General features: G+C 68.1%; 57 protein-coding genes, 1 tRNA gene and 1 pseudogene (2 of these 59 running past the window's edge). 30 read left to right on the top strand and 29 right to left on the bottom strand.

Annotated elements, in window-relative coordinates:
- Positions 1-2: a 2-nt sliver of a hypothetical protein gene (locus ABH935_RS16260; protein WP_370378711.1), read on the top strand. Its footprint begins 295 nt before the window's first position; a 2-nt sliver of its 297-nt coding sequence is all that appears in the window; its start codon lies beyond the left edge, outside the window; its stop codon straddles the left edge of the window (only 2 of its three bases are visible, at positions 1-2).
- Between the two features lie 76 nt (positions 3-78).
- A complete protein-coding gene (locus ABH935_RS16255) occupies positions 79-1,383 on the top strand; it encodes an MFS transporter (protein ID WP_370378710.1) in 1,305 nt (434 codons plus the stop codon).
- Here ABH935_RS16255 and ABH935_RS16250 read toward each other — a convergent pair.
- A complete protein-coding gene (locus tag ABH935_RS16250; protein WP_370378709.1) occupies positions 1,314-2,789 on the bottom strand; it encodes a CCA tRNA nucleotidyltransferase in 1,476 nt (491 codons plus the stop codon). The genes ABH935_RS16255 and ABH935_RS16250 overlap by 70 nt on opposite strands.
- Positions 2,790-2,845: 56 nt before the next feature.
- Here ABH935_RS16250 and ABH935_RS16245 point away from each other — a divergent pair, with 56 nt between their 5' ends.
- The 12 genes from ABH935_RS16245 to ABH935_RS16190 all read left to right on the top strand — a co-directional run bounded on the left by ABH935_RS16245 (position 2,846) and on the right by ABH935_RS16190 (position 18,641).
- Positions 2,846-5,050 (top strand): hypothetical protein, encoded by a 2,205-nt coding sequence (locus ABH935_RS16245; protein ID WP_370378708.1) that lies wholly within the window; start codon positions 2,846-2,848, stop codon positions 5,048-5,050.
- A 54-nt stretch (positions 5,051-5,104) separates the two neighbouring features.
- A complete protein-coding gene (gene murJ, locus ABH935_RS16240; protein ID WP_370378707.1) occupies positions 5,105-7,771 on the top strand; it encodes a murein biosynthesis integral membrane protein MurJ in 2,667 nt (888 codons plus the stop codon).
- A 184-nt stretch (positions 7,772-7,955) separates the two neighbouring features.
- Entirely contained in the window at positions 7,956-9,698 is a 1,743-nt protein-coding gene (locus ABH935_RS16235; protein WP_370378706.1) for a serine/threonine protein kinase, read from the top strand.
- A 10-nt stretch (positions 9,699-9,708) separates the two neighbouring features.
- Positions 9,709-10,386, top strand: a complete 678-nt coding sequence (gene sigM, locus ABH935_RS16230; protein WP_370378705.1) for an RNA polymerase sigma factor SigM — start codon at positions 9,709-9,711, stop codon at positions 10,384-10,386.
- A complete protein-coding gene (locus tag ABH935_RS16225) occupies positions 10,383-11,213 on the top strand; it encodes a hypothetical protein (protein ID WP_370378704.1) in 831 nt (276 codons plus the stop codon). The genes sigM and ABH935_RS16225 overlap by 4 nt, the downstream gene beginning before the upstream one ends.
- A 112-nt stretch (positions 11,214-11,325) precedes the next feature.
- Positions 11,326-12,279, top strand: coding sequence for a thioredoxin-disulfide reductase (gene trxB, locus ABH935_RS16220; RefSeq protein ID WP_370378703.1), 954 nt, complete (start codon positions 11,326-11,328; stop codon positions 12,277-12,279).
- Positions 12,280-12,371: 92 nt separating this feature from the next.
- Positions 12,372-12,698, top strand: coding sequence for a thioredoxin (trxA, locus tag ABH935_RS16215; RefSeq protein ID WP_370378702.1), 327 nt, complete (start codon positions 12,372-12,374; stop codon positions 12,696-12,698).
- 93 nt (positions 12,699-12,791) lie between these two features.
- Entirely contained in the window at positions 12,792-13,934 is a 1,143-nt protein-coding gene (locus ABH935_RS16210) for an N-acetylmuramoyl-L-alanine amidase (RefSeq protein ID WP_370378701.1), read from the top strand.
- Between the two features lie 145 nt (positions 13,935-14,079).
- Positions 14,080-15,081: a DUF371 domain-containing protein gene (locus ABH935_RS16205; RefSeq protein ID WP_370378700.1), complete on the top strand. Its 1,002-nt coding sequence runs from the start codon at positions 14,080-14,082 to the stop codon at positions 15,079-15,081.
- Entirely contained in the window at positions 15,078-15,830 is a 753-nt protein-coding gene (locus ABH935_RS16200; RefSeq protein ID WP_370378699.1) for an rRNA methyltransferase, read from the top strand. The genes ABH935_RS16205 and ABH935_RS16200 overlap by 4 nt, the downstream gene beginning before the upstream one ends.
- A 257-nt stretch (positions 15,831-16,087) precedes the next feature.
- Positions 16,088-17,401: a PLP-dependent aminotransferase family protein gene (locus ABH935_RS16195; protein ID WP_370378698.1), complete on the top strand. Its 1,314-nt coding sequence runs from the start codon at positions 16,088-16,090 to the stop codon at positions 17,399-17,401.
- A gap of 292 nt (positions 17,402-17,693) precedes the next feature.
- Positions 17,694-18,641: a D-alanine--D-alanine ligase gene (locus ABH935_RS16190; protein WP_370378697.1), complete on the top strand. Its 948-nt coding sequence runs from the start codon at positions 17,694-17,696 to the stop codon at positions 18,639-18,641.
- Positions 18,642-18,827: 186 nt separating this feature from the next.
- Here the strand turns inward: ABH935_RS16190 and ABH935_RS16185 are convergent, their stop codons facing one another.
- The 8 genes from ABH935_RS16185 to rpmH form a co-directional block, all read right to left on the bottom strand.
- Complete coding sequence (locus ABH935_RS16185; protein ID WP_370378696.1) at positions 18,828-20,024, bottom strand: ParB/RepB/Spo0J family partition protein; 1,197 nt, start codon at positions 20,022-20,024, stop codon at positions 18,828-18,830.
- A gap of 22 nt (positions 20,025-20,046) precedes the next feature.
- Complete coding sequence (locus ABH935_RS16180; protein WP_370378796.1) at positions 20,047-21,021, bottom strand: ParA family protein; 975 nt, start codon at positions 21,019-21,021, stop codon at positions 20,047-20,049.
- 529 nt (positions 21,022-21,550) lie between these two features.
- A complete protein-coding gene (gene rsmG, locus ABH935_RS16175; protein ID WP_370378695.1) occupies positions 21,551-22,291 on the bottom strand; it encodes a 16S rRNA (guanine(527)-N(7))-methyltransferase RsmG in 741 nt (246 codons plus the stop codon).
- Between the two features lie 26 nt (positions 22,292-22,317).
- Complete coding sequence (locus tag ABH935_RS16170; protein ID WP_370378694.1) at positions 22,318-22,911, bottom strand: protein jag; 594 nt, start codon at positions 22,909-22,911, stop codon at positions 22,318-22,320.
- Positions 22,912-22,923: 12 nt separating this feature from the next.
- Positions 22,924-23,910, bottom strand: coding sequence for a membrane protein insertase YidC (gene yidC / locus ABH935_RS16165; RefSeq protein ID WP_370378693.1), 987 nt, complete (start codon positions 23,908-23,910; stop codon positions 22,924-22,926).
- Positions 23,907-24,311 carry a membrane protein insertion efficiency factor YidD gene (yidD, locus tag ABH935_RS16160; RefSeq protein WP_370378692.1) on the bottom strand — a complete coding sequence of 135 codons (405 nt, stop codon included), beginning with the start codon at positions 24,309-24,311 and terminating at the stop codon, positions 23,907-23,909. The genes yidC and yidD overlap by 4 nt, the downstream gene beginning before the upstream one ends.
- Positions 24,308-24,658, bottom strand: coding sequence for a ribonuclease P protein component (gene rnpA / locus ABH935_RS16155; RefSeq protein WP_370345850.1), 351 nt, complete (start codon positions 24,656-24,658; stop codon positions 24,308-24,310). Before rnpA ends, yidD begins: the two co-directional genes overlap by 4 nt.
- Positions 24,659-24,686: 28 nt before the next feature.
- Positions 24,687-24,824, bottom strand: coding sequence for a 50S ribosomal protein L34 (gene rpmH / locus ABH935_RS16150; protein WP_015797593.1), 138 nt, complete (start codon positions 24,822-24,824; stop codon positions 24,687-24,689).
- Positions 24,825-25,284: 460 nt separating this feature from the next.
- On the opposite strand from rpmH, the gene dnaA reads away from it, so the two are divergent.
- From dnaA to ABH935_RS16100, 10 genes are all read left to right on the top strand, one after another.
- Positions 25,285-26,958: a chromosomal replication initiator protein DnaA gene (gene dnaA / locus ABH935_RS16145; RefSeq protein WP_370378691.1), complete on the top strand. Its 1,674-nt coding sequence runs from the start codon at positions 25,285-25,287 to the stop codon at positions 26,956-26,958.
- A 751-nt stretch (positions 26,959-27,709) separates the two neighbouring features.
- A complete protein-coding gene (dnaN, locus tag ABH935_RS16140; protein ID WP_370345855.1) occupies positions 27,710-28,897 on the top strand; it encodes a DNA polymerase III subunit beta in 1,188 nt (395 codons plus the stop codon).
- Between the two features lie 85 nt (positions 28,898-28,982).
- On the top strand, positions 28,983-29,861 hold the full coding sequence (gene gnd, locus ABH935_RS16135; protein WP_370378690.1) for a phosphogluconate dehydrogenase (NAD(+)-dependent, decarboxylating): 879 nt from the start codon (positions 28,983-28,985) through the stop codon (positions 29,859-29,861).
- Between the two features lie 9 nt (positions 29,862-29,870).
- Positions 29,871-31,016, top strand: coding sequence for a DNA replication/repair protein RecF (gene recF, locus ABH935_RS16130; RefSeq protein WP_370378689.1), 1,146 nt, complete (start codon positions 29,871-29,873; stop codon positions 31,014-31,016).
- The gene (locus ABH935_RS16125) at positions 31,013-31,540 is read left to right on the top strand and encodes a DUF721 domain-containing protein (protein ID WP_370378688.1); all 528 of its coding nucleotides are present in this window, start codon (positions 31,013-31,015) and stop codon (positions 31,538-31,540) included. Before recF ends, ABH935_RS16125 begins: the two co-directional genes overlap by 4 nt.
- Positions 31,541-31,998: 458 nt before the next feature.
- Positions 31,999-33,984, top strand: a complete 1,986-nt coding sequence (gene gyrB / locus ABH935_RS16120; RefSeq protein WP_370378687.1) for a DNA topoisomerase (ATP-hydrolyzing) subunit B — start codon at positions 31,999-32,001, stop codon at positions 33,982-33,984.
- Positions 33,985-34,121: 137 nt separating this feature from the next.
- On the top strand, positions 34,122-36,671 hold the full coding sequence (gene gyrA, locus ABH935_RS16115; RefSeq protein ID WP_370378795.1) for a DNA gyrase subunit A: 2,550 nt from the start codon (positions 34,122-34,124) through the stop codon (positions 36,669-36,671).
- A gap of 946 nt (positions 36,672-37,617) precedes the next feature.
- Positions 37,618-38,154: a DUF3566 domain-containing protein gene (locus ABH935_RS16110; protein WP_370378686.1), complete on the top strand. Its 537-nt coding sequence runs from the start codon at positions 37,618-37,620 to the stop codon at positions 38,152-38,154.
- Between the two features lie 72 nt (positions 38,155-38,226).
- Positions 38,227-38,303, top strand: a tRNA-Ile gene (locus tag ABH935_RS16105).
- A gap of 121 nt (positions 38,304-38,424) precedes the next feature.
- On the top strand, positions 38,425-38,628 hold the full coding sequence (locus ABH935_RS16100; protein WP_370378685.1) for a hypothetical protein: 204 nt from the start codon (positions 38,425-38,427) through the stop codon (positions 38,626-38,628).
- A gap of 294 nt (positions 38,629-38,922) precedes the next feature.
- Here ABH935_RS16100 and ABH935_RS16095 read toward each other — a convergent pair.
- The 9 genes and pseudogenes from ABH935_RS16095 to ABH935_RS16055 all read right to left on the bottom strand — a co-directional run.
- Positions 38,923-39,945 (bottom strand): annotated as a pseudogene (locus ABH935_RS16095) (recombinase family protein); the annotation flags it as partial.
- 47 nt (positions 39,946-39,992) lie between these two features.
- Positions 39,993-40,388: a helix-turn-helix domain-containing protein gene (locus ABH935_RS16090; RefSeq protein WP_370378684.1), complete on the bottom strand. Its 396-nt coding sequence runs from the start codon at positions 40,386-40,388 to the stop codon at positions 39,993-39,995.
- Positions 40,389-40,442: 54 nt separating this feature from the next.
- Positions 40,443-40,751: a hypothetical protein gene (locus ABH935_RS16085; protein WP_370378683.1), complete on the bottom strand. Its 309-nt coding sequence runs from the start codon at positions 40,749-40,751 to the stop codon at positions 40,443-40,445.
- Entirely contained in the window at positions 40,748-42,190 is a 1,443-nt protein-coding gene (locus ABH935_RS16080) for a replication initiator (RefSeq protein ID WP_370378682.1), read from the bottom strand. The genes ABH935_RS16085 and ABH935_RS16080 overlap by 4 nt, the downstream gene beginning before the upstream one ends.
- A gap of 297 nt (positions 42,191-42,487) precedes the next feature.
- Positions 42,488-42,637, bottom strand: coding sequence for a hypothetical protein (locus ABH935_RS16075; RefSeq protein WP_370378681.1), 150 nt, complete (start codon positions 42,635-42,637; stop codon positions 42,488-42,490).
- Positions 42,634-42,876 (bottom strand): hypothetical protein, encoded by a 243-nt coding sequence (locus ABH935_RS16070; protein ID WP_370378680.1) that lies wholly within the window; start codon positions 42,874-42,876, stop codon positions 42,634-42,636. The genes ABH935_RS16075 and ABH935_RS16070 overlap by 4 nt, the downstream gene beginning before the upstream one ends.
- Complete coding sequence (locus ABH935_RS16065; RefSeq protein ID WP_370378794.1) at positions 42,873-44,270, bottom strand: FtsK/SpoIIIE domain-containing protein; 1,398 nt, start codon at positions 44,268-44,270, stop codon at positions 42,873-42,875. The genes ABH935_RS16070 and ABH935_RS16065 overlap by 4 nt, the downstream gene beginning before the upstream one ends.
- A 33-nt stretch (positions 44,271-44,303) precedes the next feature.
- Positions 44,304-44,507, bottom strand: coding sequence for a hypothetical protein (locus ABH935_RS16060; RefSeq protein WP_370378679.1), 204 nt, complete (start codon positions 44,505-44,507; stop codon positions 44,304-44,306).
- Positions 44,504-44,956: a hypothetical protein gene (locus tag ABH935_RS16055; protein ID WP_370378678.1), complete on the bottom strand. Its 453-nt coding sequence runs from the start codon at positions 44,954-44,956 to the stop codon at positions 44,504-44,506. The genes ABH935_RS16060 and ABH935_RS16055 overlap by 4 nt, the downstream gene beginning before the upstream one ends.
- A gap of 419 nt (positions 44,957-45,375) precedes the next feature.
- Between ABH935_RS16055 and ABH935_RS16050 the strand changes: the two genes are divergently transcribed.
- Entirely contained in the window at positions 45,376-46,086 is a 711-nt protein-coding gene (locus tag ABH935_RS16050) for a GntR family transcriptional regulator (protein WP_370378677.1), read from the top strand.
- 564 nt (positions 46,087-46,650) lie between these two features.
- On the opposite strand, the gene ABH935_RS16045 is transcribed toward ABH935_RS16050, so the two are convergent.
- From ABH935_RS16045 to ABH935_RS16010, 8 genes are all read right to left on the bottom strand, one after another.
- Positions 46,651-47,145, bottom strand: a complete 495-nt coding sequence (locus ABH935_RS16045) for a hypothetical protein (protein ID WP_370378676.1) — start codon at positions 47,143-47,145, stop codon at positions 46,651-46,653.
- Positions 47,146-47,979: 834 nt separating this feature from the next.
- A complete protein-coding gene (locus ABH935_RS16040) occupies positions 47,980-48,639 on the bottom strand; it encodes a helix-turn-helix transcriptional regulator (protein WP_370378675.1) in 660 nt (219 codons plus the stop codon).
- A gap of 75 nt (positions 48,640-48,714) precedes the next feature.
- A complete protein-coding gene (locus ABH935_RS16035; protein ID WP_370378793.1) occupies positions 48,715-48,948 on the bottom strand; it encodes a helix-turn-helix transcriptional regulator in 234 nt (77 codons plus the stop codon).
- A 400-nt stretch (positions 48,949-49,348) separates the two neighbouring features.
- Positions 49,349-49,648 carry a hypothetical protein gene (locus tag ABH935_RS16030; RefSeq protein WP_370378674.1) on the bottom strand — a complete coding sequence of 100 codons (300 nt, stop codon included), beginning with the start codon at positions 49,646-49,648 and terminating at the stop codon, positions 49,349-49,351.
- 342 nt (positions 49,649-49,990) lie between these two features.
- Positions 49,991-50,242 (bottom strand): hypothetical protein, encoded by a 252-nt coding sequence (locus ABH935_RS16025; protein ID WP_370378673.1) that lies wholly within the window; start codon positions 50,240-50,242, stop codon positions 49,991-49,993.
- A complete protein-coding gene (locus ABH935_RS16020; RefSeq protein WP_370378672.1) occupies positions 50,235-50,585 on the bottom strand; it encodes a hypothetical protein in 351 nt (116 codons plus the stop codon). The genes ABH935_RS16025 and ABH935_RS16020 overlap by 8 nt, the downstream gene beginning before the upstream one ends.
- A gap of 68 nt (positions 50,586-50,653) precedes the next feature.
- Positions 50,654-50,812 (bottom strand): hypothetical protein, encoded by a 159-nt coding sequence (locus ABH935_RS16015; protein WP_370378671.1) that lies wholly within the window; start codon positions 50,810-50,812, stop codon positions 50,654-50,656.
- Between the two features lie 2 nt (positions 50,813-50,814).
- On the bottom strand, positions 50,815-51,063 hold the full coding sequence (locus ABH935_RS16010; RefSeq protein ID WP_370378670.1) for a hypothetical protein: 249 nt from the start codon (positions 51,061-51,063) through the stop codon (positions 50,815-50,817).
- Positions 51,064-51,618: 555 nt separating this feature from the next.
- Between ABH935_RS16010 and ABH935_RS16005 the strand changes: the two genes are divergently transcribed.
- Positions 51,619-52,317, top strand: a complete 699-nt coding sequence (locus tag ABH935_RS16005; RefSeq protein ID WP_370378669.1) for a GntR family transcriptional regulator — start codon at positions 51,619-51,621, stop codon at positions 52,315-52,317.
- Between the two features lie 29 nt (positions 52,318-52,346).
- Here ABH935_RS16005 and ABH935_RS16000 read toward each other — a convergent pair whose 3' ends face one another.
- Together ABH935_RS16000 and ABH935_RS15995 are read right to left on the bottom strand one after the other, a co-directional pair.
- On the bottom strand, positions 52,347-53,177 hold the full coding sequence (locus ABH935_RS16000; protein ID WP_370378668.1) for a hypothetical protein: 831 nt from the start codon (positions 53,175-53,177) through the stop codon (positions 52,347-52,349).
- 956 nt (positions 53,178-54,133) lie between these two features.
- Positions 54,134-54,856 (bottom strand): GntR family transcriptional regulator, encoded by a 723-nt coding sequence (locus tag ABH935_RS15995; protein ID WP_370378667.1) that lies wholly within the window; start codon positions 54,854-54,856, stop codon positions 54,134-54,136.
- Positions 54,857-55,079: 223 nt separating this feature from the next.
- On the opposite strand from ABH935_RS15995, the gene ABH935_RS15990 reads away from it, so the two are divergent.
- Genes ABH935_RS15990 through ABH935_RS15975 form a run of 4 tightly spaced genes read left to right on the top strand, consistent with a single transcriptional unit; the run spans position 55,080 to position 56,760 of the window.
- Positions 55,080-55,289, top strand: coding sequence for a hypothetical protein (locus ABH935_RS15990; RefSeq protein WP_370378666.1), 210 nt, complete (start codon positions 55,080-55,082; stop codon positions 55,287-55,289).
- A complete protein-coding gene (locus ABH935_RS15985; RefSeq protein WP_370378665.1) occupies positions 55,286-55,690 on the top strand; it encodes a hypothetical protein in 405 nt (134 codons plus the stop codon). Before ABH935_RS15990 ends, ABH935_RS15985 begins: the two co-directional genes overlap by 4 nt.
- A gap of 3 nt (positions 55,691-55,693) precedes the next feature.
- Complete coding sequence (locus tag ABH935_RS15980; protein WP_370378664.1) at positions 55,694-56,176, top strand: ATP-binding protein; 483 nt, start codon at positions 55,694-55,696, stop codon at positions 56,174-56,176.
- Positions 56,176-56,760: a helix-turn-helix domain-containing protein gene (locus tag ABH935_RS15975; RefSeq protein ID WP_370378663.1), complete on the top strand. Its 585-nt coding sequence runs from the start codon at positions 56,176-56,178 to the stop codon at positions 56,758-56,760. The genes ABH935_RS15980 and ABH935_RS15975 overlap by 1 nt, the downstream gene beginning before the upstream one ends.
- 151 nt (positions 56,761-56,911) lie before the next feature.
- On the opposite strand, the gene ABH935_RS15970 is transcribed toward ABH935_RS15975, so the two are convergent.
- Positions 56,912-57,671: the 3' portion of a S1C family serine protease gene (locus ABH935_RS15970; RefSeq protein ID WP_370378662.1), read on the bottom strand. 419 nt of this gene lie beyond the right edge of the window; 760 of the gene's 1,179 nt are visible here — the last part of the coding sequence; the start codon falls outside the window, past its right edge; its stop codon occupies positions 56,912-56,914.

The following is a 57,671-nucleotide window of genomic DNA, read 5'->3' as shown; positions in this document are numbered from 1 at the left end:
AGACCGGGTAACCCCAGTAGGCCCCGGCAGACCCGGCGCTACCGGCGCCCGGGACACCCGGAGCACTACGCTGCGAACGTGAGTGATCTCCGGGAGTTGCTGAGGTCCGGGCTCTTCCGGCGGCTGTTCGCGACCCGCCTGATCGGGCAGTTCGCCGACGGCGTGTTCCAGGTGGCCCTGGCCGCCTTCGTCGTGTTCTCCCCCGAGAAGGAGGCGACGGCCGCCGAGGTCGCGAAGGCCTTCGCCCTGCTGTTGGTGCCGTTCACGGTCATCGGGCCGTTCGCCGGAGTGTTCCTGGACCGCTGGCGCCGCCGGCAGGTGCTGTTCTACGCCAACGTGCTGCGCGCGGGGATCGTGCTGATCGTGGCGGCCCAAGTCCTGGCCGGACACAGCGGGCTCCTCTTCTACGCCTCCGCGTTGGCCGTGCTCAGCTGCAACCGCTTCATCCTCGCGGGGTTGTCCGCCGCTCTTCCACAGGCTGTGGATAACCAACGGCTCGTCGTCGCCAACGCGGTCTCGCCGACGGCCGGCACCCTCGCCGCGACCCTCGGCGGCTCGGTGGGGGTCGTGGTCAGAGCGCTTGTGGGATCCGGAGACAGAGCGAACGCGCTCATCCTCGTCGTAGGCGCCGTCCTCTATATGGCGGGCGGTCTAGTGGCGCGCACCATGCCGCGCGACTCTCTCGGTCCCGACGACCGTCCCGAGATCTCCGCTTGGAGCGAGCTGAAAGTCGTCGCACAGGGACTGTGGGAGGGCTTGGAGCATCTCAAGGAGCGCAAGCCCGCGGCCGCGGCCCTCGCCGCCATCACCGCCAACCGCTTCTGTTACGGCCTGACGACCATCATGGTCCTGCTGTTGTTCCGCAACACCTTCAACAACCCGCACGACACCAACGCCGGGCTGCGCGGCTTCGGCACCGCGGTCGCGGTCTCCGGACTCGGCTACTTCATCGCCGCCTTCGCCTCGCCGATCATCTTGCGCCACGTCGATTTCTCGACCTGGATCACGGTCTGCATGATCGGCTCCGCGGTCGCGCTGGCGGCATCCGCGGGCTGGTGGCGTGTCGTCCCTCTGTTGATCGGCGCACTCGTCCTGGGATTCCTCGCGCAGGGGCAGAAGATCTGTACCGACACCACAGTGCAGCGCACTGTAGAGGACTCCTATAGAGGACGCGTCTTCTCGCTCTACGACATGCTCTTCAACGGTGCCTTCGTCGCGGCGGCCGCTGTAGCCGCCGCGACGCTGCCGGCGTCCGGGAAGTCGACGGCGCTCCTCTACGCGACCGTCGCTGTGTACCTCTTGGCGGGAATCGCTTATGCCTGGTTCCGCGCGGCTTCCCGCTCGGCCCACCAAGACCGCAGCTCCGTCTCCGCTGTTTCGTGATCCAGCGGGCCGCGGTCCATGCGCAGCTCCAACATGTGCTTGTACGCGGCCCCGACTTCCGGCCCCGGCTTGATCCCGAGGATCGCCATGATCTCGTTGCCGTCCAGGTCCGGGCGGATGGAATCCAGCTCCTCCCGCTCGCGCAGCTCGGCGATGCGGCGCTCCAGATCGTCGTACGCGTGCTCCAGCATCAGCGCGCGGCGGCGGTTACGGGTCGTGCAGTCCGAGCGCGTCAGCGTGTGCAGCCGCTCCAGAAGCGGTCCGGCGTCGCGCACATAGCGGCGCACCGCGCTGTCGGTCCACTCCGCCTCTCCATAGCCGTGGAACCGCAGATGCAGCTCCACCAGACGGGAGGTGTCGTCGATGATCTCCTTGCTGTACTTCAGCTTGCGCAGCCGCGAGGCCGTCATGTGCGCGCCCACGACCTCGTGGTGGTGGAACGACACGCCACCGCCCGGCTCGAAGCGGCGGGTCTTCGGCTTGCCGATGTCGTGCAGCAGCGCGGCCAGCCGCAGGATCAGGTCCGGGCCGTCCGTCTCCAGGTCGATGGCCTGCTCCAGCACCGTCAGAGTGTGCTCGTAGACGTCCTTGTGCCGGTGGTGCTCGTCGATCTCCAGGCGCAGCTTGGGCAGTTCCGGCACCACGATCTCAGCCAGGCCGGTGTCCACCATCAGCGCCAGGCCGGCGCGCGGGTTCGGGGCCAGCAGCAGCTTGGAGAGCTCGACCTGCACCCGCTCGGCGCTGACGATGGTCAGCCGCTCGGCCATCTCCGTCATCGCCTTGCGGACCTCGGGGGCGACGTCGAAGCCGAGCTGCGCGGCGAAGCGGGCCGCGCGCATCATCCGCAGCGGATCGTCGGAGAAGGACATCTCCGGCGTGCCGGGGGTCCGCAGCAGCCCGGCTTCCAGATCGGCCAGACCGCCGTAGGGGTCGATGAACTCGAACTGCTCGGGATCCGCGGTCAGCAGCACGGCCATGGCGTTCACCGTGAAGTCACGGCGGAACAAGTCGTCGTCGATCGAGTCGCCGTAAGCCACTTCGGGCTTGCGCGACTCGCGGTCGTAGGCCTCGGAGCGGAAAGTGGTGATCTCCAGCTTCGCGCCGTCCTTCTGCGCGCCGACCGTCCCGAAGGCGATGCCGACGTCCCACACCGCCTCGGCCCAGCCCTGCACCAGTTTCAGCACCTGCTCGGGGCGCGCGTCGGTGGTGAAGTCCAGATCGTCGCCGCGCCGGCCCAGCAACGCGTCGCGGACCGGACCGCCCACCAGCGCCAGGCTGTGACCTGCCGCGGCGAACCGGCCGGCGAGCTCCCCGAGTACCGGCACGACTCGTAGCAGTTCTGTTACCGCTGCCCGCTGTGCCTGGTCAAGGTGCGGTTCCGGGGGTCGCTGCTGGTCGGTGTGCATGGTGTCCGAGTTTACGTGTCGGGGCGCGGTGGCCGGGCCCGACTACGATTCGTCAGGTGACCAGCCGAGTCTGCCGCGCGCTCTCCGCCTTGGTGCTGTTCGTCGGCGCCGCCAATCTGTTGCCCGGCAGCGCGGACGCCGAGGCGGCGCGCTCGGACTCGTTGCCGGTGGAGGTCGGGATCAACCAGGTCTCGCCGCAGATCCCGAACTTCACCGACACCAGCAAGCCGATCACCTTCGCCGGCCAGATCCGCAACACCGGTACGAGCACGCTGCGAGGGGTCCACCTCGAAGTCTGGCGCAGCCTGGTGACCACCCGGTCGAACCTGGGCTCGGCCAACGGCGAGGGCTACAACGTGCAGACCAAGGCGGTGAAGAAGTTCACCGAGCTCGCCGCGGGCGCCCCGCAGTCGTGGAAGCTCGCTCCCACGGAGCTCGAACTCTTCGGGTCCTACAGCCCGCAGCCCGGCGTCTACGCGATCGACATCGACGCGTTCGACCAGAATGGCGTCTTCCTGGGCGGGCAGCGGACGTACATGGTCTGGAAGCCGATGGACATGTCGGGCGCCAAGCAGACCCGGATCGCCCTGATGTGGCCGGTCGTCGGCCAGCCGGGGCTCACCGGGCAGAAGAAGGCCGACCCGTCGGCGACGCCGATCTTGTCCGACCAGTCCGTGGCGCAGCAGTTCGCGCAGGGCAGCCGCCTGTCCAAGATCCTCAACGAGGGCGCGAGCCTGCCGCTGGTCAACTGGCTGGTCGATCCTGATCTGCTGTACACGGCGAACACACTGTCCGGCGGCTACTTCTATCCCGACACCAGTCCTGCGAACGCCGACGAAAGCAGCCCCAGTGGCAGCAGCGGCAACGGCGCATCGTCCAGGCTGGTCGGTGCCCCCGGTACCGACCCGAAGGACTGGTACAACCGAGCCACCACGGTGCTCACCTCGCAGCAGGGCAAGAACTGCTGGAATCTCCTCTACGGCGACCCGGATCTGAACACCCTCTCCCGCAGCGACCCCGGCAAGAACATGCTGAAGGCGATCGGGGCCGTGAATCCGCCGGTCGGTCCCTGCCGGGTGAACGGCCAGACCGGCCAGACCATCGCCTGGCCCTCCGACGGCCAGGCCGACGCCACCACGCTCGCGGGCATCGCCGCCGCCGGCGGATCGAACACGGTCGCCCTGGTCGGCTCGACCCAGGTGTCCGGCTGGCCGTCGGCGCACGCCGTGCTGCCGGGCAGCCCGAACACGATCGTCTACGACAGCTACCTGTCGGGTTCGGGCGTCTTCGCCGACCCCGCCAAGCCCGCGCCGGCGACGCTGAACAACGCCGGCGTCCTGGAGGGACAGGTATGGCTGGCGCAGACCGCCCTGGCCGACCGCGACAACACCGGCCGGGTGCTGGTGGTGACGCCGCCGCGGGACTTCGACCCGCCGCAGGAACTCCTGCAGGCCATCAAGTCCATGAGCGCGGGCACGGTGCCCACCGCGGACCAGTGGTTCGGGCTGGACGATCTGGGCAAGGCTCTCAACACTCCGGCCACGCCGGAACACGTCTCGGCGCTGAGCCCGGTCACCACCGCGAACCTGTCGTCCGACATCGTCGCCTCGTCCTCGGACAGCCAGCAGCTCTACCAGGCGCTGTACGCGATCATGCCGGACCACCAGTCCGACCCCGCCGTCGCGCTCCGGCCGGCGGCGACCTGGTGGCGGAACCACCCCGGCGACGCGACCTACAGCCAGACCGTGTACTCCACGGCGGTCGCCGATCACGCTCTGGTGTCCATCGTCGGGCAGACCGCGCCGCTGACCATGTCCGGCAAGTCCGGGACGGTCCCGGTCGCCATCAGAAACCAGACAACCGCGACGATCAAGGTCTATCTCCGCGCGCACACCTCACACACCGTGCAGCTCAAGGTCGATGAGGACCAGGGAGTGCACCCCGTGGAGCGCGGCCAGTCGGCCACCATCCGGATCCCGGTCAAGGGCGAGGGCAACGGCGTGCAGGTCGACCTGTACGCCACGCTGTACACCTGCGCGGACATGAGCCAGAACTGCACGTATTATCCAGCGAGCCTGATCAAACCGACGAACGAGGACGGCGGTCACACCAAAGTCACGGTGAAGGTCAGCCGCATCGGCATCATCGCTCTGAGTCTGATCATCGGGTCGGGGGTGCTGCTCGTCCTGTTGATCGGATTGCGCGTCTACCGCGCCAAGCGCACCCATCACGCCTCCGCACAGGACACAATGGCAAGTTGAGACACCGACAATGATCGGACGACGGACACCACGGACGCGGGGAGCGCTGGAGAGATGACGAGCGACGGCAGCGGTCTGTGGCATCCGGATCCGCCGCGCGAGGACGACGACCAGAGGCCGCGGCGTGCCCCGCAGCCCGGCCCCACCGGACCGCAGGGCAGTGATCCTCGTCACACCCCGCCCCCCGGACCCGCGCCGCAACAGCCGTGGACCCCGCAGTCGGAGCCCCGTTTCGACCCGCAGACCGGACGGCCGCTGCATCCCGACCCGCGGGCCGGGCAGGGCCGCCCCCCGGGGCCCCCGCAGCCCGGTCCTCAGCATCCGGTCCCGCCCGGCCCGCCGCCGAACCAGTCACTGAACCAGCCGCCGCGCCGTGAGCAGTACGCCGGCCCGCAGCAGGCCCCCTATCGCGGCGGTCAGCCCCCGCAGGGTGGCGAGCAGTACCCGGCGCCCGGCGCGCCCGGGCCGGGGCAGCGCCCTGATCCGAGGAACCCCCAGCAGTTCGCCGGCCCTTCGCACGGTCGGCAGCCCGATCCCCGCCAGCCCGACCCGCGCGCGGCCGCCCCGCGCCCGGACCAGTTCGGCGGCGCCCCCTCGCACGGCGCTCCCGCTCGCGGCGCCGACCCGCGCCGCGAGCGGTCCGACTCCTGGCAGCCGGCCCCGCCGAACCAGAACCACGACCCGGGCAGCCACGGCCGCCGGCCGATCGACGACAGCCGGGCCCTGTTCCGCGACGAGGTCCCGGGCCGCGGCGGCGACCAGCAGCCGCCGTCCTGGCAGCCCCCGCAGCAGGACCAGCGCGGCGCCGGACCCGCTCCGGACGAGGCCCCCGAAGAGCGCGACTGGCGCGACGACTACGAGGACGCGGTCAGCGCCACCCGCTGGGACCTCTCGCCGATCCCGACGATGACGGTCGCGCCCCGCCGCGCGAACCCCAGCAACCTCGAAGCCCTGATACCACCACGTCGCGGCCGCGTGCAGGGCCCGGCGACGCGCGGGCCCGGCGGCCCGGCCGGCACCGGACCCGGCACCCGCGAGGGCGCCCCCTGGGAGCAGGGCGTCCGGGACCGCACCCCGACCGAGGCCCGCCCGCAGGCCCCGGCCGAGCCCAGCGTCGGCCGCGCCTCGCGGCTGATGGCCCTGGGCACGCTGGCCTCCCGGCTGACCGGCCTGGTCCGGCAGTTCCTCCTGGTGGCCGCGATCGGCACCACGAACATCGCGGGCTCGTACACCATCGGCCTCAACCTGCCGAACATGCTGTACATCCTGATCATCGGCGGTGCGCTGAACGCTGTCTTCGTGCCGCAGCTGGTGCGCTCGATGCACCGGGACCGGGACGGCGGCGCGGCCTATGCCAGCCGGCTGCTGACCCTGGTCCTGACCGGCGTGCTCACCCTGACGGTCCTCACCGAGATCTTCACCCCGCAGCTGGTGGACGTGTTCTCCAGCTTCAAGGGCTCGAACCGGCAGCTGGCGATCGACCTCGGCCGCATGTTCATGCCGCAGATCTTCTTCCTCGGCCTGTTCGTGGTGCTCGGCCAGATCCTCAACGCCAAGGGCCGCTTCGGGCCGATGATGTGGACGCCGGTGCTGACCAACGTCGTGGTCATCGGTTCCACCGGCGCCTACTGGTACATCAACCAGAGCAACGACCTGACCCCCTCGACCATCCCGGCGGCCGACGTCCGGCTGCTGGGCCTGGGCGTCACGCTGGGCATCGCGGTGCAGGCGCTGACCCTGCTGCCGTACATCAAGTCCGCCGGCATGAACCTCACGCTGCGCTTCGACTGGCGCGGCCACGGGCTGGGCAAGGCGGTCACGCTGGCCAAGTGGACCCTGCTGTTCGTCCTGGTGAACCAGATCGGCCTGGCCGTGGTGATGCGCTTCGCCTCCAACGTCAACAACGACGGCTGGCCGCAATGGGGCGTGGCGGCGTACAACAACGCCTACATGATCTGGGGTCTGCCGCAGGCCCTGATCACCGTCTCGGTGATCACCGCGCTGCTGCCCCGGATGAGCCGCGCGGCGGTGAAGAACGACCTGGACTCGGTCCGCGAGGACATCTCCTACGGCCTGCGGGTGACCGGCGTCGCCATAGTCCCGGCGGCGTTCGCGTTCCTGGCGCTGGGCCCGCAGATCGCCGTGGTGCTGTTCAAGCACGGCGGCATGTCGATGGACAACGCGCACATCATCGGTTACATGCTGTCGGCGTTCGGACTGGGCCTGATCCCGTTCTCGGCGCAGTTCCTGATGCTGCGCGGCTTCTACGCCTTCGAGGACACCAAGAGCCCGTTCACCATCAACATCTGGATCTCGGCGGCCAACGTGGCGCTGAGCACGACGGTGTTCTACGCCCTGAAGGGCGGCGGCAAGGAGCGCTGGGCGGTCGTGGCGATGTGCACGGTCTACGGCGTCGCCTACTGCCTCGGCGTGGTCATCACCGCCCGGAAGCTCAAGAGGCGGCTGCACGGCCTGGACGGCCAGCGGATCATGCAGACCTACACCCGGCTGATCGGGGCCTCCGCGGTCGCCGCCGGCGCGACTTTTATCGTCGCCTTATATGTGAACCGTATGGTCGGTCAGAGTTGGCTGGGCTCCGCCGTCTCGCTGACGGTCGGCGGCGGCCTGCTCGCGACCCTGTACGTGCTGTGCGCCCGCCTGATGCACGTGGAAGAAGTCGAACAGCTGCTCGGCTCGGTGCGCGCGAAACTGGGGAGGTAGCCGCCTGGCGATATCGCGGTGTCGACCGGTCTAGAGGCGTTTTCCAGAAGCAACCGCCCATGGTTCTTGACGGTCTGCACAGATGAGGGTCGGACAACGCGCCACGAGGACGGCACGAAACCTAATACCATGAGGCGGGGATGACGAGACCATGCCACAGAGCATGCACGGACCAGGGAGTCATGTGGCAGCCGCGGACCAGACCACCGATCCGGACGGCGGCCTCGGCGCGGACGCCGAGGCGCTGATCCTGTCACTCGGCGTTACCGTGGGCGACCGGCTCGACGGCCGGTACCGCCTGGAGCGAGTCCTGCACACCACGGGCCCGGCCATCACCTGGCTCGCCACCGACGAGAAGCTGAACCGGCCCAACCGCATCCACCTGCTGCGCTCCGACCAGCCGCGGGCCGAGGCCTTCATGGCCGCCGCCCGCGCCGCCGCCGCGATGGCCGACAACCACTTCGTGCAGGTCCTGGACGCAGTCCCCGACGAGGGTCTCTACTACGTCATCACCGAGTGGCTGCACGACGGGCACACCCTGGGCGAGGTGCTCAGCGGCGGCCCGGTGCCGGTCACCGAGGCCGTGCGGATCACCACCGAGCTGGCCCGGGCCATCACCGAGGCCCACGACCAGGGCCTGGCGCACCTGCGGCTGTCCCCGAAGACCGTGCTGCGCACCGACACCGGCGAGGTGAAGATCCTCGACCTGTGCCTGGCCGCGGCACTGACCGGCACCGTCTCGCGCGACCCGCTGGGCACCGACCTGAGCGCCATCGGCGAGCTGGCCTACGCGCTGCTCACCGGCCGGCGGCCGCAGCAGCCGGAGCCGGTCCCGCCGAGCGAACTGCGCTCCGAGGTGTCCCCGCAGCTCGACGACGTGATCCTGCGCATCCTCGGCGACGGCCCGGCCGGCCCGCAGTACCAGAGCCCGACCGAGGTCGCCGACGCCCTGGCCCAGCTGCCGCGCCCGCGCTACGAGGCCCCGCTGCCCTCGACCCCGCAGACCGCGCCGCTGCGCCACCAGCAGACCACCGTCATGCCGGCGTTGCCGGCCGGCGCGGCGCGGACCACGGCGATGCCGCAGGTCGCCCCGAGCTACCAGCCGGCGCCCCCGCGCCCGACCGCGCACGGAGCCCCGGCGCGGCCCAGCTCCTACGACGAGGACGACTACCGTCCGCCGCGCGGCGGCGGCTCCGGCGCCGGCCACGGCGGGTCGCGCGGCAGCGACCACGGCGGCGGAGGCGGCGGCCGCAACAGCTCGGCGCTGATCGGCGTCGGCGCCCTGGCCGCGGTGGTCGCGGTCGCGCTGCTGGCCTACACGATGTTCAACGGCAGCAGCAGCAAGGGCAACCAGAACGCCGGCAGCACGGGCACGTCGAACTCCCAGGCCTCTACCACGGGTGCCAGCCAGCCGCCGGCCTCCGCGGACATCACCGCGGCGTCGGTGTCCATCTACAACTCGGACCCCAGCCAGAGCGAAGGCCAGCTGGTGAACAACCAGATCGGCGACAAGGGCTGGGTCACCAACCAGTACTGCGGGGACTCGGCGACCTTCAACGGCAACCCCAAGGGCACCGGGCTGATCTTCGATCTGGGCTCGGTCAAGACCATCTCCAACGCGACGGTCACCATCGGCACCGCCGGCGCGGCGATGGAGATGTGGACCGCCGGCTCGTCGGTCACCGCGCTGCCGGCCGTCGCCGGGGGACAGCCTCCGGCCGGATTCACCAAGGCCGCGTCGGCCGACCCGGGCAGCACCACGGTCACGCTGAAGGCCGGCTCCCCGGTGAGCACCCGCTTCGTCCTGATCTGGTTCACCAAGCCGCTGCCTGCGGTCCCGAACCCGAACACGCAGATAGGCTGCGCCCACGGGAGCAGCGCCCGTTACGGCGACTCCATCATGTCCGTGAAGTTCAACGCCTCCTGACCCGGCGACCATGCCTCCCCAGGGTGTCGACCTCAGCCTGCTCGACGACCGGGCCCTGCTGGCCCGGCACGTCGAGGGGGACGGTGACGCCTTCGGCGAGATCTTCCGCCGGCACCGCGACCGGCTCTGGGCGGTCGCGCTGCGCACCCTGGGAGATCCGGAGGACGCCGCCGACGCACTGCAGGACGCGATGATCTCGGCGTACCGCGCCGCCGGCTCGTTCCGCGGCGACTCCGCGGTCACCACCTGGCTGCACCGGGTCGTGGTGAACGCCTGCCTGGACCGGATGCGGCGGCGCGGCAGCCGGCCCACGGTTCCGCTGCCCGAGGTGGAGACCGAGTACGCGCGGCCGACCGTCACCGACGACATCACCAACACCGACCTGCGCCTGTCCCTGGAATCGGCGCTGGCGACCCTGCCGGACGAGCAGCGGGTGGCCCTGGTCCTGGTCGACGTCGAGGGCTACAGCGTGGACGAGACGGCCCGGGCGCTCGGGGTGGCGCCGGGAACCGTCAAGAGCCGCTGTGCGCGTGCCCGGGCGAAGCTGCTGCCGCTCCTGAGACATCTCCGCGAAGGAAACCCTGCGGAATCTCCCGGGAACGCTGCGTCAACCGGGAACCAAGGGGCCGCGGCCCGCGTCAAAGTTGCGACGCCGCAAGATCGCCGGGAAGGAGGCACGGCCGGATGATGACCGATCCCGCCGCTTCCCGTCCCGGAACGCATTTGGACCCCGACCAGATCGCGGACCTGGTCGAGGGGTTGCTCGACGACGCCGCCGCCGACGAGGCACGAGCGCACCTGGCCTCGTGCCCGTTGTGCTCCGCCGACTTCGCGCTGATCACCGGCGAGGGTGACCTGGCCGACCTGAGCGGATCGCTGCCACCGATGCCGATCCCTCAGGACGTCGTGGCCCGTGTCGAGGCCGCGCTGTATCGCGAGCCGCCGCTGGCTACCGCTTCGGCGGCCCCCGCGGCGGCGCCTGCCGCAGCCGCCGCTCAGCCGCGCCATCGGCGGTTCCGCATCGCCCTGGGCAGCCTGGCTGGTGCGGCACTCGTGGTCACTGGCGGTATCGGGGTGGTTACGGCGCTGAACAGCGCGACCGGCTCCTCGAAGGAGAGCAGCAGTACCGCCGCAGGAAACGGCGCCGCACCCAACGCTGCCGGCTCTTTTCCCGGCGGGGAGTCGCAAGCCGGCGGCGCGGAGACCCACGCTTCTGAGGCCAGCCCGCCCATGAGCATCACCCAGCAGGCCGAGGCCCTGCTCGGCCAGCACATGATGACCGCCAACGGGACGGCCCAGACCGCCAGACCCGACTGCCGGCCGTCGACGGTACCCGCGGGCACCAAGTTGATCACCAGCGGCCAGACCGTGTACCAGGGCAAGCCCGCGTGGCTGCTGCTCTACCCCGGGCCAGGCAGCGCGACGCTCGTCGACGTCTATGTCGTCGATGTGAATGCGTGCACTTCGGGCAATCCGGTGCAATCCCTCACGCAGTTCGTGATCACCCGCTCTTAACACCGCGCGAGAAACCGCTCACGTGGCACAGCCGGGAATGCATCTTGCCTAGGATCGGTTGAGCCAACCGGCACTGAAGCTGCCCCCCAGGAATTCGAGAGGCCAGGCTCACGTGAGCGAGATCCGTAACGTCATCATCATCGGTTCCGGACCCGCCGGGTACACCGCGGCGGTGTACACCGCGCGCGCGGGCCTGAATCCGCTGGTGTTCGCCGGTTCCGTGACGGCCGGCGGCGCGCTGATGAACACCACCGACGTGGAGAACTTCCCGGGCTTCCCCGAGGGGATCATGGGCCCGGACCTGATGGACAACATGCAGAAGCAGGCCGAGCGCTTCGGCGCGGAGCTGGTCTTCGACGACGTGACCGCGGTCGACCTGACCGGACCGATAAAGAAGGTCACCGACTCGGCGGGCACCGTGCACGAGGCGCACACCGTCATCGTCTCCACCGGCTCGGCGTACAAGGAGCTGGGCCTGCCGGACGAGAAGCGGCTGTCCGGCAAGGGCGTCTCCTGGTGTGCCACCTGTGACGGCTTCTTCTTCAAGGGCCAGGACATCATCGTGGTCGGCGGCGGCGACACCGCCATGGAGGAGGCGCTGTTCCTCACCCGCTTCGGACAGACCGTCACCGTCGTGCACCGCCGCGACGAGCTGCGGGCGTCCAAGGTGATGCAGGAGCGGGCCTTCGCCAACCCGAAGATCTCCTTCGTCTGGGACTCCGAGGTCGTCGCCATCGAGGGCGACACCCAGGTGACCGGCGTGAAGTTGCGCAACCTCAAGACCGGCGAGGAGACGCTGCGGCCGGCCGGCGCGCTGTTCGTGGCGATCGGCCACCTGCCCCGCACCGAGCTGTTCCGCGGGGTGCTGGACCTGGACGACGAGGGCTACATCAAGGTCGAGTCACCCACCACCCGCACCAGCCTCCCGGCCGTGTACGCGGCCGGCGACGTGGTCGACCACACCTATCGGCAGGCCATCACCGCGGCCGGCACCGGCTGCGCCGCCGCGCTGGACGCCGAGAAGCACCTGTCGGAGCTGGCGCACCACCAGCCCGTCACGGTCTGACTCGCGCCTACAAACCGAACACGTTTCCCGTGAAACATCGGGCGATGTTTCACGGGAAACACGCCACCCGAACTACTCGTGAGGAGCACACCATGGGCGACATCCGCCAAGTGACAGACGCGACCTTCGACGCCGAGGTCCTGAAGAACGACAAGCCGGTGCTGGTCGACTTCTGGGCCCCGTGGTGCGGTCCGTGCCGCCAGGTCGCCCCGGTGCTGGAGGCGATCTACGCCGAGCACGGCGACAAGATCGACATCGTCAAGCTCAACACCGACGAGAACCCCCTCACTCAGGCCAAGTACGGCGTCCGGTCGATCCCGACGCTCAACGTCTACCGCGGCGGCGAGGTCGTGAAGACCATCGTCGGCGCCAAGCCGAAGGCTCTGCTGCTCAAGGACCTGGCGGACTACGTCGCCTGATCCAGTGGGGACCCAGTCAAAGGGGCGGTCTTTGGACCGCCCCTTCGGGCTTCGCGCAGGACACGAGTGACAGAGTGCGTAGGGTAGAGGACCGTGACCACTGAACCGACCTACCGCCGCGGCGACTCCGGGCCCGCGGTGGCCGCGATCCGTGAACGCCTGGCCCGGCTCGGCCTGATCGACGCCGGGGCCATCCCCGCCCAGGGCGAGCCGGTCTTCGACGAGGCGGTGGAGACCGCGGTCCGCCATTTCCAGCAGACCCGCCGCACCACGGTCGACGGCGTGGTCACCCCCGGGACGATGCGCCTGCTGGAAGAGGCCTCCTGGCGCCTCGGCGACCGCGACCTGGTCCCGGCCGACGAGCCGCCGTTCGGCGACGACGTGGCCGAGCTCCAGCGCTCGCTGCTCACCCTCGGGTTCGACTGCGGCCGGGTCAACGGCGCCTACGACCCCATCACGGTGACCGCCGTCCGCGAGTTCCAGCGCAACGTCGGGCTCGCCGCGACCGGGGTCACCGACCTGCCGACCGTCCAGGCGCTCAACCGCCTGAACCGCCGCATGGCACACGGCGGCCTGCTGCACGCGATGCGCGAATCAGAGGCCATCCAGAGCGCCGGGCCGGCGCTGCCCGGCAAGACCCTGGTCCTGGACCCCGGCCACGGCGGCCCGGACACCGGGGTCAGCGCCGGCGGGCTGATCGAGGCCGAGGTGGTCTTCGACATCGCCGACCGGGTCAAGACCCGGCTGGAGAAGCTGAGCGTCACGACCTACATGTCGCACGGCCCCGGCGGCAGCCCGGACGACCGCCGGCGCGCCGAGAAGGCCAACGAACTCGGCGCGGATCTGCTCATCTCGCTGCACTGCGACGCCCACACGAACCCCGCGGCCTCCGGCGTCGCGGCGTTCTACTACGGCAACGACCGCTTCGGCCACAGCTCCCCCACCGGCGAGCGGTTCGCGGGCTTGGTGCAGCGCGAGGTCACGGCCCGCACCGGGCTGGCGAACCTCGGCACCCACGGCATGACGTGGGACGTGCTGCGCTACACCCAGATGCCGGCGGTGCGGATCGAGCTCGGCTACCTCACCAGCCCGCACGACGCCGCGCTGCTCGCCTCGCAGCGGTTCCGCGAGTCGTGTGCCGACGCCATAGTGGTCGCGGTCCAGCGGCTGTACCTGCCGCCGGAGTCGGACGCTCCGACCGGGGTGCTGCGGCTGGCGGAGCTGCGCGCGCACTGAACTGGCGCTGAGCGGTCCGGGCGACGATGTTTCACGGGAAACCACGCCGGACCACGACGGCCCTGTGGCGATGTTTCACGGGAAACCACGCCCCGCTGACGGCTCGCCGCAGGCTGCCCCTCGATCGCGCCCCTACCCTGGAACCGTGCCCCATTCCCACCAAGCCGTCCTCGTCGGCCGCGGCCACCCGGCGATCCGGGCGACCCACGCGAAGACCTTCGAGCTGACCGCGGAGCCGGCCATCACGCCACGCGCGACGTGCGTGCTCGCGGTCGGCACCGTGTTCGACCCGAACCTGGCCGGGCTGCGCGGCCGCGTCCGGCTGACCCTGGCGACTCCGGGACTGGCCGCCCTCACCGGCGAGGCCACGCTGAACCCGCGTCGGGCCCTCACCGACCGCGCGGTCATCCGGCGCAGCGGCACTCTCGACGCCGACACCTTGGCCATCGACTCCACGCTGACCGCCGACGACCTTCCGGAGGAGTTCGCCACCGCGCTGACGGATCCGGGGCGCGAGGTCACTCTCACCGTCGAGGAACTCGGCCCGAGCCGCCCTCTGCTTCGCGTGGACTTCGGCGCGCGGACTCATCTGCCGTCCTTGAAGGACTTCGACGCCCGGGATTCCCTGTCGCTCACCATCGCCCCCGACGCGCCGCCCAAAGAAGTCGCCGCGGCCAACGCAGTACTCGAACGAGTGACAGCCGCCGGCGCCCGCGTCGCCGTCTCGACCCCGTACAAGCCCCTGGAGGCACTGCTGGCCGCCGGCCAGGCTCCCGACCCCTACGCATACTTGGGAAGCCCACAGCGTCTCTCCACGCTCCCTCTGACGCCCGCCGTGTTCCACATGCCACCGGCCACCGACGCCTCGGTGCTCTCCGGGCGGGAGATCTGGATCGAAGACGTCTCAGAACTCGACGTCGGCACAGCGATGACGCGCACGACACCGGCCGACGCCGTCGAGATCCCGGGCGTTCTGACGGTCGTCGGCCCGGCCGCCCTCGACACCGAACTCGTCGACCTGACGGCTGTGGCCCGCGCCCTGACCGGCGCCGGCATCGCCCCCAGAACCCTGACCGAGGCCCTGGCTCCCTTCGGCCTCACCCGCAAGCGGCTCTACGCACTTCTCACCGAGCAGGACCAGACATGACCCGCACCGCCACCCTCAAGGTCCTCGCCGGCAAGAAGCTCACCGACCTCGATCCCGCCGAGTGGGCCGGGATCCGGGCCGCCGCCGAGCGGGTGCTCGTCGACGTCGGCACCGGCGACGCACGCACCGCCTACCGGCAGGCGATCGCGCATCCGGACTGGCTCGTGGTCGGGGTCGACCCGGCCTGGCAGCGTATGACCGAGACCGCGGTACGCGCGGCGCGCAAGCCGGCCAAGGGCGGCGCCCCGAATCTGGTGCTGGTCAACTCGGCGATCGAGACGGTCCCGGCCGCGCTGCACGGCGTGGCCGACGAGGTCACGGTGCTCATGCCCTGGGGCAAACTGCTGCGCGGAGTCGTGCTCGGCGAGGACGACGTCCTGTCCGGCCTGCGCTCGGTGGCCAAGGCCGGCGCACCGCTGGAGATCTCGATCGGCACCAGCATCTGGCGGGACCCGATCCCGCTGGAGATCCGCGACCTCCCCGAGCTGACCCGGGAGAGCGTCGAGTCGACGGGTCTAGCCGATCGGCTGGCCGCTTCCGGCTGGGAGGTGGCCGACATCCGGCTGGTGCCCCACACTGATCTGGACACCATCAGCTCGTCGTGGGCGCGGCGGCTGGGATCGGGGGCGACGGAGACCGTCCTGCACCTCCGAGCGATCGCGGTCGACCCACGTGACCCGGTGGGGCCGCAGCACACCGCCGCCGAACCCGGCGACGACGCCCCCGAGGAACCACAGCGCGACGTGTAGCGTGCCCCGGACCGCCGGCCGATCGCCGAGCCCCGGGACGATCCGACTGCTCATCGGCCGACTCCCATCCTGCTGCCCGTCCACCGTCCGCGAGGTCCGTGGAAGGCAGGCCCGGACCGCCCCCGCGGCAGTCCGCGAAGGGGATGTTAGTCCTGTCACACGACCGGCGAAAAGGCGGACAAGCCGCCGAGAAGATTGCTTTGCCTGCTTGACTTAGATGTTCAGGCATCCACCCTTGCGACTCCAAGGAGAGTGATATGGAACTCCCGCAGCGTCCGGGTTCCCGGCTCGACTCGTATGTCGACCGTTACGCAGCCAGGACCCGCGGGATGACCGCATCCGAGATCCGAGCTCTGTTCGCCGTGGCCTCCCGACCCGAAGTGGTCTCGCTGGCCGGCGGCATGCCGAACCTCGCGGCGCTGCCGATGGACTCCATCGCCTCGGTGGCCGAGGAGCTGATCCGCGACAACGGCACGGTCGCGATGCAGTACGGCGGCGCGCAGGGCGACGAGGCGCTGCGCGAGCAGATCTGCGAGATCATGCGCCTGGAGGGCATCGAGGGCCATCCCGACGACGTCATCGCGACCGTCGGCTCGCAGCAGGCGCTGGACCTGGTCACCCGGATCTTCATCGACCCCGGCGACGTCATCCTCGCCGAGGGGCCGTCCTACGTCGGCGCGCTCGGCGTCTTCGCCTCGTACCAGGCCCAGGTGGTCCACGTGGCGATGGACGACCAGGGGCTGGTGCCGGACACGCTGCGCGCGGCGATCGCCTCGGTGCAGGCGTCCGGCCGCCACATCAAGTTCCTCTACACGATCCCGAACTTCCACAACCCGGCCGGCGTGACGATGGCCGTCGAGCGGCGGCCGGAGATCGTCGAGATCTGCCGCGAGGCCGGGATCCTGATCCTGGAGGACAACCCGTACGGGCTGCTCGGCTTCGAGGGGGAGACCTACCCGGCGCTCCGCTCGCTCGACACCGAGAACGTCATCTATCTCGGCTCGTTCTCGAAGACCTTCGCCCCCGGCTTCCGCGTCGGCTGGGCTCTCGCGCCGCACGCCGTCCGCGAGAAGCTGACGCTGGCCGCCGAGGCCGCGGACCTGTGCCCGCCGGCCTTCTCGCAGATGATGGTCTCCCGCTACCTGAGCACCCAGCCGTGGCGCGAGCAGATCAAGGCGTTCCGGGCCATGTATCTGGAGCGGCGCGACGCGACGCTGACGGCACTGTCCGAGCTGATGCCCGCCGGTGTCACGTGGACCAAGCCCGAAGGCGGCTTCTACGTCTGGGTCACGCTGCCGCCGGGACTCGATTCCAAGGCGATGCTGCCCCGCGCCGTCACCGCGCGCGTGGCCTACGTTCCCGGCACCGGCTTCTACTCCGACGGATTCGGCGCCTCCTCGCTGCGGCTTTCGTACTGCTACCCGACGCCGGAGCGGATCCGCGAGGGCGTGCGACGCTTCGCGGACGTGCTGCGCGAGGAGATGGAGCTGCGCGCCGCGTTCGGACACGAGGCGACGCGGGCCCTGGACAGCCGCGACGGCGTCGACACGCCCGGGCCCGATCTGGCTTAACGGCGGTATGTTTCACGGGAAACCAGGGCCTGGTTTCCCGTGAAACATCGCCCGGTGTCGGCGTGAAACAGGCCGTGTTTCCCGTGAAACATGGCGCGGCCAGACTCTCGGCGGACGATGTTTCACGGGAAACAGCGTCCTTGTTTCCCGTGAAACATCCACTCCGCGGAGCCGCCGAGGCGGTCTCCCCCGACTCGATCCGCGTGTTTCCCGTGAAACATCGAGCTCGATCCCTCCGGCCGACTGGCATGATCGGGGGCGAAGATACCCGGTGAGAAGGGCAGTGATTGCAATGAGCGACCTCGGTCGTGTCGTCGTCTTGGCCGGCGGCCTCAGCCACGAACGCGACGTCTCGATCCGCTCCGGCCGCCGCGTGGCCGACGCGCTGCGCAGTGCGGGCGTCGAGGTACAGGTGCGCGACATCGACGCCGCACTCGTACCGGCGCTGCTCGCCGACCGCCCCGACGCCATCTTCCCGACACTGCACGGAGCCGCCGGCGAGGACGGTGCGGTCCAGGGAATCCTGTCGCTGCTCGGCCTGCCGTACGTCGGCTCGACCGCAGCCGCCTGCCGCCGCGCCTTCGACAAGCCCTCGGCCAAGGACGCCATCCGCACCGCCGGACTGGCCACCCCCGACTGGGTCGCCATCCCCAAGACGACGTTCCGAGACCTCGGCACCCAAGCCGTACTCGACGCGATCACCGCAGCTCTCCCGCTGCCGCTGTTCGTGAAGCCGGCCCGAGGCGGATCCTCCCTCGGCGCCGCCGCCGTCCACACCCGCGAGGACCTCCCGTCCGCGATGGTGGCGTGCTTCGCCTACGACGAGACGGCACTCATCGAGCGACACGTCACCGGCCGCGAGATCGCGGTGTCCGTCGTCGACACCGGCACCGGCCCGAGGGCCCTGCCCGCCGTCGAGATCGTGGCCGACTCCGGCGTCTACGACTACGCCGCCCGCTACACCGCCGGCATCACCGAGTTCTTCGCACCGGCCAGGCTCACGGCCGACGAGGCGAACATCGTCGAGCAGCTGGCCGTCCAGGCGCACACCACCCTCGGCCTGTCCTGCGTGTCACGCACCGACCTGATCCTCGACGCGGACGGCACGCCCTGGTTCCTCGAAGTGAACGTGGCGCCGGGCCTCACCGAGACCAGCCTGCTGCCGCTCGCCGCAGGTGCGGCAGACCTCGACCTCGGCGTGCTCTACCGCGATCTGGTCCAGGCGGTCATCGCCAGGTAGCCCGATGTTTCACGGGAAACCTCGATGCTGGTTTCCCGTGAAACATTGCTCGTTTCACGCCGACGCCGCCGATGTTTCACGGGAAACATCGCCCCCCGTTTCCCGTGAAACATGACAGAGGCCCGGCGGAACACCCGCCGGGCCTCGTCACCTCGCTCCTCAATCAAACACAGTCCCGTGAACCATCTACTCCCCGAGGATCGCCTTCGCGATCCGCTTCAGATCCTCTATCCCGGCGTACTCGATGGTGATCCGGCCGCGCTTCTGCATGATGTCGACCTTCACGCGGGTCTCCAGGCGGTCCGACAGCCGCTGGCCGTAGTCCTCCAGGATCGGCATCCGGCTGCCGGAGCGGATCCGCTTGCCCTTGGGCTTCTCGGTGAAGTCGAGGTAGTCCTCGGGCGTCTCGGTCAGTGCGGTGTCCAGCGCCGCGGCGTCCCAGCGGCCCATGCCGGCCAGTTCCTCGACCGCGCGGACCGACAGGTTCTCGCGGACGATGCGCTTGGCGATCTCCTCCTGCTGCTCCACCGACTTCAGGCCGAGCAGTGCGCGGGCGTGCCCGGCGGTGATGACGCCGGCCGCGACCCGGCGCTGGATGCCCGGGGTCAGAGTGAGGAGGCGCAGGGTGTTGGTCACGTGCGGGCGGGACTTGCCGATCTTCTCGGCCAGGACTTCGTGGGTGCAGTCGAAGTCCTTCAGGAGTTGGTCGTAGGCCGCGGCCTCTTCGAGCGGGTTCAGTTGGGCGCGCTGGAGGTTCTCCAGCAGCGCGTCCAGCAGCATCCGGTCGTCGCGGGTGTCGCGGATGATGGCGGGGATCGCCGAGAGGCCGGCTTCCTGGGAAGCGCGCCACCGCCGCTCGCCCATGATGAGTTCGTAGCGGTGCTCGCCGTCGGGCTCGGGCAGTGCCCGGACCACGATCGGCTGGAGGAGGCCGACTTCCTTGATCGAGGCGACCAGCTCGGCCAGGGCGACTTCGTCGAACTCGGTGCGGGGCTGCACCGGGTTCGGCCGGATCTGGCCCTGCGGGATCTCGGCGAACGAGGCGCCCGGGACCGGCATCAGTCCGTCCGGGAGGTTGGTCTCGACCAAGTCCTCACGGCTCGACGCGGGTGCCGGAACCGACGCCGACAGCGTCACGCTCGCGGTGTCGTCGTGCGTCCGGTAGTCGGTGTCGATGGGCAGGGTGCCCAGCGCGGTGCGAGGCGGGGCGGTCGCGACCGATGTTTCACGGGAAACGTCGGTCGTTGTTTCACGGGAAACATCGCCGGGCGCCGGGGCGGGCGCCGATTCGGATCTCGTCTTCTCGGACAGTATGGAGGGCGGGGCACCGGTGGGGATCAGAGCACCCAGGCCCTTGCCCAGTCCTCGTCGGCTACTGCTCACCACTGCTCTCCCATCGTGCCGCTCACTGCCCACCGCTGTGCAGGGACGCCCCACCGTACTCGATGTCGGCCCGGAAATCGTTCATGCCGTCCATCGGGCCGCGGGACGCGCCGCGCTCGGCCATCTCCCGTGCGGCGTCGCGGTAGGCGATCGCGCCGGTCGACACCGGGTCCCACGTCATCACGGTCTGCCCGTACGACGGCGCCTCGGAGACTCGCACCGAGCGCGGGATCGCCGAGGACAGCACCTCGTTCGGGAAGTGCGTCCGCACCTGCTCGGCGACTTCGGTCGACAGCCGGGTCCGCGAGTCGTACATCGTGAGCAGGATCGTGGACACGTGCAGATCCGGGTTCAGGTGCCCGCGGATCAGCTCGATGTTGTGCAGCAGCTGGCTCAGACCCTCCAGCGCGTAGTACTCGCACTGGATCGGGATCAGCACCTCGGCGCCGGCCACCATCGCGTTGACCGTCAGCAGCCCGAGCGAGGGCGGGCAGTCGATGAGGATGTAGTCCATCTTCTTGGTGTAGCCGGACAGCGCCTTCGACAGCCGGCTCTCGCGAGCCACCATCGAGACCAGTTCGATCTCGGCGCCGGCCAGGTCGATGGTCGCCGGGCAGCAGTACAGGTTGGGGATCTCCGGCACCTGCTGCACGACCTCGTCCATCGTGTAGCGCTCGATGAGGACGTCGTAGACCGACGGCACGTCGGCGTGGTGGTCGACCGACAGCGCGGTCGAGGCGTTCCCCTGCGGGTCCAGGTCGATCACCAGGACGTCGGCCCCGGCCTGGGCGAGCGAGGCGGCCAGGTTGACCGTGGTCGTGGTCTTGCCGACGCCGCCCTTCTGGTTGGCGACGACGAGTACCCGGGTCTTGTCCGGCCGGGGAAGCCGGGTGACACCGGAGAGCGCTTCTATCGCGGCGGCGGCTTGGCGGGCGATCGGGGTGTCCGAGTCGTCGGCGACGGACGGCCCCTGGGCGGGAACGGAAGAAGGCGGCATGTGCGGTACCTGAAGGGGTGCAGAGGGAGTGGCTCCCGCGGGAACGTGTCCGGACTCGTACTCGAGGTCCACCGGCGGCGTGGCCATCACGTCGGTGGTCCCGGCGGGGTAGTAGGGCTCGTCGTTCAGGCTGTCCACCACTGACTGCGCGAGCAGCGGGTCGACCCCCTGGTGCTCTCGGTGTTCATTGCCGGGTGCGGCCACGGAAGAACTCCTGTCATGGGACGCGCGAAGGCTGTGCTCAACATGAAGCGAGACGCTACAAACCAACAGTCTGCCGTACTCGATCCCCTGAGAACGAACGAAGGGCGGTGTTTCACGGGAAACACCGCCCTCTTTCGTCGGTTTCCCGTGAAACATCGCCCGCGCCGACCCTCTGAGAGTCATCTGGGAGCCGTCGGGGGCTTTCGGGACTCACTGTTTCCCGTGAAACATGAGCCGACTCCGGCAACCGACGTCCCCGCCGCGGCCCATGTTTCCCGTGAAACATCCGGCCCCGAGACACCAAAGCCCCGCAGGACCCGCAGCGTCAGCGTCCCTGCCGCCGGTTCCGCGGCCGCTGCTTCTTCGGCCCGCGAACCTGGATCTCCTGCTCGATCCCGACTCGGATCACCGTCGTCGGCGGCTCCACGATGCCGGCGCCGACCGTCTCCACGCTCCACCGCGTGGCGCCCAGCTTCGCGAGCAACTCCGCGCTCTCGGCGAGCTCGCCCTCAGCCGAGCCGCCCTTGAGCGCGACCATCTCACCGTCGGCCCGCAGCAGCGGCAACGACCAACCGGCTAGCCGGTCCAGGGGCGCCACCGCGCGGGAGGTCACCACGTCGAACCGCTCCTTGCCGGCGAACTCCTCGGCGCGGCCACGGAGCACGCGCACGTTCTCCAGTCCCAGGAGGTCGATCACCTCGTCCAGGAACAGGGTGCGGCGCAGCAGCGGCTCCAGGAGGGTGACCGACAGGTCCGGGCGGGCCAGGGCCAGCACGATGCCCGGGAGCCCGGCGCCGGAGCCGACGTCACAGATCTGGATGTCGGCGGGCAGCAGTTCGCCGACCACCGCGCAATTGAGGATGTGCCGCTCCCACAGTCGCGGCACCTCCCGAGGGCCGAGGAGCCCTCGGGTCACGCCGGGACCGGCGAGGATCTCCGCGTACCGGGTGGCGTCGGCCGCCCGGGCGCCGAAGACCGAGAGCACCGCCTCCGGGGCGGGGCCCAAGACCAGATCGGTCGGCTCGCCGCCGCCGGGGGCGGCGGGGTCGGGCGAAGAAGGTCGCATGTCTCCACTATGTCCCAGCTCGGTCGTCAGACCGACTGCGACATCGCGGGCAGGACGACCACACAGCGGTTGGGCTCCTCGCCCTCCGACTCGCTGCGCAGGCCGGCCGCGGCGACCGCGTCGTGCACGACCTTGCGCTCGAACGGCGACATCGCGGACAGCTTCACCGGCTCGCCTGTCTCGGCGACCTTGCGCGCCGCCTCGGTGCCGATCCGGGTGAGCTCGGAGCGGCGGGTGGCGCGGTGGCCGTCGATGTCCAGCATCAGCCGGGACCGCTCGCCGGTCTCGCGCAGGACCGCCAGGCGCGTCAGCTCCTGCAGCGCGTCGAGCACCTCGCCCTCGGAGCCCACCAGGTGCGAGAGCTTGCCGCCGACGATGGAGACCGAGGCGCGATCGCCCTCGACGTCCATGTCGATGTCGCCGTCCAGGTCGGCGATGTCGAGCAGACCCTCCAGGTAGTCCGCGGCGATGTCCCCCTCGTTCTCCAGCCGGGCGATGCGCTCGGCCGGCGATTCCGGGGCCCGCTCGGCGGGCTTGTCAGCCCGCTCGCCGCCGGCGTCCGGCTCGGCGTCGACGAGTTCGGCAGGCCCGGCCTCGGTCACCGCGGTGGTGTCGCTCATGCCGTCGCTCCTCTACTTCTTGCGCTTGCTACGACTGGTACGGACCGGCTGCTGGCGCTGCCTGGAGACCGCCACCTTGTCCTGGGTGCCCGAGCCGTTCGCGCCGGCCAGCGCCTTCGCGGCCTCCGGGTCCTTCGCGACCAGCTCCTGGTGCTTGCGCTCCTCCTTGGCCTTGCGGCGGGCGAGCATTTCCTTCTCCGCCTGGCTGCCGGGCATCGGGGAGTTGCGCAGAGTGTAGAACTGCTGGCCGATCGTCCACACGTTCGTGGTCATCAGATAGAGCACGACGCCGATCTGGACGTTCAGGCTGAAGAACAGCATGCCGAACGGCATGACGTAGAGCATGATCTTCTGGCTCTGCATCATCGGGTTCGGGACGGAGTTGTCCAGGTTGGTGTTCTTGGCCATCATCATGCGCTGCGTCAGGAACTGCGACGTGGCGTAGATGATCGCCATGATGATCGCGACGATCTGCAGGTTGGTGACCGAGTGGATCCCGATGTTCTGCATCTGGGCCGGCGTGTGGTGCAGGAAGCTCAAGGACAGCGGCGCGCCGAAGAAGTTGGCGTGCTGGGCGCTGACCGAGTCGGTCTTGGACAGCGCGCCGACCGCGTTGCCCGCCGAGACGTGGCTGAGCACCCGGTACAGGCCCATGAAGAACGGCGTCTGCAGCAGGATCGGCATGCACGAGGCGAACGGGGAGGTCCCGTTGTCCTTGTACAGCTTCATCATCTCCTGCTGAAGCTTCTGCTTGTCGAGCTTGTACTTCTTCTGCAGGGCCTGGATCTGCGGCTGGAGTCGCTGCATGTTCTGCATCGACTTGATCTGCTTGCGGAACAGCGGGATCATCGCCGCGCGGATGGTGATCGTCAAGAAGATGATCGACAGCACCCAGGACGCCGAGGAACCACTGCCGAAAATCGCCCCGAACGCCCGGTGCCACAGCATCATCACGAAGCTGGTGGCCCAGATGATCGGGGAGAGGATTGTGTCGATCACGATCGCGCTCCTCGGCTGGACATCAGGTCGGGCCGGACCGCGTCGTGGGTCGGCCTGGCGGGCAAACCGACCATCTCGGTCCGGTCGGAAGTCTGTGTTGTCTCACCAGGGGAACTCGTCTCGTCCGCCGAGAGGTTCCGCGCCTGGCCGTCTTTCTCGCCCTCGGAGTGCTCGGGCTCACGGGGCTTGACTGGATCGTATCCGCCCGAACTCCACGGATTGCAGCGCAGCACCCGCCACACGGTCATGCCGCCGCCCTTGATCGCCCCGTGCGTCCGGACGGCCTCGTAACCGTAGTGGGAGCACGAAGGCTCGAACTTGCACACCGGGCCGCGCCAGTTCACGACCGGGCTCAAGACTATCTGGTAGAGCCGGATCAGCCCCATCAACACGTACTTCATCGCAACAGCTTCCGCAGGGCCGAGTCGAGGTCGGCGCCAAGAGTGGCCCAGTCCGCGCCGGCCGCCGGCGGCAACGCCCGGACCACCAGCCGCGATCCCGGGGGCAGCAGATCCAGCCGGGCCCGGACCAGGTGCCGCAGCCGCCGCTTGACGGCGGTGCGCACCACGGCGGGCCCGACGGCCTTGCTCACGACGAAGCCCGCCAGCACGGCGGAGTCAGCCGAGGGCGGCGGGTCGGTGGGTACCGTCAGGTGGGCGACGAGCGTGGTTCGGCCGGCCCGTCGGCCGCCGCGCACGGCCGCGCCGAAGTCCGCCGACCTCCGCATGCGGTGCGCGGAGGAGAGCACGGCGGTCGGAGAGGAAGCGAACCGCGGCTCAGGCCGACAGCTCGCTGCGGCCCTTGGCACGGCGGTTGGCCAGGATCGCGCGGCCGGCACGGGTCCGCATGCGCAGACGGAAGCCGTGGGTCTTGGCGCGACGGCGGTTGTTGGGCTGGAAGGTGCGCTTGCTCACTTGGGGGCTCCGCTTGTAGTTGGCGCCCTTCAGGGCGGCGTCACTGCTTAGGTCTGTTCCGAAGTGCGCCAACAGGCTTACGCGCGCAGACGCGCGGCATCGGCAATCGACTTCTCGACCTGCTTACGGTACGTGCCGCCACCCGGAAGGGTCAAACCCGAGGTGGACCGGGCCGTCGCCGGCCGCTCGGACACTATTATCCACAGGACCACCGTACTTGTGGATAACCAGGCCCACCCGCTACCGTCGGCCGGACCGCCGCCGATCCCGAGGTGCGGCATTTTGTGAGGTCCGCACCGCCGCGACGAGCGCGGGACCTGTGAAAACGACAGATACGACGACCGACGCGACCGCGCCCGGCATTATCCACAGCTGTACACAACTGCTGCGTACGACCTGTGGAAAGCCTGTGGGAAACGTGATGCAGACCTGTCGGCGCGGTAGGGGCCGACAGCACAGAATGGAGCCACAGGCCGTGTCCGACCCGCAAGGTTACACCCCGGTCCCGCCGCCCGCGGCCGCCCCGGGTGACGCGACCGCGCTGTGGCCCCATTTCCGCGCCCGCGTCGAGTCCGACGGCTCCCTGACCAAGAGTGAGCAGGCCTTCCTCATGATCCCGGAGGCCCGGACGGTGATCGGCGACACGATCGTGCTCGCGGTGCCGGACGACTTCTCCAAGAACTACCTGGAGCAGCGGCTGGAGCCGATGCTCACCACCCATCTGGCCGCCATGTTCGGCCCGGACATCAAGTTCAGCCTGTTCGTCGACAGGGCGATGGAGAACACACCGGCCCCGGCGTCCCCCAGCCCGGTCCCGCCGCCGGCCCCGGTCATCCAGCAGCTCGCGCCGCCACCGGCCCACTGGACCCCGCCCCCGGTGACCCTGGCCGGGCCGGACCAGACCGCTCCGGCGGCCTTCCACAGCGAGCCCCCAGCCTTCGCCCCGGAGTCGCCCCGGTCCGCAGTCGGCGGTGTGGCCCTGCCGCCGCCCCGCATCTCCGAGCCGCCGCCCGAGGAGAGCGACCCGATAGCGGCCACGCTGTCGCTGTCCACCGGCAGCCCGGGGGCCCGCTCCTCGACGCCCGACGACGGCGCCAAGGCCCAGCAGGCCAAGCTCAATGAGAAGTACGTCTTCGAGACCTTCGTCATCGGCTCCAGCAACCGGTTCGCGCACGCCGCCGCGGTCGCCGTCGCCGAGGCCCCGGCCAAGGCCTACAACCCGCTGTTCATCTACGGGGACTCCGGCCTGGGCAAGACCCACCTGCTCCACGCGATCGGCCACTACGCGCGCAACCTCTACCCGGGGACCCGCGTGCGGTACGTGTCCACCGAGGAGTTCACCAACGACTTCATCAACGCGATCCGCGACGGCGCGGGCAACCACCTGCGCAAGCGCTACCGCGATGTCGACATCCTGATGGTCGACGACATTCAGTTCCTGGAGAACAAGGAGGGGACGCAGGAGGAGTTCTTCCACACCTTCAACACCCTCCACAACGCCTCGAAGCAGATCGTCATCTCCAGCGACCGGCCGCCCAAGCAGCTGAACACCCTGGAGGACCGGCTCCGCTCGCGCTTCGAGTGGGGCCTGATCACGGACATCCAGCCGCCCGAACTCGAGACCCGGATCGCGATCCTCCGCAAGAAGGCCCAGCAGGAAGGCCTGAACGCACCGCCCGAGGTCCTGGAGTTCATCGCCTCCAAGATCTCCACCAACATCCGTGAGCTGGAAGGCGCGCTGATCCGGGTCACCGCGTTCGCCTCGTTGAACCGCGCCCCTGTCGACTTGTCGCTGGCCGAGGACGTCCTGAAGAACCTGATGCCGGACGCGGCCGGTCCCGAGATCACCGTCTCGACGATCATGGCCCAGACCGCGATGTACTTCGGGATCACCATGGAGGACCTCTGTGGGACTTCTCGCAGCCGCATCCTCGTGACCGCCCGGCAGATCGCCATGTATCTGTGCCGCGAGCTCACCGACCTTTCCCTGCCCAAGATCGGACAGGCTTTCGGCGGCCGCGACCACACCACGGTGATGCACGCCGACCGCAAGATCCGCTCGCTGCTCCCGGAGCGCCGGGCCATCTTCAACCAGGTGACCGAACTCACGAACCGCATCAAGCAGTCCGGCTGACCTGCTCCTTCCTGTCAGGCCCGGCACGCCCTCGCGCGTGTCGGGCCTTTTTGTCGTGGGCCGCGGACCGGCGACACGACACGCCGGAAGTCGAGAAAACCCGCACCTCCCACCTTTCATAGCTCCTTGTCGACTAATGTCCTCACATGTCCGCTTCGAAGCTCTATGTCGCTAAGGAGACGAGCCGAAAAGGTTCGGACGCATGACGTTCCGCAGGTTCGACATGTCACCCACTTGGCAGATCGCATGATCGCCGCCGGTTGGGGACAACCCGGGGAAAAACTGGGGATAACCTGTGGACAACGCTGTGCGTAACTGAGTGGACGTGTGGATACCGGCGAGTTATCCCCAGAGTTGAATTGTTTTCCACAGCTGAACACACAGGCAATGTGGACTAACATAATAGGTATGAGCTGCGGAAACGATGGTTATCCACAGTATCCACAGCCCCTACTACTACTACGAGAACAGTTAGCTACGTCGGCCGATTTGAATCGTCTCGGCCCACATCTGTGGAAAACTCGCGGACAACTCATTGGACGTCCGAAGGCGCCGAAGACGGATTCACTCTTTCAGGGCCCTCTGACAGTCCTTCCCCCGTTGTCGCCGTTTCCACTCCTCCCCAAGCTCGTTTCAGGCACACTGGAACCTCTCAACACGCAGCGCCGATTCACAGCCTGTGGGTCGCAGACGGCATGATGGGACGCTGGTTCCGATGAGCAGCGAGTAAGCAAGCAGGAGGCGGTGTCCGGTGAAGTTCCGGGTCGAACGCGACGTCCTTTCCGAGGCCGTGGCATGGACTGCGCGGTCCCTGCCCAGCCGCCCGGCCGCCCCGGTGCTGGCCGGCCTGGTCTTCGAGGCCGTCGAGGGTGATGGTGGGGACAGCGGCTCGGTCACGCTGTCCGGCTTCGACTACGAGGTCTCCTCCCGCGCCCAGATCAGCGCCGACGTCACCGAGCCGGGCCGGATCCTGATCCACGGCAAGCTCCTGGCCGACATCGCCAAGTCGCTGCCGAACCGCCCCGTGGAGTTCTCCACCGAGGGGTCGAAAGTTCTCGTCAGCTGTGGATCCAGCCGCTTCACGCTGCAGACCCTGCCGGTCGAGGACTACCCGGCGCTGCCGACCATGCCGACGGCCACCGGCGCCGTCACCGCCTCGGGTCTGGCCGGTGCGGTCTCCCAGGTGGCCATCGCCGCCGGCCGCGACGACACCATCCCGATGCTCACCGGCATCCGGGTGGAGATCGAGGGCGAGCGGGTCACCCTGGTGGCCACCGACCGGTTCCGGCTGGCCGTCCGCGAGCTCCAGTGGAAGCCGGAGCAGCAGGACATGTCGGCGACCGCACTGATCCCCTCCAAGGTCCTGTCCGACACCGCCAAGGCGCTCACCGGCGGGGACTGGGTCACGCTGGCGCTGGCCGGCAGCGACGCCGGCGAGGGGCTCATCGGTTTCGAGTCCGGCGAGGGCGCTTCCAGCGGGGCCAAGGGCTCGCGCCGGATGACCTCGCGGCTGCTGTCGGGCGAGTTCGTGAAGTACCGCTCGCTGTTCCCGAACGAGTACAACATCACCGCGACCGTCGAGACCGCGCCGTTCCTGGAGGCCGCCAAGCGCGTGTCCCTGGTGGCCGACCGCACCTCGCCGATCAAGCTGGCCTTCACCCAGGGCGAGGTGACCCTGGAGGCCGGCGCGGGCGACGAGGCGCAGGCCTCCGAGGCCATGGACGCGGTCCTGGACGGCGAGGACATCAGCGTCTCGTTCAACCCGAGCTTCCTGCTGGACGGCCTGCAGGTGATCGACACGCAGTACGCGCAGCTGTCGTTCACCGTGGCTTCCAAGCCCGCGGTGCTCATGGGCCGCCCGGCCCTGGACGCCCCGCCGCAGGAGGAGTTCCGTTACCTGATGATGCCGCTGCGTGTCCCCGGTCAGTCCGCGGGCTGACCCGGAAAGCACTCGTCACGCAGGCCCCGTAAGGTCGGTTCTGACACGATCAGGTGAAGGTGACGGAAGAAACAGAGGGAAGACCATGGAGATCGGTCTTGTCGGCCTGGGCAAGATGGGCGGCAACATGCGCGAGCGCATCCGCCAGGCCGGGCACACCGTCGTCGGCTACGACCGCGACCCCAAGCTGGCCGACGTCGGCTCGCTGAAGGAGCTCGTCGAGGCGCTGCCGGCGCCCCGGGCGGTGTGGATCATGGTGCCGGCCGGTGAGGCCACCGACGCGACCGTGCGCGAGCTGTCCGATCTGCTGGACGCCGGCGACCTGGTGATCGACGGCGGCAACTCGCGCTGGACCGAGGACGTCAAGCACGCCGAGCTGCTCAAGGCCAAGGACATCTCCTTCGTCGACGCCGGCGTCTCCGGCGGGGTCTGGGGCCTGCAGAACGGCTACGCCCTGATGGTCGGCGGCGCGGACGCCGACATCGCGCGGGCGCAGCCGATCTTCGACGCGCTCAAGCCCGAGGGCGACAGCGGCTTCGTGCACGCCGGCGAGGTCGGCGCGGGCCACTTCTCGAAGATGGTCCACAACGGCATCGAGTACGGGATCATGCAGTCCTACGCCGAGGGCTGGGAGCTGCTGGAGTCCGCCCCGAACGTGACCAACGTGCGCGAGGTCTTCCGCTCCTGGCAGGAAGGCACCGTCATCCGTTCGTGGCTGCTGGACCTGCTGGTCCGCGCCCTGGACGACGACGAGCACCTGTCCGGCATCCGCGGCTACGCCGACGACTCCGGCGAGGGCCGCTGGACCGTCGAGGCCGGGATCGACCTGGCCGTGCCGACCCCGGCGATCACCGCCTCGCTCTACGCGCGCTTCAGCTCGCGCCAGGAGGACTCGCCGCAGATGAAGGCGGTCGCGGCGCTGCGCAACCAGTTCGGCGGCCACGCCGTGAAGAAGGAGAGTTAGGACCACCCATTGCGGGTCACGCATCTGTCGCTGGCGGACTTCCGTTCGTACGCCTCCCTTGAGATCGCGCTCGGGGGAGGCGTCACCGCCTTCGTCGGGCCGAACGGGCAGGGGAAGACCAACCTCGTCGAGGCGATCGGCTACATCGCCACGCTCGACAGCCACCGCGTGGCCACCGACCAGCCGCTCGTGCGCTTCGGCGCGCCGCGAGCCATAGTGCGCGCGAACGTGGAGCGCGAAGGTCGTACACAGCTTGTGGAAATCGAGCTGAACCCGGGCGGTGCGAACCGGGCCCGGTTGAACCGCAACGCGGTTCCGCGTCCCCGCGAGATCCTCGGCGTGCTGCGTACCGTGCTGTTCGCGCCGGAGGATCTCGCGCTGGTGAAGGGCGATCCGGGGGAGCGCCGCCGGTTCCTGGACGAGTTGCTGGTGGCGCGCTGGCCGCGGTTCGCCGGGGTCCGCGCCGACTACGACAGAGTTCTGAAGCAGCGGAACACCTTGCTGCGTACGGCTGCGATGGCCCGACGTAACAAGACCTCCGGCCCCAACCTCACGACGCTCGACGCGTGGGACCACCACCTGGCGCTGGCCGGCGCCGAACTGGTCGCCGCGCGCCTGGCGCTGATCTCGGCGTTGTCCCCACTTGTGGACAAGTGTTACGTCGAGATCGCCGAGGGCGGCGCGACGCGCATCGGCTACCGCTCGACGGTGGCCGCCGAGCCCGACCCGACCGTCGCCGTCCTGACGGAACAGTTCATGACGGCCCTCGGCGAGGCCCGCGCTAACGAATTGGACCGCGGGATCACCCTGGTCGGCCCGCACCGCGACGAAATGGTGTTGGAGCTGACCTCCTCCTCCGGTGACAACATGCCGGCCCGCGGCTACGCCAGCCACGGCGAGTCCTGGTCGTACGCACTGGCATTACGTCTGGCCGCCTACGACCTGTTGCGCTCCGACGGATCCGAGGGCGGCGAGCCGGTCCTGATCCTCGACGACGTCTTCGCCGAACTCGACGCCAAGCGCCGCCGCCGGCTCGCCGAGCGCGTCTCCGGCGCCGACCAGGTGCTCATCACCGCGGCCGTGGACGCCGACGTCCCCGAGCAGCTGATCGGCCAGAAGTTCACGGTGGCCGGAGGGCAGGTGAACGCGGCGTGAATCCACAGCCTGTGGACAGCGGATCCGGCGGCGACGGTGCCGAGGGGGCTGACGCCAAGGGTTCCGGCATCGACCTGGCCCGCGCCGCGTTCGCCGCCGCACGGTCCCGCAGCAAGGACGGCGGCGCGGGATGGAACGGCAGCAGGCGTCGTAACAACAACCCCGGCCAGCGTTCGGGATCCGGTCCCGACGAACGCGATCCGCAGCCGCTGTCCTCGGCGATCCCCAGGATGATCGAGGACCGCGGCTGGTCGGTGCCGGCGGCGGTCGGCGGCGTCATGGGCCGCTGGGGCGAGATCGTGGGCAGCCACATCGCGGCGCACTGCACTCCCGTGGAGTTCAACGACGGCATCCTCATGGTCCGCACCGACTCTGCGGCCTGGGCCACCGAGCTGCGCATGCTGGCCCCGCAGCTGCTCGCGAAACTCAATGCCGAGCTGGGGACTTCCCGCGCGGCCCACGGCGGCCGCGACACCGCCGGCGCGATCTCGACCCTGAAAGTGGTCGGGCCCGGCGGCCGGTGACCGATCGGCGCCGGTTCCCTGTCTTTTGACCTTGTTGCCGCTCTCGGGGATTGTTAGGTTCGCGCGGGGTGGTGGGCGCCGTCCCTCCAGCCCCACCGCCACCAGGCGTCTCAACAGCCACGATCCCCTGGTCTTCCGGCACGAATCAGCCACGCCACGGCGGACCATAAAGGTCCATATCTGTGACAATCACCCTCTCGCATCCTCAGACCGTGCAGGACGCTGTCGTGAGCCGTTCGCAGGGCGGCTCGTATGGGGGGACTTCAAAGACGGGCAAAAAATGTCTCTCAAGGCCTCACAGGGCCGTATGAGGGCCACTTTGGTCAGCCGGGCAGGGTAGAATAAAGCTCGTAAGTCTTCCCCTTCGCGGCTCGCGTCGGGCCGCGACTGTCCGGTGGGTTCCTCCGACGGCGCGCTCCGAACGCCCACGCCGTGTTTTGAGAAAGGGCCAGCGCGCCGTGGCGGACGTAGAACCGACCGGGGACATCACCCCAAGCCTCGATGGCACCTATAACGCTGACTCCATCAGTGTCCTGGAGGGGTTGGAAGCCGTCCGGAAGCGGCCGGGCATGTACATCGGCTCCACCGGGGAGCGCGGCCTGCACCACCTGGTCTACGAGATCGTCGACAACTCGGTGGACGAGGCGATGGCCGGGTACGCCGACACCATCGAGGTCAGGCTGCTCGCCGACGGCGGGGTGAAGGTCGTGGACAACGGCCGCGGCATCCCGGTCGGCATCAACACCAAGACCGGCAAGTCCGCGCTGGAAGTCGTGATGACGATCCTGCACGCCGGCGGCAAGTTCGGCGACGGCGGCTACAAGGTCTCCGGCGGTCTGCACGGCGTCGGCGTCTCGGTGGTGAACGCGCTGTCCACCCGGGTCGAGGTCGAGGTGCACACCGACGGTTTCGTCTGGAACCAGGTGTACAAGCGCGGCGTGCCCGAGTCCGAGGTGTGCAAGGGCGGCCCGGCCGAGGACACCGGCACCTCGACGATCTTCTGGGCCGACGCCGACATCTTCGAGACCACGGTCTACTCCTTCGAGACCCTCTCGCGCCGGTTCCAGGAGATGGCCTTCCTCAACAAGGGCCTGACGATCTCGCTGACCGACGAGCGTCCGGAGTTCCTCGACGAGAACGGCGAGCAGCGCTCGGTGAAGTACCACGCCGAGGGCGGCATCGCCGACTTCGTGCGGCACATCAACTCCCGCAAGGGCGAGCCGGTCCACCCGAACGTCATCGACTTCGAGGGCGAGGACAAGGACCGCACCCTGGCGGCCGAGATCGCCCTGCAGTGGAACAGCCAGTACTCCGAGTCGATCTACACCTTCGCCAACAACATCAACACCCATGGCGGCGGTACGCACGAGGAGGGCTTCCGCGCGGCGCTGACGACGCTGATCAACAAGTACGCGCGCGACCAGAAGCTGCTCAAGGAGAAGGACGAGAACCTCGCCGGCGAGGACATCCGCGAGGGTCTGACCACGATCGTCTCGGTGAAGCTGTCCGAGCCGCAGTTCGAGGGCCAGACCAAGGACAAGCTGGGCAACCCCGAGGCCAAGACCTTCGTGCAGCGTCTGGTCTACGAGAAGCTCGGCGAGTGGCTTGAGGAGAACCCGAACGAGGCCCGCGAGGTCATCCGCAAGACCATCCAGGCCTCCACCGCGCGCATGGCCGCGCGCAAGGCCCGGGAGCTGACCCGTCGCAAGGGTCTGCTGGAGTCCTCCTCGCTGCCCGGCAAGCTGTCCGACTGCCAGTCCAACGACCCGACGAAGACCGAGATCTTCATCGTCGAGGGTGACTCCGCCGGCGGCTCGGCGCGGTCCGGCCGCGACCCGATGACCCAGGCCATCCTGCCGATCCGCGGCAAGATCCTGAACGTCGAGAAGGCGCGCATCGACAAGGTGCTGCAGAACACCGAGGTGCAGGCGCTGATCTCGGCGCTGGGCACCGGGGTGCACGACGACTTCGACATCAGCCGGCTGCGCTACCACAAGATCATCCTGATGGCGGACGCCGACGTCGACGGCGCGCACATCAACACCCTGCTTCTCACCCTGCTGTTCCGGTTCATGAAGCCGCTGGTCGAGGCCGGGCACGTGTACCTGGCCGCGCCGCCGCTGTACAAGGTGAAGTGGACGAACAACGACTTCCACTACGCCTACTCCGACCGCGAGCGCGACCAGCTCATCGAGGCGGGCGTCGGGGCCGGCAAGCGGATGAAGGACGAGACCGTCCAGCGCTTCAAGGGTCTGGGCGAGATGAACGCCGAAGAGCTGCGGATCACCACCATGGACCGCGATCACCGCATCCTGCGCCAGATCACGCTCGACGACGCGGCCCAGGCCGACGACCTGTTCTCGGTCCTGATGGGCGAGGACGTCGAGGCCCGCCGGAACTTCATCCAGCGCAACGCGAAGGACGTCAGGTTCCTGGACATCTGAATCCACACCCGTCCACGAAGCAGACCTGACGAGAGCACCACCTCTCCTTGACAGCGAAGGATTGAGATTTGAGCACGGAGACAGTGGACGAGACGCCGCAGGGAGACCGGATCGATCCGGTCGACCTCCAGACGGAGATGCAGCGCTCGTACCTCGACTACGCGATGAGCGTGATCGTCGGCCGCGCGCTGCCGGACGTCCGGGACGGCCTCAAGCCGGTGCACCGCCGCGTCCTGTACGCGATGTACGACGGCGGCTACCGCCCCGACCGCGGCTACTACAAGTGCGCCCGCGTCGTCGGCGAGGTCATGGGTATCTACCACCCGCACGGCGACTCGCCGATCTACGACACCCTGGTCCGCCTGGCGCAGCCCTGGTCGCTGCGGATGGTGCTGGTCGACGGGAACGGCAACTTCGGCTCCCCGGGCAACGACCCGGCCGCGGCCATGCGGTACACCGAGTGCAAGATGGCGCCGCTGGCCATGGAGATGGTGCGGGACATCGACGAGGACACCGTCGACCTGCGCCCCAACTACGACGGTCGCTCCACCGAGCCGGTCGTGCTGCCCGCGCGGTTCCCCAACCTGCTGGTGAACGGCTCGACCGGCATCGCGGTCGGGATGGCGACCAACATCCCGAGCCACAACCTGCGCGAGGTCAACGACGGCGTCCAGTGGTTCCTGCAGAACCCCGAGGCGACCAACGAGGAGCTGCTGGAAGCGCTCATCGAGCGGATCAAGGGCCCGGACTTCCCGACCGGCGCGCTGATCGTCGGCCGGCGCGGGATCGAGGACGCCTACCGGACCGGCCGCGGCTCGATCACCATGCGCGCGGTGGTCAACACCGAGGAGATCAACGGGCGGATGTGCCTGGTGGTCACCGAGCTGCCCTACCAGGTGAACCCGGACAACCTGGCGCTGAAGATCGCCGAGCTGGTCAAGGACGGCAAGGTCGCCGGCATCGCCGACGTCCGCGACGAGTCCTCCTCCCGGACCGGCCAGCGCCTGGTGATCGTCCTGAAGCGGGACGCGGTCGCCAAGGTCGTGCTGAACAACCTGTACAAGCACACGCAGCTGCAGGACTCCTTCGGCGCCAACATGCTGGCGCTGGTCGACGAGGTGCCGCGCACGCTGTCGCTGGACGCCTTCATCCGGCACTGGGTCACGCACCAGATCGACGTGATCGTGCGCCGCACCCGCTTCCGCCTGCGCAAGGCCCAGGAGCGTGCGCACATCCTGGTCGGCCTGCTCAAGGCACTGGACGCGATCGACGAGGTGGTGGCGCTGATCCGCCGCTCCCCCACGGTCGACGAGGCCCGCACCGGCCTGATCGAGCTGCTCACCATCGACGAGATCCAGGCCAACGCGATCCTGGAGATGCAGCTGCGCCGGCTGGCCGCCCTGGAGCGGCAGAAGATCGAGGCCGAGCACAACGAGCTGATGGCCAAGATCGCGGACTACAACTCGATCCTGGAGTCGCCGGAGCGGCAGCGGCGGATCGTCTCGGAAGAGCTGCAGGCGATCACCGACAAGTACGGCGACGACCGGCGTTCGCAGCTGGTGCCCTACGAGGGCGACATGTCCATCGAGGACCTGATCCCCGAGGAGGACGTGGTCGTCACGATCACCCGCGGCGGCTACACCCGGCGGACCAAGACGGACCTGTACCGCTCGCAGAAGCGCGGCGGCAAGGGCGTCAAGGGCGCGCAGCTGAAGCAGGACGACATCGTCGACCACTTCTTCGTCACCACGACGCACCACTGGCTGCTGTTCTTCACGAACAAGGGCCGGGTGTACCGGGCGAAGGCGCACGAGCTGCCGGACACCGCTCGCGACGCGCGCGGGCAGCACGTGGCGAACCTGCTGGCGTTCCTGCCGGACGAGAAGATCGCCCAGGTGCTGGACCTGCGGGACTACGAGCAGGCGCCGTACATGGTGCTGGCCACCAAGAACGGGCTGATCAAGAAGACGCCGCTGAAGGACTACGACTCGCCGCGCTCGGCCGGCGTCATCGCGATCAACCTGCGCGAGGACGACGAGCTGATCGCCGCCGAGCTGGTCTCCCCCGAGGACGATCTGCTGCTGGTCTCCAAGCAGGCCCAGGGGCTGCGGTTCACCGCCACGGACGAGGCGCTGCGGCCGATGGGGCGGGCGACCTCGGGCGTGATCGGGATGCGCTTCCGCGAGGACGACGAGCTGCTGTCGATGGACGTCGTCCGGCCGGACACGTTCTTGTTCACGGCGACGTCCGGCGGCTACGGCAAGCGGACCCCGGTGGAGATGTTCCCGCTGCGCGGTCGCGGTGGGCTGGGCGTCATCGCCGCCAAGACGGTCGACGAGCGCGGCGGCCTGGTCGGCGCCGCGGTCGTGGACGAGGGCGACGAGGTCATGGCCATCACGCTGTCCGGCGGGGTGATCCGGACGCGGGTGTCCGAGGTGCGGCCGACGTCGCGCGACACCATGGGCGTGCGGGTGATCAACCTCGGCAAGGGCGACACGGTGCTCGCGATCGCGCGCAACGGTGACCCGGCTGAGGTGGAGGACGAGCTGGCCGAGGGCGAGGGCGTTGACGGCGCTGAGGTCTCTGACGTCTCTGATGTCGCAGAGGGTGCAGCTCTGGTCGCCGAGGCTTCGGAGGACGCGCCGGTGAGCGAGGGCTCTGAGGACGCGGGTTCTGACGACGAGTAGTCGCTGAGGGCCTGAACATGTGGCGGCGGTATCGGTGCGGGGCACCGGTGCCGCCGCTCTGCGTTCGGTGTTCGGTGTTCGGTGTTCGGCGACCGTGCTCGGGGCAGATGGGTGACGCCCGTTCGGCTGTCTGCCGCAGGCCCGCCACGTCCGGCTTGCTTCGTTGCGTGTCCGGTTATGTGCGCGGCGCAGTCTTGAGGTCCGTCGAACATATGGTCCGAGCTACGAAAAATTGCGGGGCCGGGGAGACCTACGGGGATTAGGACGGTAGCTTGGCCGGGTGAGTAGCGAGACGACGACCGATCCCGGCCTCGGAACCGACCCCGACGGCGTCGGTGGCGGGCCCCGCGCTTACGGGGCCGGCCCCGGCGCCGCTTCCGTTCCGGACGCCGCGCCGCCCGGGGCGCACCGGCAGGGTCCGCCGCCGAACCAGCCGCCGCCCGGTTACGGGCCGCCGCAGGGTGGGCGCGGACCTGCGGGTCCGGGTCCCGGCTACGGCCCCGGGCCTGGTGGCGCCGGCGGTGCTTCCGGCGTTCCCGGCGGCCCGGGGGCTTATGGCGCGCACGCTGCTCCGATGGCTCAGGGCGGTCCCGCCGGTTCTGGCGGTCCCGGCATTCCTGTTGCTCCGGGCATGGGCGGTCCCGGTCCTGGCCCGGCTCACGGCGCTGGTCCGGCTCACGGTGGTCCCGGCGTCCCGGTCGGGTCCGGGCCAGGTCAGATGCCCGGTGCTCACGGCGCGCCCACTGGCCCCGGTGCTCCTGGTGCTTCTGGTGCTCCGGGCGGCCCGTCGACCGGAGCGGCAGCCGGTGCGGGCGTCGGCGCGGGCGCGGGCGCCGCGGTGGCCGGCGCAGCGGCCTCGATCACGGCGGGTCTGTCGGGTCTGGCCGGACGCTTTTCCAGCGGCGGAGGCCGTCGTACCGGGGGAAGACGCAAGGAAGCCCCTACCATGGGAACCGTGGCGTATCAGCAATCGGAGTCGGCCCAAGGCCAGGCGGGCACCCGCCCCCAGGCCGGCGGCGGCTGGGGCGCACGCCCGCCCGGCCCGGCCGGCTCCCCCGCGGGCGCACCCCGCTACCAGCAGCAGCAGGCCCCCGGCGCGGCCCCCCGCGGCCGCAAGGCCCGCCTGCGCGTGGCGAAGGTCGACCCCTGGTCGGTGATGAAGACGACGTTCGTCCTGTCGATCGCCTTCGCCGTCGTCTCGGTGGTGGCGGCCGCCCTCCTGTGGTCGGCCCTGAACGCCCTCGGCGTCTTCGACTCCATCAACCGCACCCTGGCCTCCGTAGCCCCCGCGAACCAGCCCAACAGCGTCACCCTGACCTCAGTCCTGTCCTTCGGCAAGGTGATGAGCTTCACGGCCCTGGTGAGCGTGGTGAACATCGTCCTGTTCACAGCCCTCGCCACCCTCGCCGCCTACCTCTACAACATGTGCTCCTCCCTCGTCGGCGGCATAGAGGTCACCCTCGCCGACGACACCGCCTCCTGAGGCGCGGGGCCCCCGCAAAGCGGTTTTGGGGCACCGCCCCCGGTGGGGTAAGCTTCTCGACGTTACCAACCGGGGCCTATGGCACAGTTGGTTAGCGCGCCGCCCTGATAAGGCGGAGGTCGGTGGTTCAAGTCCACCTAGGCCCACCATTGCGGTCTTACTTGAACCGCTGTTCGCAAGAACGGCGTCGAGTAGGGCCGTAGGAGTGATCGTTACGGCGGTATCGTCCCTCGGGGCGGTACCGCCGTAATGCTGTATGGCCGCTGATCCGTGAAGCACTGCGCGCTGAGTTTCAACGAGTGGCCGGATGGTGTCGGTGAGGTCATCGCAGGCTACAAACGGCGCGCCGTTGTTTTCGTCGAGATAGATCTTGGTGAAGCATGCCTGGTTAAGCACCTTGCGGGCCGGACTGCCCGCCAGGCGGTAGAGACGGTGCACGTCGCCGAGCAGGTCAAGCAGCTCAGTGAGCGCTGAATGCCCGGCATCCAGGTTGGGCGCTTGGAGCTGGTCTAGCTGAAGTTGAATCCGTTCCTTCTCCTCGCGGATTGTGCGCATCTTGGCGGTGAGTTTGTCGTTTGGCCAGTCGGGATTGCCGACCAGATCGAGAAGGCCGTCAATCTTGGTACCCAGTTCTATGACTTGTCGGGTGAGCTGGGTGCGCACGAGGCTGTCGGTGGTCCCGCTGTTCGTGACGGCCGCCTGCATGGCTGCCGTGATCCGGGTGCGTAGGCCCGTGGAGACGCTGACAGTGCTGTAGTTATCCTCAACGGCCCGTTCGACCTCGGCAACCCTGAGATATGGCAGGTCACAGGTGTGCTTTTGTCGACCAGAGCACAGGAAGTAGAAGTATCGCTCGCCAGTGCGGGACTTGCCGGGTGTGTACAGAAGGCGGCTGGAGCAGCGGGCGCACCAAACAGAACCCTTCAGGTAGTGACTATGAGTGCGAACGCGCGTACCGCCGCCGCGTTCGATGTCCAAGACCTCTTGGACCCGGTCGAACAGTGGCCGGCTGATGATTGGTTCGTGGCGGCCTTGGTACTCCCGATCCTTGATGCTCACTATGCCGATGTAGAAGCGGTCACGCAGCATCTGCCCGAGCTTGCCCCTAGAGATCGGCTTGCCTGCCGGATACTTCTTCGTCGGTCGGGCGCGCAACCCGGCGTCAGTCAGGGCGTCCATGAGCGTTGGGAACGAGTAAGTACCTGTGGCGTATAGCTCGAAGGCCATCAGAACCAGCGGGGCACGGTCAGGATCTATGGCGATGGTGGCCACCTCGCGGCCCTCGAAGATCTCCTTGACGTTGAGATAGCCCAGCGGGGCACGCGCGATCGAGCCGCCCCGTTCCACTTTCGAGGCCATCTTCAGCGCGATATCGGCGCCCTGTGCCTTCGACTGGTATTCGTTGACGCCGTCGAGGATCGTGGCCACGAGGTCGCCGACCGGGTTGTCTTCGGTGTAGTCCATGATCGAGATGATCACCGTGCCGAGGTTACGCAACTCCCGCTTGGTGATCGCGGCATCCACAGAGTTGCGAAACAAGCGTGAGCGCGCATATGTGATCACGTAATCGATGTTCTTGTGGGCCCGCAGGTACGCCATCATCCTTTGGAACTCTTTGCGTCCGTCGATGCTGGTCGCGGTACGTCCCGGCTCGATGAACTCCGCTACGATCTCCGCTCCGAGTTCAGCGGCGCGCTTCTGCCCGTGCGTCCGCTGTGCAGGGATGGAGATGCCCTCGGGGTCATAGTCGGTATTCAGCTGTCCGGCGGAGGATACCCGCAGGTACAGCACAGCGCGCTTAGGCCTGAAATGCTCCGCATTCGGGAGTGTGGCCGTATTCACCGACTCCCTCCTGTTGCTGTGACGTTCCTGAACCGGGCAGCTACCGCCGTGATCGCTTCGTGCATCTCGGCGATAGCCGCATCCGGCAGCGGGTAGGTCGCGCGCAGCGCTGTATCGAGGTCTGCGTCGCTGCCGGATTCCGGGTAGCCCGCCGCAGCCAGCAGCGGACCACGCGCCGTTTTCAACACATCGGCGATAGCAACGATATGAGCCGGAGACGGCCGGTTGACCCGGTCATGGAACAGCCGGTGTAGCGACGTCAGCGGAATACCCGTGGCCTCACTGAGCGCCTTGAGTGTCAGACCACTGCGCAGCCGTGCCGCCTCCAAAAGCGCCCCAAGGCTCGAATCTGAAGCCATGTCCTCACCCGTTCCCCTTCCGAATTCGTGCACTGATGCCATTCTACCTGCATGTTTCCGAAATCGGAATGTCTGTACGGGATTAACTCAGTCTCCTGATGAAAGCCCTTGGCGCGACACATCGCCCCGTTCAGAATCTTTGGCGATCATCAGCAGCGCCTGAATGAGTAGTCCTTCGTCGACCTCTCTCCGTGGCACACCCCGAGCCACGACCCGCCGGTCACGGTGGTGATTCTCACGGGCACCCGAATCGGAGATGATCTTCTCCACGGCGGCAGCTGGCGGTTCCGTACCCCACCCACCCGCCCAGGACGCGCCGTTTCGCGTGTGGTCGCTTGCGGTAGGCGACTCGCTCGCTGCGGCGTTGAATATCTCGCTTTCATCGTCGCCGGTCATGCTGGCTTGCCCGCCTGCCGGGAGAGTTCACGCGCCGCATCGAGTTCATTGCGGATACCGGCGGCCTGCTCTGCGATCGCGGCGTTTGGCCAGCCCTGCCAGGCGTAGCGCCACAGGCCCTTACGCGCGGTTTCTGCGTCATCGGTGTCAGATGGTGCAGGGTTTCGGAAGTCTGCGCGTGCCTGTCGTAGGGCGGTGAATGTGCTGGAGTAGCGGCGGGTCTTGGTCAGTGGTTGTCCACCGAAGCCGAGCATGTGTGTCCAGCGATGCAGTCCCAGCGCCTCATAAGGTGCCAGCGTGCCGATGGTGCGACACGTATACATCAGTGCCCGGACATGGTCGGTTCGGGCGAGCGCGGCTATCTGTGATCGGTGTGTGATCGGTACGTCAGACCCGTGCGCGTCTTCGGTGCCCTTGGTGACGTACTTGGCCAGGTAACCGGCCGCACGCTCTGCCGGCAGTGTCGCGTCGAGCATGATGGGTCGGGCGTCGAGTTGTTTCCCGAAGTGCAGTATCGGGGCGCCGATCTCGACAGTTTCGGCGAGGCGTAGCCGGGCCGCCGAGGCTGCCTCCCCGATGACATGCGCGAGCAGTCCGGCCGTGGCCCACGACGGAGGTTCCTGTGCCCTGTCCTCGGGGCCGTCCAGGCGGAACGCCGCGTGGAAGTGGACCAGCCCGCGTGCCTGGTATTCGGCAACCCGCACATACTCCACGCGGACTGTGCGCCGGATCCGTGACCGGGGTACCCCGCCAGCGCGGGCGAGCCGCCAGTACAGGAAATCGATCATTCGGGCCCACAGCGCCGACGCTCCCGCGTTCCACAGCACGTGTCCGGGGTAGTCGTAGCAGGCGGCGCACAAGGGTTGTCCGATCAGCGTGTCCCCGGATGCATGCCGGTGGTGGCAGGTCATCGGGATGCCGTGTTGGCACCGCGGCTTGCCACGCCGGGCCCGGCACACGTCCCTAGGGCGGTCAGGGTTGGGACGCCGATGCACGGGACCGAAGGACGGCGCGGTGAGTGTGGCGAACACCAGCGGATGCCCGGCCACCGCGTCCGGAACCCCTTTGCCGCCTGACAGGCCCGCGCGGACCAGGTGGAATGCGTCGCCGGCGTACAGCCGTGAGCACGAGGCGCATCGTGTGGCGCGCCGGTTCATGCAGCGCACGGGTATCGCGCCGAACGCGGTTCCCTCCGACGACCAGGACGTCACGATTTCCCCGGTGGCGATCGCGACCAGCAGGGTTCGACCGGACAGCCAGACCGGGTTTTCACACGCGCCGACGTCTCGAATCTGTCGCTCGATCGCCGGATAGTCCGGCCGCGACAGCAGCTCGAACCAGTCCCGGTCCTCGATCGGGATCATTGCCAACCGGGCCGGGTTCGGCGCGGTCGGGGCGTTGGTGGATGTAGCAACATCAGACCTGGTGGTCTGTGGCACGTCTGCTCTCCTTGCAGACCAGGCAGCGCCGGCCGATGAAGCTGGCAGGCGCCGCTAGAGGATGCGGACGGAGCGCGCGGAACCGTTGGAGGCATCAGGGAGAAGTCACAAGACAGGTCTGCATGAATCGCGGCGAAGGCGTCGGGGCCGATGGTGAACCCCACAGGACCGATGGCCGCAGGTATGAGTTCTGATCAAGCGTCGTGAAGTGTGAGGCGAAGTGCGCGCGTGATGTTCAGGGACGGGGCCGCCGGACGCGAGTCGAGTTCGGTCCGGCGTCCCCAGGTGGCGCTGTTCTTAGGAGTGGTGCGAGCCCAGGAGCAGGGCTGTCAGCAGCAGCATGACCACCCCGATTCCCAGCCAGTAGGCGATGTGTCGCCGGTAGGCCACGACGGCGATCGCCGCCAGCAGCCACAGTGCGGTGACGGTGTCCGAGTCACGGTTCACGGTCCACCCGTCCACGGTGCCGAGGGGGAACCAGGTGCCAGGGGCACGCCGTTCTTCGCCGAGTGCGCATAGAAGATCGAGTGCAGCGCCGCGCTGATCATGGACCCGAACATCGACGAGGCCAGGGTGAACCCGAACAGCACGGTGATGATGGTTTCCAGAACCCTGACGGTTCGTGCCCGGATCATGAGGAAGGTTGCGATGCCGAACAGCAGCGCAGCCGACGTAGTGACCGTCATGACGTCTCACCCCCGGGCAGGCCGAAACCGCGCGGCGGAAGGTCGAAGCCGCCTCCCGGCAGGTAGAAGTCACTCAGACCGGGCAGCCACACCCGCTGATGGGCATAGTCGGTGGTGATGCGCTGCGCCTGCTCCGCGCCGATGTTCGCCGAGCGTGCCCGCATCCAACCACCCTCATTGGTGGTGGCGATCGCCACGCCCCGTTCCAGCGGGCCGATGCTCTGTGCCGCGTCCACCGCATCGGGGAACTTGTCCCCGAGCGTCATCTTGGCCGTTTCCGGATCGGCGACCCGGTGGCAGATCCGCCCGCCCAACTGTGCACGCAGCATCGTCACCCCCGGCCCCAACTCCGACCCGACCCGTTGACCGGCCACCAGCAGATGCACCCCCAGGGACGCGCCGAGCTGCGCGAGCCGAACCAGGTTGGTCGAGCAGGCCAGGGCATCGGCCTTGTCTTTCGGATCGGTCGCCAGGCACAGCTCGGCCAGCTCGTCCACCAGGAGCACGATCGGCACCGGTCGGATCTCCTCGGGCAGGTCCCACATCGAGCGGACGCCCGCGATGTGGCATTGGGTCGTGCGCTCCAAGACCACATCCACCAGGTGTCCCAGCACCCGCACCGCCGCCGGCCGATCCGTGGCCAGCGCCGAGAGTCGGGCCGTGTAGTTGCCCAGTTCCATGCCGCCTTTCAGGTCGATGCCGACCAAGGCGACGGGGCGCGGCGCCAGCTCCACCACCGCAGCGTTCATCAGCGTTGACTTGCCTGACTGCGTGGCGCCCGTGATCAGCCAGTGCGGCAGCAACCGCAGATCCAGCACCCACGGATTCCCGTCCTCCAGGAGCCCGACGAAGATTCGCAGCAGCCGCGCTGCCGCCACCGCGCCGGGTGACTCCTCGGTCTCCGTCGTGACGGACACCCTGAACCACGGTCGGCCGTGATGTTTCCGCCGGGCCAGCACTCCCGGCGTTGTGACGGTGGCCAGCGGGTCCCGGGCCGAGATTGTGAACTCGACTTCGCCACGGGCCGGAGAGGACACCCGAACCGAGTGCACCCGCCAGGCATGCGCCATTGCCTTAGCCGCGTTGACGAACTCGTCAGGGGTTTGACCCGGCAGCATCCTCGCCCGTGCCGTCACCGAGAACGGCCGGGGCCAGCCCATCCACAACCGGGGGATCACCGGATCAAGTTCCTTACCTTTGAGCAGAATCCCGCCGATCATGGTGTGCGCCCGCTTGCGCGTCACCGCCAGGTCGCACTCCCAGGCCAGCCGACGCCAGGTGAACCGGATACGCCCCCACAGGATCGGGAACGACACCGCGTACCACCACGTTCGCGGGAAACGCTCGCGCACCATCGGCAGCACGACCAGTAGCGCGGCGAAGGCCAACAGCACCGCCACCGACAGGGCAGAGTTCGATGTCATCGATCAGCCCTCCCCGGCCTGTATCGCCTCAGCGCGAAGGCCCGCGAAGTCAGCCAGCGCCGTGCCCACGGTGCAGATCTGGAACAGGTAGCCGCTGTACTCCGCGCGCTTCCCCTCTTTCTCGGCACCCTCGGCCAACTCCGCGAGCTTCCCCAGGGACTCGACGCCTTCCTTGATTCGGGCTATCGCCTCACCCGGGCAGCTCACGCCGGCTCACCGCCCTTGGCCGACCGAGGCCCGCCGGTCGGTGGTGTCGCGGCCGGAGCCGGCTGCGTCCCGGATGCACTCGACGCGGTACGCGGGGCAGAGGAGGGTGCCGCGTTGCCCGTGCTGTCGCCGGTGACCCTGGTGACGGACTCGGCGCGGAAGGCCAGGCCCGACCTTCCGTTCTGCTCCCAGTGGGTCACCATCAGGCCGTGCAGCGCGATCACGTCGCCTTCAGAGACGTCCGGCGCGTGTGTCCCACGCACCTTGATCTCTATGGCACTGGCGCGCCGCTGGCCCTCCTGACGCACCGCCACCGACAACCGGTAGTCCCGCTCCCCGGTCTTCGGGTTGATCTTGATCTCTCCAGTGTCGAAATCGACCACCGGTTCCGGATCGGCGATCAGGCGAGGCCTGATCCAATCGCCGACATCCACTCGTACGTTCTGCACGTTCACACTCCCGGCTCCAGGGCCCGCAGGCCCGCCTCTGGGTTGGACAGAACCAGCCCGGGCCACGCCCGAACCTGGCACCCGCACAGGTGGTCATCGGTCGAATGGACCTCGGCCAGTGGTGCCTGCGCGGGTGCCGAACCCCCAGGAGAGGACGCCCTGCATCGAGCAGGTAGGACATCACTCGTCATGATGAGTTCAGAGCCGAGGATACCCGTGTCTTTCACAGAGGTCGGTCATCACTTATCATGATGAGCGTGGCCCGATGGGGTGCCGAAGCGCAGGTAACAGGGTTCTGATACGCCAGAGACGCCCCCACGCGACGCCACGCGAACCCAAGAACCGTTATCAAAACGTGACCGACCGAGCGAGGCCGGACCAGCGCGCGCAGCGCCCTATAAGACCGAGGGTGACCAGACATGGCACGTGTCGTCAAAACCCACAAGCTCTACCAGCAGGTGACAGACGGCATCCGGGACGACATCACTTCTGGCGTCTACAGCCCGGGGGATGCGCTCCCATCCGAGGCCCGGATGATCGAGGAATACGGTGTTTCAAGAACCACCCTGCGGCAAGCATTGATCATCCTCCGCACCGAAGGACTGATCGAGATCCACCACGGCAAAGGCGCCTTCGTCCGCCACCGCAGCACCGCCGCCACCGCCCTTGACCGACCCCGAACCCGGCCCCTGCAAACCATTGGCGACGTGCACAGCTCACGCGAGGACGCCAACCCCGCAACCGCCGCGCTCCTCGGCATTGCCGAAGGCAGCGCACTGTATATCTGGGACACGATCGCCACAGAGCCGACCACCGGCCGCAGAGTCCTGACCCGAACCCTGCTTCCGTTCGCCGCCGCTGAAGGCACCAGCCTGGAAACCGACCCGTTCCCCGAACGTCCCGCCATGCTCGCCACACTGGCCACACGCCACGGCAAGCTCACCGCAAAAGAACACGTGACAGCACGCATGCCCACCCCCGACGAAACCACAGCACTAGCGCTACCGGACATCACGCCGATTCTGGAAACCACGCTCATCACCGCCGCCAAGGGCCGCACAGTTCTCGCCGAAACCGAGACCATCAGCGCCGAAGGCATCCAGCTGGTCTACCCGATCAAACAGGGCTGACCAGGCACGCTTCCGCATGATCGACTCCGCGCGCGCAGCCGGCGGATCCGTACCCCACCCCCGCCCCCTCCACCACCGCGACACCCGTGCGTGGTCACCACCGCCACGCGCCCCGCCCCCGAACATCGCCCAAGACCACACTCCCGCACGAGAGCACAACACCCAACGGAACTCCCCTTTACTTACTCAAGGGCGGCCTTCGGCCGCCGCGCGCGTCCCGGGCCGCGCCCGCGCTCGCGCGGCATGCGGCCTTCGGCCGGTCCGCGCGGCTCGGCGCGTCCCGTCCCGCGCGCACCCCAACCAGACCGCCCAGATGACGAGACGAGCACTACTACGACGCGCCCAACGTGATCATCGGTCGCGGTAAAGGACGCCTTCGGCGGCAGCCCTCACCCGGCCTCTGCTCACGTGGTTCCACGTCGGGACACCGGACACCCAGCACACGACCCCGCTTGGTCACCAGGCGGAACCGGCAGGCGGACGGCACGAACACACCCAGCCCACGAAACCACACCGGCCGCCCGCCGGCCGAACCCGCCGCCTTCAGGCCACCGACACCGCGCCTCACAACGTCCGAAGCTCCACCCGGCACCCCAACGCCAGCACCCACCGCATAAACCCCACCGCCCGGGGCGGTGAAACCTGCCGCTCCCAATTCTTAATCGACGACGTGTCGACACCGGCCAGCCGCGCCACCTCAGACTGCGTCAACCTCGGCCACGTCTCCAGCCGCAACCCGCGCAGCACCGCCAGCAAACACCGCATCTCGAACGCATCCTGCCTTTCACCCAACTCCCGGCCCAGCGGCGAATAAACCCAGTCACCACGGCCGTCAATGATCACGACCCGCATACCCAGCACCCGCGCCCTACCGATCAGATGCACCAACGTGGGCCCATCCCGCACCCACCCCTCCAACTCCCACACACGAACCGACTCCGCCGACACACCCAACAACCCGGCAAGCCGTTCCTGCGACAGGCCACCACGACCACGCCGCGCCGCCACCAACACACCATTGATGCCAGCCAACTCCCCGCGGACCCTTTCCTCATCCACGCCGAACCACCGACTCACCCCAGCGTTTCCGGCACACTGTCAGGCAACTCGTACCGCTGAAGCGGCGGCCACGAATCGATTCCCGCACGAGCACGCCGCGCCCCCGTTGACTGCTGACTCGGCCCCCTCCAGCTCTCATCCAACGCAGGCTCCGGCTCCACCGGCCACCCAGCCGCACGCACCCGCACCGAACAACCAAGATCCGCCGACCAAGCCAAAAACATCATCAGATGCGGGACCCGCCAGCGCCTCTCCCAACGAAGCACCGTGGTCTCCGAGACACCCAGACTGACCGCCACCGCACCCTGCGTTTTCCCGCCCACCCTGCGCTTGAGTCGCAGCACACCCGCCAACCGTGACCACTCGGCCGCCACCAGCTCAGGACCCGGACACACGTCACCAGTTGGCACATCCACAACAGGGCCACCCTCGATCTCCAACCGCAACCCCACCACAGCCGCCATCGAGATCACATGAGGAACCGTCGGCGCGTCCCTCCCCCCTCGCCAGTCATGGACCGAACAAGGATGCACCCCCACCCGTGCCGCCAAGGTCGGAACCTGCAAACCGTACGCCCGACACTCGGCCCAAATGGCACCCAACAGCACGTCAAAATTGCTGCGCGCCCGCTCATTCCATTCCGCAACCATCGTCGCCCCTCGTTAACATTCCGCCGACAAAACCCGACGCCACCAGCGGAACCGGCAGGCGGGGCAAGAACACGCCCCGCCGGCCGAACCCGCCCGTGCGACCTCACCAGCGGAACCGACCGCGGGGCCAAGAACGGGCCCCGCGGTCGAACCCGCCCCATGGTTGAAAGGTCGCGGAGTGCGCTCACACACCCCCAGCGGTCACCGAACCCGGGTCACGACCGCGCTGGTTTGAACCAGGAAACAGGCCAACATGCGCAAGCCGCTCCCGCATCAACTCCACAGAGCCCTCAGACCGCCGTGGAGGCACGGCCATGACATCGCCAGCGGGACGGAGAACCACCCGACACCCCAGCGCGTGAGCCCACACCATCAAAGCAATGGGGCGAATTGCCATTGCAGCCTTCTCCCACTTCTGTATCGAAGATCCAGAAACGCCCACCAACTCGGCAAGCGTCGCTACATACATATTCGAGGCCTTACGGCGATCCCTCAACGTCCATGCCAAGCGTCGTCGCTCCAACAACAACCACGAATCACGAGGCAGCCGACGTACCGAGTCATGCCATATCTCGCCGTGGCGGCCCTCGACCACCAGCTGCAAACCAAGCGGACGAGGCCACTCGATCAAGTGATTCAAAGTCGGTGCGTTAATCCCTTTCTCCCAATCTGAGACCGCCGAATGCCAAACCGGCAGGGCCTCCGAAAGCTCTCTTTGGGTAATCCCGGCGTCCGAGCGGGCTCTATACAAAGAATCAATGACTCCGGAAAGAGCTGATTCCGCCAAGTCGTCAACGTGCAGCACCATACGATTATTACCCTCCGCTGCCACGCCCAGCAGCATGTCGACCTCACCGGGAATTCACCGAAGCCCAATCATGCTCGTGAAGGATTCATATCCCCTAGCTCAAGCGCGGGCCTAACGCCCCAGCCACAAGCAGGACTCATTGCCTACGTGTCGAAGCCCAATCGAAAAATCCAAACACCGAGCCCAGGCGATCATCGCAAGCGGCTGGCAGCACCCGTCTTCTTCCCACCGCTGAACCGATGACCGGCTGACCCCAAGCAAACGCGCAAAGTCGGTCTGCGAGAAACCACGCTGTTTCCGCCTTTTCCATAGCGGAACCGCCAGACGGCGCGTCTCATGAAGCACGAACGATTCGTCATTCTTCAACGTCACCGACAGCTGCAACTCTGGGTTGTAGTCCCCATCCGTCAGCGCCAAGCGATGCCCGAACGCATACGCTCAACTGATCAGATGCGGCTGACCCGGACTGTCGTAACACTTCTCCCAATCACGCAAAGTACGATCAGCCACACCAAGCAAAACCGCCACGTCCATCTGATTCACGCCGAGATCCAGACGAAACTCGTACAGGTGCCGTTGCATATAAGACAGCTGCCGTTTCGCCGCCGCTGCCCCCCTCAGCTCCAAACCCAACCTCCAGACACGGGGCACCCCAACTCACCAGCGGAACCGGCAGGCGGGGCAAAGACACGCCCCGCCGGCCGAACCCGCCACTGCCAACTTGGCAAGCACCAACCACCGGTTCTCAAGCCACAGCCCGAAGCCCATCAACACCCACAGGCAGAAGCTCATCCGGCCCGATCTCACCCCACAAGTCAGCGTCATCAGGATCAGGCCCGATCCACGCCGCCGCCGTACCATCGACGCGCACCGCCAAACTCACGCCGTACAACTCGACCGCATATCGCAACTCGTCAGGCGCCGACTCCGCACCACCGATTTCCAGCAACACCCCGGCAAGCCACTCCGCCCGACGACGTGCGCGAACGTAGTTCACCCCCTTCCGGCGCTCCCAAAAATCCGGATGCACCCACCAAACGTCCATACAGAACCGACCTCCCCGAAACGGACCAACGGACCGCACCGAGGTATCAGAACACGAACATGTTGCTTCGCCCCGATACCATCGGTACCGGGTCTGTTGACCCGCCGGGCCACTCCATGTACCCCTCGCTAAGGACAGGGGTGGCCCGGCTTGCCATGCACGGCGGGGAGCAGGACCGGGGGGAAGACCGGAACGGGCCACCGGCCATTGCCCTAATCCCCGCCACGGCAACGCACGACAGACGATCGAAAAGGGCCGAGGGCTCGTCTGTCACACGCCGCCGTCTCGCGGGTGAAGCCGTTGCCACGGCCCCTCAACCCACCCGCAAGCACCATCCCCGCACTACGGCGGCACAGGGAAAACCTCCTCCGTGGCGTCCACATCCACACGGTTCAGATCTGCGGCCACCACCCACCGCCGTGGCTTCTCACCCGTGGGAGTCAGAACCAGCGCGAGCGGCACACAGCACAGCGGCCCCAGATCCGGCGCATCCTCGGGGACCTCGCAGGCCCGATGCGTCGGCAACTCCACGACGCTCAACACCTGCTCATCCCCGACCCGCACCACGTCGCCCGGCTCGTACTTCTCAGCCATGGCGCCCCGCCAACAGCTCAAGCTCGGCCACCGCCTCGGCACCGGTGAGCACGTCCGTCGCGCTCAGCCACTCCACCAGCATGTACACGCCGAGCTCGGGATTCAGAAGCAGCCTGGCGCGCCGTGGACGAGTCCGCAGCACCTCCGACCACGCCAACTCCGCAAGCGACAACCCCTCAGGCAGCGCCTGCCCGATCGAGATCAGCACCGCGTCCAGCGCCGCCAACTCCTGTCGAATACGTTCATGATGGATGATCATGAACATGCCAACCCCGGGTTCCTCCACGAACTGCGTGTTCACCCAGGCCGCGCCATCAGGGGTCTCTATCACCGCATACGTCACCGGTCCCGAGGACTCCACGGCTTCCGAGGGCTCCACCGGCTCAACAGGGCGGCGCTTGTGCAGCCTCATCAGGCACCGCCCCTGAACACGATCAGCAACCCCACCGCATTGGCGGTCAGCGACGCCAGCGCCACCGTCGCCAGCAGCAACACCCGCGTGCGACCGCGCGGCTCATCCCACACACACGGCCGCTCGTAGAACACGCCTGTCGTGTCGTTCTCCTGCATTGTCACGACACGACCCCCGACGTACGCGGGGCATCGTCGCCGCGCCAAACCTGCATGAACGACGGCTCGCTCAGGTACATCGACGGGAGCAACGACCCGAACCAGAACACCCACCAAAGTGAGGGGTTTCCGCCGTCGCCGCCGGTCGTCTCCCAACGCTCCAAACGCCGCCACGTGGCACCGATCAGCACCAGCGAACCGAACTCGATCTCCGACAGCCGCGCCGGACCGGACTCCAGCAACATGCTCACGACCGCACCCCCTCAACAGGGTTCGGAAACGTCGGCCGGGTACGACACCACGCAACCAACACCCCATGCCGGAACTTGGACGCATCCGGCGCCTTCCCCGCAGAGGGCTTCTCGTGGAACAGAACCGTGTACTCCCGAGCCACCGCCCGGTCCACAGTCGGACGCCACGCACCAACGTTCATCGACTCGCCCAACGGAGCGACCCACGCCCCTACCGGCACCTGGGATGCATACCGAACCTCAGCACCAGGAGGAGAGCCGGCCGGAAGCGCAGGTTTGACCTTCGACTGCACCACGATCACCCTTCCTGCCTGATTCCGATCGAGTCGCCGGAGGCAGCCTCCGCGTAGGCGCCGCCTTCCGGTCCGAGTCGTGCTAGACACATTTGACTTCGACCACCTTCGTCTGCCGAAAGCCTGATACGTCACCCATCAGGCGCTTCGCTTGAGTCAGTGAGAGCACGGCCATCGTATACGTAGCTTCGTATACGCACAAGCTCTTCGTATACGATAGGCGTGCCCCTCGCCGAGCAACAGACCGAAGGGATCAAGTCGAATGCCAGAACCGGCTTACGTCACCATCGCTGGCGCGTTCGCGCGTCGTATCCGCAGCAGAGAGCTGACGCCCGGCTCACAGTTGCCGAGCCTCGCCGAGATCGCTCAGCAGCACGGGGTGTCCGACATCGTGGCGCGAAAGGCTGTCGAGCTCTTGCAGAGCCAAGGACTTGTCCGGTCGGTTCGCCGACGCGGGAACTTCGTGACCGATCGGCCGAACCTGGTGCGGGTATCGCCGGAGCGTCAGACCGAGACCGCCGAGACGACGTTCCGACACGAGTCCGACGAAGAGGTCCAGGTGGAACGGGACATCTCCGAGCTGCCTGCCACCGACGCGCTCTCCGAGGCATTCGGGCTCGCGGTCGGTGACCCGATCACGCATACCGTCACGCGTGCCTCAGAAGGTGGGCGGCCAGTGTCGATTTCAGACACATACCAACCGCGAGGTGTCAGCGGCGTGGCGGCAGCTACGGATCTGGAGGAGACGCTTGCTGATCGGCTACCGGAGCCGAGTCACGCCGAATGGCTGCGTTCGACGCCTGGCGATCTCGTCAAGACCATCCACCAGCGTTTCTACGCTGTTGACGGGCAGCTCATCATGATCTCGGACATCTCTTACCCGCAAGGGCGCTACGACGCCTTCCTCTTCAGGATGCCGATCAGGCGGGACGTAACCGACAAGGGAGCCGATCAACCGTAAGCCGCGGTCCCACTGTGACTTGGCAGCCGTCAGCGCCGGACCCAACCTTGCGCGGCGTCTGCCAAGTTCCACCAAGAGACGAAGCTCGTATCCGTGGACTCCAGCTTCCAGCGGTTCGTCAACGCGTCGAAGAACGCATCGTCGCCTGTCTTGCCACCCTTGGGCTCGCCGATATAGACGAGCCGATCGCCGCCAACGGCTTCGAAAGAGGCCAGCGCATCCGACGCCATGCTGTTGCCCCAGCCGGGCGGCCAGCACAGAAGAAGCACGAACTCTTTCATATCCGCCTCCGACAAGCGGTCCAGTCCTGCGACCGGGAACCACACGTTGGCCTGCCCGGCGGCTCGTGGGAACGACGCGTTGTCGATCGTGTCCGGCGGCTCCAGTTCATAGGCGCGGACTTCGTGGCCGGCGTGTGAGAGTTGCGCAGCCCAGTAGCCGCGACCCGCACCTAGCTCGATGATCGGGCGCCCACCGCTGAACTGGGCTACCCAATCGATCGACTCGGGGGAAGGAATCGCATAGGCGTAAGCGGCCTGAAGGATCATCTGAGCGTAGGCAAGCTGTGCGCTGCCTTGAGGATTGCCGCCATCGACTACACGGCGCCCATTGTGTTTGGACACCGACGCCGCGACGATCTCCCAGTACGGATTGACGCTCGTCGCTGCGTCGCCGGTCATGAAGTGCAAGAGCCTCACGTCAAACGCAGCATCAGCCTCGCGGTCCCCCGTGCCAGACAAGCCAGCTGCCGCGTCGAAGTACTCCGCGACGCGGGGATACTCCGCGCGGAGTAACTGATCATCGCTTAGGAACGCGCGCAGCTCGGCGCGACGTTCGGGAGTGAGTACAAGCTCTGGCACAACCCCACCCTAACGGTGCTGCATGTGGTCGAAGGCCCACATGAAGCGGGTAGACAGTGGCGAAAACTGTTTTCAATAAGCAACATATCGAGTCTGTAGCGTCGTAGGGGAGCGAGTCAACCCACTGACGCCCGATTGAGCGATTCGCTGTCTCCGCTGGCGTCCTACCTTGGCGTTCTAATTCGGTTGCGTAACGCGCTATAGCCACCGCTACGGTGGCGCCTTCTCCGGACGTCAAGGGCACTTCGTTAGCCCTTGCCCTCCTACGAAGACACCCCCTTCGCTCTTGGGGCGCGTGGTCACCGGAACAGGCCAACACGTTGCAGTTCGCGATGGGCACGAGCGAGAGCTGAAACGACGCCTACGGCGCGCTACTCAGTCGGATGCGTCCCGCACGCCTCACCACGCGCCGCCGGCACCCGGCTTCGCGGCCCACAAACAAATGGACACGCCTTCGGCGAGCCCTCCCTCCGAGATGGCCGCGAAGATCACTCCCGAGCAATGTTGGTAGCGTCCGGTTTTGATCACCTCGCCGGTCGGACACCACAAGGGTTGCCAGACGTCGTCCCCATCATCAAGGAGAGCACTTGACGATGGGGACGACGCCCGGCAAGGCGCAGCCTGCCCGACCGACGAGATGATCAAAACCTAGGGGGAAGGCTATGGACCCGAGTCCACATCGAGGACCCCGCCTTGCTCGCGTGCCAACGAGTCAAGCCGCTTCCGAATCTCTGTGACCTGGGCACTTGGGTTCGAGTAAGCCACAAGAAGGTCCACCCCGGTAGCAAAAGCCCCGGACCTGCTATGGTCCGGGGCTTTCGCGTTGCGGTCGAGACCGCAGTCGCTGCCGCTACTCGCAGGCGTTCGCCAGAAGATCAGTTTCGCGCCCGCGGGGCGGCTCAGCCCGGGCCGAAAGAATACTGGTACGACAGTATTATGCGAATGCGGCCCGAGTCTTATGCCGGCGGCGTGAGCGTCTGGTAGTACCGCACTCCGTAGAGATGCCCGCTGGTGATCATGACGGTCACCTCAAGGACCTTGCCGTTCGCGTCGGTGATGGTGCGAAGCGTGCGCATGACCGGGATCTCGTCGGGGAGTTCGAGGGTCTGGAGTTCCTCGGTGGTCGGCTCGCGGACTTGGATCTCGTCCATGAGTCCGTGCTGTTGCCAGCCGAGGGCTGCCAGCACGGTGGGCTCGGTCGCGAGGTCGCGCTGGTGTTGGGGCTGGTCGAGCGCGGTGCCGGTGATGACTGAGTCCGGGTAGTACGACCACTCGATCTCGACCGGTTCGTCGTCGCGGAGCATCAGGCGTTTGCGGAGCAGCGCGGTTTCGCCTTCGGCCAGGCCGAGCTTCTGCGCCGCGTCCGACGGCGGGCGCTCGGGGCCGATGTGCAGGATCTGGTAGGTGATGGTGCTGGTCGGCGGTTCGAGCTGGGCCGTGGCCTCGCTGATCCTGATGCGGTCGCCGCGGATGAACAGGGCCTTGCCGCGCCGGCCCTCGACGAAGCCCTCCGCCTTGAGCATCGCCACGGCCCGCTGGGCGGTGTTCGTGGTGGTGCCGTAGAGCTCCTTCAAGCGCTCGAAGGTCGGGAGGGTGCCGGTGATGTCGCCGGCGAGGATCTTCGCGCGCAGGTCGGCGGCGATCTGCGCGGACTGGGGACGGTTGTCCACGCGCTTCATGTGTCGCTGGCCCCTACTTTCATCAGTTCCCTTCCATGCCCACCTCAGCGACACAGTAGCAGCACTACGCCGGTATGCGGCGTTCGCGGGCGGGAGGTGGCAAATCCCCAGTTATCCTTGTCTGGATACTGTTAAATCAGTAACCTGAGGTGCGCCTCTGCGATCGGGAGCTAACGGCGCGTCACGAGATCGCATGGCACGTTCTGCCGAAAGGAGACCGAAGGTGCCTCGATTCGAGTTGAAGTCCGCAGCCGACCTCGCGGTGGGAGATTGGGCCCACGTCGACGGGGCCTGGGTGCGGGTCCTGGGATGCGTGACCGATGCGAGCGGGTGGACGCGGGTCACCCTCGACCGCTTTCCGCTGCCGGAGACGGTGGTGCACCGGACTGTCGAGATGCCGTGGTCGCGAACCCAGCCAGCGGGTTCGGCATGAGGCGGCCGGAGGACATCAGGGCCTTTCTGGCCGAGCACAGCGACGGCCGGGTGGTCGGCCGGGTGCCGGCGATGTTCGGCATCGCCGTGACCGCGGCGGAGGCGGAGTTCCAGCGGCGGCTGCTGTCCGCGGGGCACTCCAGCAGCTACCTCGCGGTGCTGGGGCTGGCGGCGACGTTGACCTTCGACGCCGGGGAGTTCTTCCCCGCCGCTGAGGAAGAGGCGCGCCGCGATCAGAGTGAATGGCACGGCTACCACCGGGGTCTGCAGACGGCTCTGGCCTGCCTGGTCATGCACGAGACCGGCAGCAACCCGCGCCAGGCCGCGCTGCAGGTCGCCGAGCACACCGAGACGCTGATCCGCTGCCGGTGGAACACCCGGCCGCCCAAAGGGGGTGGGTGAGCCGTGGACATCTGGCACAAGGAGTTCGCCGGCCGGCCCGAGTGCCTGGCCGAGGCCCGCCGCTTCACCTGTGCGGTGCTCGGCGACTGCGACGCGGCGCACACCGTGGCGCTGGTCGCGGACGAGTTGGCCGGCAACGCGATCAAGCACACGGCCAGCGGACGACCGGGAGGGGAGTTCGTCCTGCGGCTGACCCGGTTCGCCAACCGCTGCCTGGTGCGGGTCGACGACCAGGGCGGCCCCTCGACCCCCGCGTTGCGCGCTCCGGACGATGAGGCCGAATTCGGGCGCGGCCTCACCATCGTCGCCACCCTCTCGGACCGCTGGGGCGTCGACGGCGACGAGAACGCCCGCTCGGTGTGGGCCGAGATCCCCTTCGACGAGGCTCCGGCGATATCGGGGCCTGCGGGCCCCACCGCCGACCTCCCCCAACAGTTGAGAGCCAAACGAAAGGTCGGCATGACGACGGACGACTGGAAGCGTTGATGGGGCTGCACGTTGACGCCGGTGCGGAACGGGCCCTGAAGCGGATCATCCATGGTCTGCGAACCGCACGCTTAGAGGTCGGAATCTCCCAGAACGCGCTGGCGGTGGGCCTTCCGGTCCGGGGGAGAGCAGTATCCGAATGGGAGACCGGGGCGATAGAGCCGACCCTGGGGCACCTGATCCAATGGTCCCGCGAACTCGGCCGCCGGCTGGTGATCATCGGCCGGGACGGCGAAGTCCGCAACGGTCCGCAGCGCCAGCGCCCCGGCGAGGCATGGGAGTCCTTCGAAAGGCGGCGGCTGGCCGTCCCCTTACGGAACCGCCGCCTGGCACTGGGGATGGCCCAGGGACAGCTCGGCGAGCTGGTCGGCGTCAGCCGGGACTCGATCCAACGCTGGGAACTCGTCCGCGTGCCCCCGCGGCCGATCGCCCACGTCGTCTGGGCCCGACAGCTCGGCTACTCACTGGACCTCCGGCCCATCGCCGAGGGCGTCCCGCGTCTGCGCCGCCTTGGCCCCGGCCCCGGTGAGCCTGCTGACGATCACGACTTTTACGCTCGGCAGCGTGGGCGACAGAGCAAGTGAGGCCATCTGATGGCCGACGCGGCGTTCCTCTCGGGCGGTGGCGGCGCCGAAGACTCGGCGCCGCTGGACGCGGCCTTCGCTTCGGCGGTCGGCTACGGACATGGCGAACGCCCCGGAGCCACCATCCGGGGCGTTCGCGCTTCGGTGTCAGCTAGCTCATCTGTCCGCCTTCGAGCTTGCTGAGCATGGTCTTCACCTGGTTGATCGGGATCGAGAACCCGAGGCCGACGCTGCCGCCCTGGGAGCCGTAGGAGCTGGTCGGCGAGTAGATCGCCGAGTTGATGCCGATGACCTGGCCCTGGGAGTTGAGCAGCGGGCCGCCGCTGTTGCCGGGGTTCAGGCTGGCGTCGGTCTGGATCGCGTTGTAGGTGACCTGGCTGCCGCCGGAGAACCGGCTCGACGATTCGCTGCTCACCGTCACCTGGCGGTTCAGGGCGCTGACGATGCCGCTGGTCACCGTGCTCTGCAGGCCGTCGGGGGAGCCGATGGCGATCACCGTGTCGCCGACCTGGATGGTGTCGCTGTTGCCCAGGCTGGCCGCGGGCAGGCCGCTGACGTTCTGGGCCTTGATCACCGCCAGGTCGCTGCCGGTGTCGTAGCCGACGATGGTGCCCTGGGCGGTCTTGCCGTTGTTGAAGGTGATGGTGATCTGGCCGTTGCCGTTGGCCGCGTCGGAGATCACGTGGTTGTTGGTGAGGATCAGACCGTTGGAGCTCAGGATCACGCCGGAGCCGACGGACTTGCCCTGGTAGGAGTCAACCGCGACCTGCACGACCGTCGGCAGGGCGGCCTTGGCCACCTGGCCGACCGTGGTGCTCGGGGTGCCGGTCTGGTTGCTGACCGGGGTGTTCACGGTCGTGTTGTTCAGCGGGGTGCTCGACGAGGCGGTGTTCGAGGAGCTGTTGTGAGAG

It is taken from the genome of Catenulispora sp. GAS73 (assembly GCF_041262085.1).
Lineage (GTDB): Bacteria > Actinomycetota > Actinomycetes > Streptomycetales > Catenulisporaceae > Catenulispora.
The sequence above is the reverse complement of the archived record's forward strand: the minus strand, read 5'-3'. Positions and strand labels throughout refer to the sequence as shown.

Excerpts from the sequence above, each read along its gene's own strand:
- ABH935_RS16015 (WP_370378671.1), bottom strand. The coding sequence starts at position 50,812 with ATGCAGGAGAACGACACGACAGGCGTGTTCTACGAGCGGCCGTGTGTG.
- ABH935_RS16005 (WP_370378669.1), top strand. The coding sequence starts at position 51,619 with ATGCCAGAACCGGCTTACGTCACCATCGCTGGCGCGTTCGCGCGTCGT.
- ABH935_RS16050 (WP_370378677.1), top strand. The coding sequence starts at position 45,376 with ATGGCACGTGTCGTCAAAACCCACAAGCTCTACCAGCAGGTGACAGAC.
- ABH935_RS16170 (WP_370378694.1), bottom strand. The coding sequence starts at position 22,911 with ATGAGCGACACCACCGCGGTGACCGAGGCCGGGCCTGCCGAACTCGTC.
- ABH935_RS16040 (WP_370378675.1), bottom strand. The coding sequence starts at position 48,639 with ATGCTGCTGGGCGTGGCAGCGGAGGGTAATAATCGTATGGTGCTGCAC.
- ABH935_RS16180 (WP_370378796.1), bottom strand. The coding sequence starts at position 21,021 with ATGCCGCCTTCTTCCGTTCCCGCCCAGGGGCCGTCCGTCGCCGACGAC.
- ABH935_RS15985 (WP_370378665.1), top strand. The coding sequence starts at position 55,286 with ATGAGGCGGCCGGAGGACATCAGGGCCTTTCTGGCCGAGCACAGCGAC.
- ABH935_RS16225 (WP_370378704.1), top strand. The coding sequence starts at position 10,383 with ATGATGACCGATCCCGCCGCTTCCCGTCCCGGAACGCATTTGGACCCC.
- ABH935_RS15995 (WP_370378667.1), bottom strand. The coding sequence starts at position 54,856 with ATGAAGCGCGTGGACAACCGTCCCCAGTCCGCGCAGATCGCCGCCGAC.
- ABH935_RS16025 (WP_370378673.1), bottom strand. The coding sequence starts at position 50,242 with ATGGCTGAGAAGTACGAGCCGGGCGACGTGGTGCGGGTCGGGGATGAG.
- dnaA (WP_370378691.1), top strand. The coding sequence starts at position 25,285 with ATGGAGCCACAGGCCGTGTCCGACCCGCAAGGTTACACCCCGGTCCCG.
- ABH935_RS15975 (WP_370378663.1), top strand. The coding sequence starts at position 56,176 with ATGGGGCTGCACGTTGACGCCGGTGCGGAACGGGCCCTGAAGCGGATC.
- gyrA (WP_370378795.1), top strand. The coding sequence starts at position 34,122 with ATGCAGCGCTCGTACCTCGACTACGCGATGAGCGTGATCGTCGGCCGC.
- ABH935_RS16070 (WP_370378680.1), bottom strand. The coding sequence starts at position 42,876 with ATGACGGTCACTACGTCGGCTGCGCTGCTGTTCGGCATCGCAACCTTC.
- ABH935_RS16190 (WP_370378697.1), top strand. The coding sequence starts at position 17,694 with ATGAGCGACCTCGGTCGTGTCGTCGTCTTGGCCGGCGGCCTCAGCCAC.
- rsmG (WP_370378695.1), bottom strand. The coding sequence starts at position 22,291 with ATGCGACCTTCTTCGCCCGACCCCGCCGCCCCCGGCGGCGGCGAGCCG.
- murJ (WP_370378707.1), top strand. The coding sequence starts at position 5,105 with ATGACGAGCGACGGCAGCGGTCTGTGGCATCCGGATCCGCCGCGCGAG.
- sigM (WP_370378705.1), top strand. The coding sequence starts at position 9,709 with ATGCCTCCCCAGGGTGTCGACCTCAGCCTGCTCGACGACCGGGCCCTG.
- yidD (WP_370378692.1), bottom strand. The coding sequence starts at position 24,311 with ATGAAGTACGTGTTGATGGGGCTGATCCGGCTCTACCAGATAGTCTTG.
- ABH935_RS16085 (WP_370378683.1), bottom strand. The coding sequence starts at position 40,751 with ATGACCGGCGACGATGAAAGCGAGATATTCAACGCCGCAGCGAGCGAG.
- ABH935_RS16200 (WP_370378699.1), top strand. The coding sequence starts at position 15,078 with ATGACCCGCACCGCCACCCTCAAGGTCCTCGCCGGCAAGAAGCTCACC.
- ABH935_RS16250 (WP_370378709.1), bottom strand. The coding sequence starts at position 2,789 with ATGCACACCGACCAGCAGCGACCCCCGGAACCGCACCTTGACCAGGCA.
- ABH935_RS16030 (WP_370378674.1), bottom strand. The coding sequence starts at position 49,648 with ATGGACGTTTGGTGGGTGCATCCGGATTTTTGGGAGCGCCGGAAGGGG.
- gnd (WP_370378690.1), top strand. The coding sequence starts at position 28,983 with ATGGAGATCGGTCTTGTCGGCCTGGGCAAGATGGGCGGCAACATGCGC.
- ABH935_RS16195 (WP_370378698.1), top strand. The coding sequence starts at position 16,088 with ATGGAACTCCCGCAGCGTCCGGGTTCCCGGCTCGACTCGTATGTCGAC.
- trxA (WP_370378702.1), top strand. The coding sequence starts at position 12,372 with ATGGGCGACATCCGCCAAGTGACAGACGCGACCTTCGACGCCGAGGTC.
- ABH935_RS16110 (WP_370378686.1), top strand. The coding sequence starts at position 37,618 with ATGGGAACCGTGGCGTATCAGCAATCGGAGTCGGCCCAAGGCCAGGCG.